Annotated in this window: 45 protein-coding genes, 1 rRNA gene and 2 pseudogenes; 23 read left to right on the forward strand and 25 right to left on the reverse strand. The window is 59.2% G+C overall.

Annotated features, from left to right (window positions below; translation table 11 throughout):
* Positions 1-2: 2 nt before the first annotated feature.
* The 4 genes from rrf (at position 3) to PSFL_RS12280 (ending at position 3,846) form a co-directional block, all read left to right on the forward strand.
* Positions 3-118: ribosomal RNA gene (rrf, locus tag PSFL_RS12265) — 5S ribosomal RNA — on the forward strand.
* A 162-nt stretch (positions 119-280) separates the two neighbouring features.
* Positions 281-940, forward strand: a complete 660-nt coding sequence (locus tag PSFL_RS12270) for a paraquat-inducible protein A (protein ID WP_120731584.1) — start codon at positions 281-283, stop codon at positions 938-940.
* Positions 927-1,550 (forward strand): paraquat-inducible protein A, encoded by a 624-nt coding sequence (locus PSFL_RS12275; RefSeq protein ID WP_057442078.1) that lies wholly within the window; start codon positions 927-929, stop codon positions 1,548-1,550. Before PSFL_RS12270 ends, PSFL_RS12275 begins: the two co-directional genes overlap by 14 nt.
* Positions 1,543-3,846 (forward strand): intermembrane transport protein PqiB, encoded by a 2,304-nt coding sequence (locus PSFL_RS12280; RefSeq protein ID WP_397470114.1) that lies wholly within the window; start codon positions 1,543-1,545, stop codon positions 3,844-3,846. The genes PSFL_RS12275 and PSFL_RS12280 overlap by 8 nt, the downstream gene beginning before the upstream one ends.
* Positions 3,847-3,931: 85 nt before the next feature.
* Here PSFL_RS12280 and mksF read toward each other — a convergent pair whose 3' ends face one another.
* The 3 genes from mksF to mksB are packed head-to-tail and all read right to left on the reverse strand — an operon-like array spanning position 3,932 to position 8,737.
* Entirely contained in the window at positions 3,932-6,772 is a 2,841-nt protein-coding gene (mksF, locus tag PSFL_RS12285) for an Mks condensin complex protein MksF (RefSeq protein ID WP_057442074.1), read from the reverse strand.
* The gene (gene mksE / locus PSFL_RS12290; protein WP_057442072.1) at positions 6,769-7,470 is read right to left on the reverse strand and encodes an Mks condensin complex protein MksE; all 702 of its coding nucleotides are present in this window, start codon (positions 7,468-7,470) and stop codon (positions 6,769-6,771) included. Before mksE ends, mksF begins: the two co-directional genes overlap by 4 nt.
* Positions 7,460-8,737: an Mks condensin complex protein MksB gene (mksB, locus tag PSFL_RS12295; RefSeq protein ID WP_057442070.1), complete on the reverse strand. Its 1,278-nt coding sequence runs from the start codon at positions 8,735-8,737 to the stop codon at positions 7,460-7,462. Before mksB ends, mksE begins: the two co-directional genes overlap by 11 nt.
* 229 nt (positions 8,738-8,966) lie before the next feature.
* Here mksB and PSFL_RS12300 point away from each other — a divergent pair, with 229 nt between their 5' ends.
* Together PSFL_RS12300 and rimI are read left to right on the forward strand one after the other, a co-directional pair.
* Positions 8,967-9,719 carry an energy transducer TonB gene (locus tag PSFL_RS12300; protein ID WP_397470125.1) on the forward strand — a complete coding sequence of 251 codons (753 nt, stop codon included), beginning with the start codon at positions 8,967-8,969 and terminating at the stop codon, positions 9,717-9,719.
* On the forward strand, positions 9,712-10,164 hold the full coding sequence (gene rimI / locus PSFL_RS12305; protein ID WP_057442068.1) for a ribosomal protein S18-alanine N-acetyltransferase: 453 nt from the start codon (positions 9,712-9,714) through the stop codon (positions 10,162-10,164). Before PSFL_RS12300 ends, rimI begins: the two co-directional genes overlap by 8 nt.
* A gap of 90 nt (positions 10,165-10,254) precedes the next feature.
* On the opposite strand, the gene PSFL_RS12310 is transcribed toward rimI, so the two are convergent.
* Positions 10,255-10,659: a hypothetical protein gene (locus PSFL_RS12310; RefSeq protein ID WP_057442067.1), complete on the reverse strand. Its 405-nt coding sequence runs from the start codon at positions 10,657-10,659 to the stop codon at positions 10,255-10,257.
* Between the two features lie 151 nt (positions 10,660-10,810).
* Here PSFL_RS12310 and can point away from each other — a divergent pair, with 151 nt between their 5' ends.
* On the forward strand, positions 10,811-11,455 hold the full coding sequence (can, locus tag PSFL_RS12315) for a carbonate dehydratase (protein WP_057442066.1): 645 nt from the start codon (positions 10,811-10,813) through the stop codon (positions 11,453-11,455).
* On the opposite strand, the gene PSFL_RS12320 is transcribed toward can, so the two are convergent.
* The 4 genes from PSFL_RS12320 to PSFL_RS12335 form a co-directional block, all read right to left on the reverse strand.
* Entirely contained in the window at positions 11,452-11,976 is a 525-nt protein-coding gene (locus tag PSFL_RS12320) for an SET domain-containing protein-lysine N-methyltransferase (protein ID WP_120731590.1), read from the reverse strand. The two genes, can and PSFL_RS12320, sit on opposite strands and share 4 nt — an antisense overlap.
* Positions 11,977-12,144: 168 nt before the next feature.
* Positions 12,145-13,314 (reverse strand): hypothetical protein, encoded by a 1,170-nt coding sequence (locus PSFL_RS12325; protein WP_057958260.1) that lies wholly within the window; start codon positions 13,312-13,314, stop codon positions 12,145-12,147.
* 261 nt (positions 13,315-13,575) lie between these two features.
* Positions 13,576-13,785, reverse strand: a complete 210-nt coding sequence (locus PSFL_RS12330; RefSeq protein WP_169990524.1) for a hypothetical protein — start codon at positions 13,783-13,785, stop codon at positions 13,576-13,578.
* Positions 13,786-13,985: 200 nt separating this feature from the next.
* Positions 13,986-15,404, reverse strand: a complete 1,419-nt coding sequence (locus PSFL_RS12335) for a short-chain fatty acid transporter (RefSeq protein WP_057442063.1) — start codon at positions 15,402-15,404, stop codon at positions 13,986-13,988.
* 199 nt (positions 15,405-15,603) lie between these two features.
* On the opposite strand from PSFL_RS12335, the gene PSFL_RS12340 reads away from it, so the two are divergent.
* Together PSFL_RS12340 and PSFL_RS12345 are read left to right on the forward strand one after the other, a co-directional pair.
* Positions 15,604-16,887: an MFS transporter gene (locus PSFL_RS12340; RefSeq protein WP_057958262.1), complete on the forward strand. Its 1,284-nt coding sequence runs from the start codon at positions 15,604-15,606 to the stop codon at positions 16,885-16,887.
* 297 nt (positions 16,888-17,184) lie between these two features.
* Positions 17,185-18,081: a cation diffusion facilitator family transporter gene (locus PSFL_RS12345; RefSeq protein WP_057442058.1), complete on the forward strand. Its 897-nt coding sequence runs from the start codon at positions 17,185-17,187 to the stop codon at positions 18,079-18,081.
* 3 nt (positions 18,082-18,084) lie between these two features.
* Here the strand turns inward: PSFL_RS12345 and PSFL_RS12350 are convergent, their stop codons facing one another.
* Positions 18,085-18,759, reverse strand: a complete 675-nt coding sequence (locus tag PSFL_RS12350) for a heavy metal response regulator transcription factor (RefSeq protein ID WP_115127402.1) — start codon at positions 18,757-18,759, stop codon at positions 18,085-18,087.
* Positions 18,760-18,942: 183 nt separating this feature from the next.
* Between PSFL_RS12350 and PSFL_RS12355 the strand changes: the two genes are divergently transcribed.
* From PSFL_RS12355 to PSFL_RS12365, 3 genes are read left to right on the forward strand one after another with little or no spacing between them, the layout of a single operon-like run.
* Positions 18,943-20,166, forward strand: coding sequence for a TolC family protein (locus tag PSFL_RS12355; RefSeq protein WP_057442054.1), 1,224 nt, complete (start codon positions 18,943-18,945; stop codon positions 20,164-20,166).
* 17 nt (positions 20,167-20,183) lie between these two features.
* Entirely contained in the window at positions 20,184-21,347 is a 1,164-nt protein-coding gene (locus PSFL_RS12360) for an efflux RND transporter periplasmic adaptor subunit (protein ID WP_273870864.1), read from the forward strand.
* An 18-nt stretch (positions 21,348-21,365) separates the two neighbouring features.
* Positions 21,366-24,515: a CusA/CzcA family heavy metal efflux RND transporter gene (locus tag PSFL_RS12365; RefSeq protein WP_120731598.1), complete on the forward strand. Its 3,150-nt coding sequence runs from the start codon at positions 21,366-21,368 to the stop codon at positions 24,513-24,515.
* Between the two features lie 94 nt (positions 24,516-24,609).
* On the opposite strand, the gene PSFL_RS12370 is transcribed toward PSFL_RS12365, so the two are convergent.
* The 4 genes from PSFL_RS12370 to PSFL_RS12385 form a co-directional block, all read right to left on the reverse strand.
* Positions 24,610-26,016, reverse strand: a complete 1,407-nt coding sequence (locus PSFL_RS12370; protein ID WP_115127405.1) for a heavy metal sensor histidine kinase — start codon at positions 26,014-26,016, stop codon at positions 24,610-24,612.
* Entirely contained in the window at positions 26,013-26,687 is a 675-nt protein-coding gene (locus PSFL_RS12375) for a heavy metal response regulator transcription factor (protein ID WP_057958269.1), read from the reverse strand. Before PSFL_RS12375 ends, PSFL_RS12370 begins: the two co-directional genes overlap by 4 nt.
* A gap of 291 nt (positions 26,688-26,978) precedes the next feature.
* Positions 26,979-27,152, reverse strand: a complete 174-nt coding sequence (locus PSFL_RS12380; protein WP_162947689.1) for a hypothetical protein — start codon at positions 27,150-27,152, stop codon at positions 26,979-26,981.
* 185 nt (positions 27,153-27,337) lie between these two features.
* Positions 27,338-28,666, reverse strand: a complete 1,329-nt coding sequence (locus PSFL_RS12385; protein WP_115127407.1) for an OprD family porin — start codon at positions 28,664-28,666, stop codon at positions 27,338-27,340.
* A 449-nt stretch (positions 28,667-29,115) separates the two neighbouring features.
* Here PSFL_RS12385 and PSFL_RS12390 point away from each other — a divergent pair.
* A pseudogene (locus PSFL_RS12390) lies at positions 29,116-29,802 on the forward strand (PAS domain-containing protein); the annotation flags it as partial.
* 108 nt (positions 29,803-29,910) lie between these two features.
* Positions 29,911-30,342 (forward strand): annotated as a pseudogene (locus PSFL_RS12395) (methyl-accepting chemotaxis protein); the annotation flags it as partial.
* Positions 30,343-30,377: 35 nt separating this feature from the next.
* On the opposite strand, the gene PSFL_RS12400 reads toward PSFL_RS12395, so the two are convergent.
* Together PSFL_RS12400 and PSFL_RS12405 are read right to left on the reverse strand one after the other, a co-directional pair.
* Positions 30,378-30,893: a GNAT family N-acetyltransferase gene (locus tag PSFL_RS12400; RefSeq protein ID WP_397470115.1), complete on the reverse strand. Its 516-nt coding sequence runs from the start codon at positions 30,891-30,893 to the stop codon at positions 30,378-30,380.
* A gap of 72 nt (positions 30,894-30,965) precedes the next feature.
* Complete coding sequence (locus PSFL_RS12405; RefSeq protein ID WP_057442035.1) at positions 30,966-31,850, reverse strand: LysR family transcriptional regulator; 885 nt, start codon at positions 31,848-31,850, stop codon at positions 30,966-30,968.
* Positions 31,851-31,944: 94 nt separating this feature from the next.
* Here PSFL_RS12405 and PSFL_RS12410 point away from each other — a divergent pair, with 94 nt between their 5' ends.
* Entirely contained in the window at positions 31,945-33,345 is a 1,401-nt protein-coding gene (locus tag PSFL_RS12410) for an MFS transporter (protein WP_115127411.1), read from the forward strand.
* A 22-nt stretch (positions 33,346-33,367) separates the two neighbouring features.
* Here PSFL_RS12410 and PSFL_RS12415 read toward each other — a convergent pair whose 3' ends face one another.
* Positions 33,368-34,177: an AraC family transcriptional regulator gene (locus tag PSFL_RS12415; protein WP_057442033.1), complete on the reverse strand. Its 810-nt coding sequence runs from the start codon at positions 34,175-34,177 to the stop codon at positions 33,368-33,370.
* A 153-nt stretch (positions 34,178-34,330) separates the two neighbouring features.
* Here PSFL_RS12415 and ddlA point away from each other — a divergent pair, with 153 nt between their 5' ends.
* Positions 34,331-35,425, forward strand: coding sequence for a D-alanine--D-alanine ligase (ddlA, locus tag PSFL_RS12420; RefSeq protein ID WP_057442032.1), 1,095 nt, complete (start codon positions 34,331-34,333; stop codon positions 35,423-35,425).
* A gap of 116 nt (positions 35,426-35,541) precedes the next feature.
* On the opposite strand, the gene ggt is transcribed toward ddlA, so the two are convergent.
* Entirely contained in the window at positions 35,542-37,386 is a 1,845-nt protein-coding gene (gene ggt / locus PSFL_RS12425; RefSeq protein ID WP_170044878.1) for a gamma-glutamyltransferase, read from the reverse strand.
* Positions 37,387-37,695: 309 nt separating this feature from the next.
* Between ggt and PSFL_RS12430 the strand changes: the two genes are divergently transcribed.
* Both PSFL_RS12430 and PSFL_RS12435 read left to right on the forward strand, forming a co-directional pair.
* Complete coding sequence (locus tag PSFL_RS12430) at positions 37,696-39,750, forward strand: TonB-dependent receptor domain-containing protein (RefSeq protein ID WP_057442027.1); 2,055 nt, start codon at positions 37,696-37,698, stop codon at positions 39,748-39,750.
* 9 nt (positions 39,751-39,759) lie between these two features.
* The gene (locus tag PSFL_RS12435; RefSeq protein ID WP_262377305.1) at positions 39,760-39,894 is read left to right on the forward strand and encodes a hypothetical protein; all 135 of its coding nucleotides are present in this window, start codon (positions 39,760-39,762) and stop codon (positions 39,892-39,894) included.
* 67 nt (positions 39,895-39,961) lie between these two features.
* Here the strand turns inward: PSFL_RS12435 and PSFL_RS12440 are convergent, their stop codons facing one another.
* Entirely contained in the window at positions 39,962-40,228 is a 267-nt protein-coding gene (locus tag PSFL_RS12440) for a hypothetical protein (protein ID WP_233093299.1), read from the reverse strand.
* A 287-nt stretch (positions 40,229-40,515) separates the two neighbouring features.
* Positions 40,516-41,517: an SLAC1 anion channel family protein gene (locus tag PSFL_RS12445; RefSeq protein ID WP_397470116.1), complete on the reverse strand. Its 1,002-nt coding sequence runs from the start codon at positions 41,515-41,517 to the stop codon at positions 40,516-40,518.
* 115 nt (positions 41,518-41,632) lie between these two features.
* On the opposite strand from PSFL_RS12445, the gene PSFL_RS12450 reads away from it, so the two are divergent.
* Together PSFL_RS12450 and PSFL_RS12455 are read left to right on the forward strand one after the other, a co-directional pair.
* A complete protein-coding gene (locus PSFL_RS12450) occupies positions 41,633-42,589 on the forward strand; it encodes a GlxA family transcriptional regulator (protein ID WP_057442025.1) in 957 nt (318 codons plus the stop codon).
* Positions 42,590-42,650: 61 nt separating this feature from the next.
* Positions 42,651-43,256, forward strand: a complete 606-nt coding sequence (locus tag PSFL_RS12455) for a nucleotidyltransferase domain-containing protein (RefSeq protein WP_397470117.1) — start codon at positions 42,651-42,653, stop codon at positions 43,254-43,256.
* A gap of 164 nt (positions 43,257-43,420) precedes the next feature.
* Here PSFL_RS12455 and PSFL_RS12460 read toward each other — a convergent pair whose 3' ends face one another.
* Together PSFL_RS12460 and PSFL_RS12465 are read right to left on the reverse strand one after the other, a co-directional pair.
* Positions 43,421-43,861 (reverse strand): hypothetical protein, encoded by a 441-nt coding sequence (locus PSFL_RS12460; protein WP_162947690.1) that lies wholly within the window; start codon positions 43,859-43,861, stop codon positions 43,421-43,423.
* A gap of 303 nt (positions 43,862-44,164) precedes the next feature.
* Entirely contained in the window at positions 44,165-44,893 is a 729-nt protein-coding gene (locus PSFL_RS12465; RefSeq protein ID WP_397470118.1) for a hypothetical protein, read from the reverse strand.
* A gap of 773 nt (positions 44,894-45,666) precedes the next feature.
* On the opposite strand from PSFL_RS12465, the gene PSFL_RS12470 reads away from it, so the two are divergent.
* The 3 genes from PSFL_RS12470 (at position 45,667) to PSFL_RS12480 (ending at position 49,111) form a co-directional block, all read left to right on the forward strand.
* The gene (locus PSFL_RS12470; RefSeq protein WP_397470119.1) at positions 45,667-47,274 is read left to right on the forward strand and encodes a YecA family protein; all 1,608 of its coding nucleotides are present in this window, start codon (positions 45,667-45,669) and stop codon (positions 47,272-47,274) included.
* 50 nt (positions 47,275-47,324) lie between these two features.
* Positions 47,325-47,843 (forward strand): transcriptional regulator, encoded by a 519-nt coding sequence (locus PSFL_RS12475; protein ID WP_397470120.1) that lies wholly within the window; start codon positions 47,325-47,327, stop codon positions 47,841-47,843.
* A gap of 272 nt (positions 47,844-48,115) precedes the next feature.
* Positions 48,116-49,111, forward strand: a complete 996-nt coding sequence (locus tag PSFL_RS12480) for a hypothetical protein (protein WP_397470121.1) — start codon at positions 48,116-48,118, stop codon at positions 49,109-49,111.
* On the opposite strand, the gene PSFL_RS12485 is transcribed toward PSFL_RS12480, so the two are convergent.
* From PSFL_RS12485 to PSFL_RS12500, 4 genes are all read right to left on the reverse strand, one after another.
* Positions 49,112-49,462 (reverse strand): hypothetical protein, encoded by a 351-nt coding sequence (locus PSFL_RS12485; RefSeq protein ID WP_397470122.1) that lies wholly within the window; start codon positions 49,460-49,462, stop codon positions 49,112-49,114.
* 11 nt (positions 49,463-49,473) lie between these two features.
* Positions 49,474-50,742 (reverse strand): hypothetical protein, encoded by a 1,269-nt coding sequence (locus tag PSFL_RS12490; RefSeq protein WP_397470123.1) that lies wholly within the window; start codon positions 50,740-50,742, stop codon positions 49,474-49,476.
* Positions 50,743-51,293: 551 nt separating this feature from the next.
* A complete protein-coding gene (locus PSFL_RS12495) occupies positions 51,294-51,503 on the reverse strand; it encodes a hypothetical protein (protein WP_397470124.1) in 210 nt (69 codons plus the stop codon).
* 161 nt (positions 51,504-51,664) lie between these two features.
* A partial coding sequence (locus PSFL_RS12500) for an IS3 family transposase (protein WP_146047486.1) occupies positions 51,665-51,773 on the reverse strand: 109 nt, incomplete at its 5' end.

Below are 51,773 nucleotides of genomic sequence, written 5' to 3' on the forward strand. Positions count from 1 at the left end.
TTCTTGACGACCATAGAGCATTGGAACCACCTGATCCCATCCCGAACTCAGTAGTGAAACGATGCATCGCCGATGGTAGTGTGGGGTTTCCCCATGTGAGAGTAGGTCATCGTCAAGATTAAATTCCGAAACCCCAATTGCGAAAGCAGTTGGGGTTTTGTTTTGGACGGTCGAAAAGGTTCTGGCCTATCGCCATCGCTTGATCCCGACAAATTTGCACAGTTATTTCTGAACCAGAACACTAGAATAGACACCTGATCATTTTGTCTTAGAGTCCTATATGTCCGACCCGGTTGATACCACCAAGGTGTCCGACCTACCGCTGGAGGACCTGGTTGCCTGCCACGAGTGCGACTTGCTGATGCGCAAGCCAGAGCTTGCGCACGGTGAAAAGGCCCTGTGTCCACGCTGTGGTTATGAGATGTACGCCCACCGCTACAATGTCGTAGAGCGCAGCCTTGCCTTGGTGATCGCAGCGCTATTGCTGTACATCCCGGCGAACTTTCTACCCATCATGCAGCTCAATCTACTCGGGCAGTCTTCGCAGGACACGGTCTGGAGCGGTGTAGTTGCCCTGTTCAATACCGGCATGCAAGGCGTGGCGGTGGTGGTGTTTCTGTGCAGCATGGGCATTCCGTTGCTCAAGCTGCTCTGCCAGCTTGCGGTGCTGCTCAGCATCCGCTGGAACATAGGCCGCAGTTATGGCCTGTTGCTATACCGTATTTATCACCATATGCGCGATTGGGGGATGCTGGAGGTCTACCTGATGGGCGTGCTGGTGGCGATTGTAAAACTGGCCGATATGGCTGCCCTTAGCGTGGGCCTGGGACTGGCCTGTTTTATCAGCCTGTTGATGGTCCAGGTACTGCTGGAGGTGGTGATGTCACCCCATCAGATCTGGCAAGCGTTGTCCGGGGAGGACGAACATGCGGGCGATTGATGCTGGCATTCTGATCTGTACCGAATGTCACGAACTGAACAGGCAGGACCCGGACACCGACGAGCAAACCTGCACCCGTTGTGGTGCCCTGGTCCATGCGCGCCGGCCGAACAGCCTGATGCGCACCTGGGCGTTGCTGATTACTGCGGCAATTCTGTACATCCCGGCTAACCTGTTGCCAATCATGACGGTTAACTCACTGGGGCAGGGCGCTCCAAGCACCATCATGTCCGGCGTGATCGAACTGGTTCAGCACGGCATGTTCCCGATTGCCGCCGTGGTGTTTATTGCCAGTATCCTGGTGCCGACCTTCAAGCTGGTAGGCATCGCACTGCTGCTGTTCTCGGTGCAACGTCACCAGCCGCTTTCCGCCAGACAACGCATTATCATGTACCGCTTTATCGAGTTTATCGGTCGCTGGTCCATGCTGGATATCTTCGTGATCGCCATTCTGGTGGCGGTCGTTAACTTTGGGCGACTAGCCAGTATCGAGGCCAATCTCGGTGCCGTGGCGTTCGCCAGTGTGGTGATCTTGACGATGCTTGCCGCAGTAACTTTCGATCCCCGACTGATTTGGGATAACACGGAGTCGGACGACGACCATGACTGATTTGCCAAAGGCTAAAACCCGCCCCGCTTCGAACTGGTCGGCCATTTGGGTACTGCCGTTGATCGCCCTGGTGATCGGTGGCTGGCTCGGGTGGCGCGCCTACACCCAGACGGGCATCGAGATCCAGGTGCGCTTTGAAAGCGGTGAAGGCATCCAGGTCAACAAGACCGAAGTGGTCTACAAAGGCATGACCGTGGGCAAGGTCAAGACCTTGGCATTGGATGACGAGGGCAGCAATCGTGGGGTGATTGCGACTATTGAGATGAACAAGGATGTCGAGCAATACCTCAAGGCCAATACGCGCTTCTGGCTGGTCAAGCCTAGCGTCAGCCTGGCCGGGATTACTGGCCTGGAAACTCTGGTCTCGGGCAATTACATCGCCGCCAGCCCCGGCGACGGTGAGCCCACGCGTAAATTCAAGGCGCTCTCCGAAGAGCCCCCATTATCCGACGCCAAGCCCGGCCTGCACCTGACGGTCAAGGCCGAGCGGCTTGGCTCGCTGGACCGTGGCAGCCCGGTGTTCTACAAACAGATCCAGGTCGGCCAGGTCAAAAGCTACCTGCTGTCGGCTGATCAGAACACCGTCGAGATCAAGGTCTATATCGAGCCGACCTACGCCAGCCTGGTGCGCAAACATACGCGTTTCTGGAATGCCAGCGGCATCAGCATCGACGCCAACCTCTCCGGGGTCAAAGTGCGCAGCGAGTCCCTGGCCAGCATCGTCGCCGGGGGGATTGCCTTCGCTACGCCAGAGAACCGCAAGGACAGCCCGCCCACCGACCCGAGCCTGCCGTTCCGCCTGTACGAAGACTTCGATGCCGCCGCCGCAGGGATCCGCATCAAGGTCAAGCTCAGTGACTTCGAGGGCTTGCAAGCCGGTCGTACGCCGGTGATGTACAAAGGCATCCAGGTCGGCAGCCTCAAGGCCCTGAAGGTTGACTCTGACCTGTCCAGCGCCAGCGCCGACTTGACCCTCGACCCATTGGCCGAAGATTACCTGGTGGAGGGCACCCAGTTCTGGGTGGTCAAGCCATCCATCTCCCTGGCGGGCATCACCGGCCTGGAAGCCTTGGTCAAGGGCAATTACATTGCCATCCGCCCTGGTGACAAAGGCGCAAACCCCCAGCGCGAGTTTGTGGCCCGGGCCAAGGCGCCACCGCTGGACCTGCGCTCCCCTGGCTTGCACCTGGTCCTGCTCACAGAAAGCCTCGGCTCCCTGGAAGTTGGCAGCCCGATCCTCTACAAACAGGTCAAGGTCGGTTCGGTGCAGAGCTACCAGTTTTCGCGCAAGCGCAAGCAACTGGTGATCGGCGTGCATATCGAGAAGGAATATGAAGGCCTGGTCAACGGTTCGACGCGCTTCTGGAACGCCAGTGGCGTGACCCTGACCGGCGGGCTCACCGGCGGCATCCAGGTCAAAAGCGAATCCCTGCAAAGCCTGATGGCCGGGGGGATTGCCTTTGAGACCCCAGAGCCGAACGTACCGCTGAGAAATCGCATTCCGCGTTTCCGCCTGTTTGCCGATCACGAAGCCTCCACCCAGCGTGGCACCCTGATCACGATCAAGGTTGACCGCGCCGATGGCCTGCGCACCGATACGCCGATTCGCTTCAAAGGCCTGGACGTTGGCAAGATTGAAAGCGTTGACCTGAGCCCGGACATGCAGTCGGTGATGCTCACTGCGCGCATCACCGAAGTCCCTGAGCGGATCGCCCGTACCGGCAGCCAGTTCTGGGTGGTCAAGCCCGAGTTGGGCCTGATGAAGACCGCCAACCTGGAAACCCTGGTCACCGGCCAATACATCGAAGTGCTGCCGGCGGTGAAAAGCAGCGGTGCGCAAAAGAACTTCGTGGCCCTGGCCCAACCGCCAGAGAGCAGCGTGCAAGAAGCCGGCTTGAGCCTGGTACTCAGCGCCGCCCGCCGTGGCTCGTTGAAAGTCGGCGTGCCAGTCACCTACCGGGAAGTCACAGTCGGCAAGGTCACCGGCTACGAGTTGGGCAAGACCGCTGACCGTGTGCTGATCCATGTGCTGATCGAGCCCAAATACGCTCCGCTGGTTCGCGGCGGTAGCCGTTTCTGGAACAGCAGCGGCTTTGGCCTGGACTTTGGCCTGTTCAAGGGCGCGACAGTGCGCACCGAGTCCCTGGAAACCCTGGTCCAGGGCGGTATCGCCTTTGCCACGCCGGATGGCGAGCGCATGGGCAACCCGGCGCTGCCCGAGCAGACCTTCCCGTTGTTCGACAAGTTCGAAGACGAGTGGCTGATCTGGGCGCCGAAGATCCCCCTGGGTAAATAGCGCCCCCACCTACACCGCATAACCCGCCCACAAAAAAGGCCGCGATCCATAGGATCGCGGCCTTTTTGTATTTCAACAACGCGGATCAGACCTCATCCAACTCCGGCTCATCCGCCTGCACATTCACCGTCGCCTTCACCGCATCATGCCGGCGAATGTACTTCCAATCCGCCTCATCAATGTAGATCCCGTTCGGCCCGCTGCCGCCTTCCAGGTCGATCGCCACCTGGGCGGAGACCTGCGGCTTCACACTGGCCAGGATCGGCACAAAGCCCAGCTGCAGGCTGGTCTCCAGCAGTGCTGCCTGGTTCTTCTCGTCGATATCCGCCGCTTCGTCGAGGTAGTACGGCAGGCGCACGCGACCGGCCTGGTCGCGGTCCATCAAGTGCAGCAACAAGTACATGTTGGTCAGCGCCTTGATGGTCATGGTGGTGCCGTTGGACGCGGCGCCATCAATGTCGGTATGAATGATCGGCTGGCCATTGACCTTGGTGATCTCGAACGCCAGTTCGAACAGGTCCTTGAGCCCCAACTGGTTATGGTTGGCAGCGACCAGGCGTGCCAGGTATTCCTTGGCCTCTTCGTTCTTGTTGTCCTGCTCGGCACTTTGGCTGAGATCGAACACCGAGAGGGTTTCGCCTTCCTCATACTGACCGGCACTGTGAATGATCTGGTCGATATGCTTGAGCGCTTCCTTGTTCGGCGCCAACACAATACGGAAGCTTTGCAGGTTGGATACCTGGCGCTTGTTGATCTCGCGGTTGAACAGGGCCAACTGGTGCTCAAGGCTGTCGTAGTCGCTGCGGATATTGCGCAGGGTCCGCGCGATATCCGTCACCGCTGCACGGCGTGCCTTGCCCAGGGTCAGGGCTTCGTCGGTACGGTGCGCATACGCATTGATCAACAGGTGCAGGCGACGCTCCATATCGTCTTCACTGTCGAACTTGGCCACGCCCTTGAGGCGCACCTGGGCGTACAGCGCGTCGATCTGCCCGTCAGCGCGCTGCAAGCCCTGCCAGCTGTCCTGATAGTCATTGAGCAGCGGCAGCAGGTTGTCCATGGAATCGTCGATCGGGTCCATGAACGGCGTGCCGAACGGCAAGTCGGCCGGCAGCAGCTGGCGACGGCGCAAGGCGTCATCCAGGGTGCGCTGCTTGGCTTCCATATCACCGATCTGCCGGCCGACCAGTTGCAACTTGGCCGACAATTGCTGGACGCGTTCGGTGAACGCATCACTGGAGCGCTTCAGTTCATCCTGGGCCGCTTCCATCTGCGCCAGGTTTTCCAGTTTCTCGCCTTCCTCGGCACTCAGGGTCTGGGCGCGGCGGAAGTCTTCCAGGGCTTTCTGCGCATCAAGTACCTGCTGGTACAGGGCTTCGGTCTGGGTCTTGCTCGCCGCGCGGTCCGAGGCCACGGCCTGCTGGGTCTTGAGTTGCTTGAGTTCTTTTTCCAGGCGCTCCTTCTGGTCGCGCAACGCCGCGCGGTCCGCCAGGGCCTGCAAGGCCGGTGGCTCGATGTGCGAGATGTCGATGGACAGCCCCGGCACTTCAAAGCGCTCGCCGGTGAAGCCATCGAGGATCAGCTCCAGGGATTTGACCCACTGGCCGTCTTCATCCAGGGTGATGCCATGCTCGCCCAGCGGCAGGCTGAACAACGAACTGTTGAACAGACGCATCAGACGCTCGACGTCCTGCTGTGAGAATTCTTCCCGCAGTTTGGCGTAGCTGTTGTTGTCGGCGTGATCGAGTTGCTGCTTGACCGACTTCAGGCGTTTTTCCAGGTCGCGCAGGCGTTCGTCCAGGTCCTCGGCACTGAACTGTCGCGATTGCGCCAGGGCGCCGGCCAGTTCGTCGTGGGCATCCTTGGCCGCCAGCAGTTGCTGCTCCAGGACCTTGACGTCATCCACCAGGGCAAAGCGATGCTTGAGCACCGACAACTCGCCCAGCCAGCGTTGAATGCCGCTGATTTCCCGCTCCAGGCGCATCAGCTCCTGGGTGCCGCCGCGCTGATCGTTCTGCAGCGCATCCTGCTCGTTGCGGTAGTGTTCGGCCTGGATCGTCAGCTCTTCCTTGCGTGCATTGGCGTAGTCCGACCAGGTGCCCAGCAGTGAGTCGAGCAATGGCGACAGGCGATGCAACTTGCCGCGCAGGATTTCCCGCTGCTTCACGCCGTTGGACAGCGCCTCCACCAGAGGGCCGGCGGCCACCAGGGAGTTGTAGTCCTGCTCCATGCGTCGTACATCGCGGAACGCTTCTTCGCACGCGGCGATGTAATCCACGCTGCCGGAGCGCAGGCTGTGTTCGAAGGCATCGAGGAACAGCTGCTTGAGCTTGGCCGCGGTGATTTCGCGCATGTGCAGCAGGTTGATAAACAGCGCACGGAAGGTCTTCAGGCTCTGCTCGCTGGTGGAGCGCAGCGGAATCAGGGTCAGGTCCAGCGGGATCGAGGTATGGCCGCCGACCAGCAAGCGCCGCAACTCATCGGGCTTGAGCTCGTAAGCCTTCAGGCCCTCGCGCTCAAGGTTGGTGAACAGCTCTTTCTGGCGCAGGCAGGTGTCGTTCTTCTGGTAGTGGGCCAGGTCCAGCTTGCCGGCGTAGGCAAAGAACTGGTGGCCGAAACCACCGCCCGGGCCGCGGCCGACCACGCCAATCACGTGCGGGCCGTGGGGCAGCGAGACTTCGACGAGGATGTAGCTGGTGTCGGTGGCGAAGTAGAAGCGCCGCGACTGTTCCAGGGTGTACTTGCCGAAGCTCATGTCCGACATGCGCGCCAGGATCGGGAACTGCAAGGCGTTGATCGACGCCGACTTACCGAGGTTGTTCGCGCCATACACCGACAGCGGCTCTTCCAGCGGGAACAGGCCCAGGCTGTAGCCGGCGGTATTCAATAGGGCGAAGCGGCGAATGCCGTAGCGTTCCTTGCTCATGCATCGGTCTCCTGTTCTTCGGCAATGGCGCGGGCGAGGGCATCTTCTTCGCTTTCAAATTCGCTCAAGTCCAGCGGATCATCGGTCTGCAGCAGTTTTTCATCGCTGTCTTCGTCGATGATCACCGGCGCTGGCAACGGCAGCACGCTGTGCACGCTGGCTGCCAGGTCGCGGTCGGCCTGGACCGACAGGCACACATCAAGGAAGCGGTGCATCGGCGGCAGGAAGCGATAGACGCCGTTGTCTTCACTGGCAAACCCGAGCTGGGTCATGCGGCGCATGATTTTTTCTTCCAGTTCTTCCTGGGTCTGCACTTCGGCCTGGATAAACAGGTCGCGGTACTTCTCCAGCAAGGAGGGCAGTTCATCGCGGCCCAGGCTGCCGCCGTCGAGCACGGCAATCGGGTCGCGGCCCTGGTCGGCCAGGTGTTCGACAATGATGAAAGTGAACAGCGCCAGGCGTTGCGCAGTCTTGTTCACCTGCGCGCTGGCGATGGCCGAGTCGGGTACGAAGTAGTAGAAACCCCGGGTATCGCACACCAACTCAAAGCCCAGGGCCTTGAACAGCGTGCGGTACTGGTCCTGGAAATTCGACAGTTGCGCGTACAGCTCCGGGTCGCGGCGGCTGACGTGGTAACCCTTGAACAGCTCGCGAAAGATCGGCGCCAGCTGGGACAGTTCGGATAGATCAAGATGCATAAGGTGTGCTCGCAGAATTCTCGGCTACGTCGGTGCTGGCCGGGAGCAGGGCGAATGAGCGCAGGCTGACCTGGTGCTCGTGAGTATGGTAATCCCGGCGTTCCAGGCGCTCGCGCTTGAAACGCTTCTCCCGCGACAAACGCGAGAACCAGTACAGCAACTCGTCGGTGGCCCCGTCTGGTTCCTGTTCCAGCAGCCAGGTCATCAGGTCGGGCATCGGCAGTGCGTCTTCGCAGCGCTCGAGCATCTCCTTGACCGTGCGCGGCGCACGCTGGGCTTCGCCCTTGTGGGATTTGTGGGCCTTGGGGAAGCGCGCCGGCTTGGGTTCGAAATTCGCCAGGGCATACACATAGGCTTCCACTTGGCTGGCGCTGCCGAGGAAGGTGCTCTGTGGCCGGGTAAACATCGGCATCGCCGCTTGCGGCACCGCGTCCAGGCCCTTGCGCCGGATCGCCGACAGGGCCAGCGCTGCGCCACGGGTCACGGCGTTGTGCCGGCGCGCTTCTTCACGCAGCGGCAGCAGCAGTTCCCGGGCATGGCGCAAGGTCAACTGGGCGCTGGTCTGCATTTCGAGGATGCGCGCGTGGGTGCGCAGCAACATGTCGTCGTCCACCAGGTGGCCCAGGCGTTGCTGCTCGGTGAGCATGCGCAACAGCACGTTCTCTACCTTGCGCACGCCTTGCTCGAAGGCACCGTCGGCGTTCACCAGCTGGATCATCGGCTCGACGTACTCGTCCCAGGTCGCCAGGACCTCGGCATAACGCTGGCGCAACGGGATCTGCCGGTCGCTGGTCTTGGCCCGGTCGGCCACGGCAGCGAGGGCCTGTTCGTCATTGGCGAGTTTTTTCAGCACGTCGCGCACGCGCATGTCCAGCAGCCGCAGTTGGCGGGCCAGGTCGTGGCCGTCGCGGATGTCGAAGGCGTCCTGGATATAACCGGCCAGGCGCTCGAGGTGGCGCAGGTAGGCTTCGATTTCCAGGCACAGGCCTAGCCGGTGCTCCTTGCGAAGATAGGCCAGGAAGTCATGGATCTGCGCGTTGAGCTCGAAACGGTTCGGGCTCTTGGCGACAGGCACCAGGATATCCAGACGAATCCACACGTCCAGCAGGTTGGTGATGTCCTGTGGCGTGCTGTCCAGTTGTTGGGCGGCCAGTTGCGCGCGCAACTCGCCAAGGCTCAGGGTGCCTTGGTCGAAGTGTTCGCACAGTGGCTCAAGCAGGGCCCAGTGTTCGGCGAGGGCGCGCAAGACGCGCTTGGGTTCGATCATCGGAATGGCCGGCTGGTTGGCGAATTAAAAGCAGCGATTGTACTGCATCAGGCGCGGGATTTATCCACAGCCGGTCAGGGCGCGTTCGCGATGGGCGGTCAGCAATGCAGAGAAAGTCATCAACGGTGGGCGATCATCGTCGAAGGGCGGTAGAATCTGCGCTCTTTAGTTATCCACAAGTGGCCGAGCCTTGCTTATCGAGTCCCGACGTCGCGCTTACTTGACTGCCATGCAGGTGGTCAACTGGCTGCCGCGCACCGAATTGCCCTTTGCCGCGCCGTCGCGGCCCGAACTGCTGCAGGCGCTGGAAGCCTTCGAGCCGTTCGACGCCTCGGGTGAGGAAGCGGCGGCGCCGGTTGCGCTGGTCAAACCCGTGGCCGAGGTGCCTGTGCGGCCGTCGGAGCGGGTCAAGATCGAAGTACCACGCCCGTCGACCGCGCCCAAGCCCGCTGCCGTGGCCGACGATGCCCCGGCCCCGGTGGCCAAGGCCCCGGTCGTACCGCCACCGCGTTTTACCCTGCAGTTGCTGCGGGCCGGGCGTTGCCTGTTGCTGGTCGAGTTGCCGACCGGCGAGCGCTTCCAGACGCGTGACCCGGCCTACCTGCTGCTCAAGGACATGCTGCGCGCCGCCGGTCTGCCCGACAGCCCGCAGATCGTCGGCGAGCCCGTGCGCTGGCCGCTGCTGGTGCGCGGCAATATGGACCAGGGCCCGGACGCCGCGCGTGATTTTGTGCAAGGTTTTGTCTCGGCCCGACTGGAAGACGAACCCTGCGTGTGCCTGTGGCTGATCGGCCTGCCGGCCGTGCGGTTTGCCGGCGAAGCCGACGCCGAGGCCTGGTACCGCGAACTGCAGGTCGAAGGCCTGGGCTCGGTCTGGGCCTTGCCGGGCCTGGAATTATTAATGGAAGAGCCACAGCGTAAGGCTGATGTCTGGCAAGCCATGCGCCGGCTGATGGCGCGCTGGAAAACAACCGATGAGTGAGGCTTTATCCTTCCGCCCGATGACCGAGGCTGACCTCGACGCCGTGCTGAAAATCGAATACGCGGCGTTCAGCCACCCCTGGACCCGGGGCATCTTTCTCGATGGGCTGGGCAAGTACCAGATCTGGTTGATGTTCGAAGGCGAGCAACAAGTGGGCCACGGCGTGGTGCAGATCATCCTCGATGAAGCGCATTTGCTGAACATCACCGTCAAGCCGGAAAACCAAGGGCGTGGCCTGGGCCTGGCCTTGCTGGAGCATCTGATGTCGCGGGCGTATGCCGCCCATGCACGGGAGTGCTTCCTGGAAGTGCGCGACAGCAATACCGGGGCTTTCCGCCTGTATGAGCGCTACGGGTTCAATGAAATTGGCCGTCGTCGCGACTACTACCCGGCCGTCGGTGGCCGCGAAGACGCAGTTGTCATGGCCTGCACCCTGGTCGATTAACATACACGATCCCGGGTGGGAGCAGTCTTGTGTGGGAGCAGGCTTGCCAGCTCTCACACCGCCATGCTTCACCATAAGTCTGGCGCTGTATCAGCGGTTACCGTCGACCGGATCAATGTCCGCCAGCTCTGCCTCATCCAACCCATTACCGCCGCCAATCTCATCTTCATCGACGATGCTCAGATCCCAATCGGCCGGTTCGTCCTCACCTTCTTCCAGGGCATCGCGCGCGCCGTCTTCCTGAATCAGCGTTTCGGGGCTCATATCATCATCCGTGGATTCATGATCCGCCGTCGAAGCCCCAGTCATCCCAGCCTCGCGTACCCGTTCGTCGGGCATCAGCTGCTCGCGTTCGGCACGGGGGATCTCATCGCCGATTTCCGCCGTCGGCGTCTCCTCGTCAAAATCCAGCTCCCGCATCGAGCCCATGCGATCTTCGTTGTCATCAATCGGTTCGGGCTGCGTAGCGCCGTACGGACGTCGTGATTCAGTCATGGTCAATCCTCATACTGTGGGGCTTATAGTGTGTGGACAGGCAGGGCGCCCCAAGATTCAAGTCATTACCGACCGGCTATCTTTATAGACGGCGTGACCCGGACGGGCGGTCGTCTGTCAAAGCTGCGCATCATTCCTGAGGCTTTCCCTGATGAACGAACTACAAGACCTGCTTGATAACAACGAACGCTGGGCGGATGCGATCAAACAGGAAGATCCCGAATTCTTCGCCAAGCTCGCCCGCCAGCAGACCCCGGAATACCTGTGGATCGGCTGTTCGGACGCCCGGGTGCCGGCCAACGAGATCGTCGGCATGTTGCCCGGCGACCTGTTTGTGCACCGTAACGTGGCCAATGTGGTGCTGCACACCGACCTCAACTGCCTGTCGGTGATCCAGTACGCTGTGGATGTGCTCAAGGTCAAACATATCCTGGTCACTGGCCACTATGGCTGCGGTGGCGTGCGCGCCTCGATGCAGGACCGCCAGTTCGGCCTGATCGACGGTTGGTTGCGGTCGATCCGCGACCTTTACTACGAGAACCGCGAAGTACTGGCCCAGTTGCCTACCGAAGAAGAACGTGTCGATCGCCTGTGTGAACTCAATGTCATCCAGCAAGTCGCCAATGTCGGTCACACCAGCATCGTGCAGAACGCCTGGCATCGCGGGCAGAGCCTATCGATCCACGGGTGCATCTACGGGATCAAGGACGGCCGCTGGAAAAGCCTCAACGCCACCATCACCGGCTTCGAGCAACTGCCGCCGCAGTACCGCCTGCGTCCGGTGGAGGCCCTTTAAGAGCGTTTGCGCTGGCGCCACTGTTCCATAAACAGCTGGCCTTCCTGGTTCAGCGGCTCTTTCATGCCGGTGATCCAGCCCCGGCAGTTCCCCGCGCCGCAACGGCACGGGAACTGCCGGTACAGCACATCCTCGGTGGTGGCGTAATCCATGGTCAGCAGCGTGCCAGGGCGGATGGCCTGGATCGACCATAGCTCCAGCTCGCTGATGTCGAGGAACACATTCGGATCGCACGAATGCAGGAGCAGGCCGCTGAACCACGGGTCGTACAAGTGGATGCGTGAAGACACCTGCAGCGTGTGCAAACGCCGTTCACCCAGGGCGTGCCCGGAAATTTTGGCGATTCGCACACGGCTGTCGAAGGCCACCTTGGCCTTGATCCCGGTTCCGCGCCCATTGCGGGTGTGTACCACCTCAAAGTTTTGACGCGAGGGGTAACCTTTTTTCGCCAACAGTGTTGCGAAGGGGTACAGACAGTCACTGGCCGCAGCAGGCGCCTCTTCCATGATCTGGGTTTTCATAGCATTCCTTGTCGGGCTGCATCGACCTCCTGGTGTTGCTATGACTGCCAGTCTTGCAGCAAATGGGCACCGCTCAAGGTTTGCGCAAAAAAAAGCCGATATCTACTGGCAAATCTGACAGTAGGTATCGGCTTTTTTGCGTAAGACACTGGCGATAAGGGCAGGAGCCTACAGCGCCGGCGCCGCGACAGACGCTTCTGGCAGAGGGCTTTTCAGGCGCTTGAGCTGGGGCTTGATCGAGGCGCTGGTGCATTTTTCCTTGGCCTGCTCGGCGGACAATTCGCGCACCGAGGTGTAGAACAATTCGCAGGTCTGCTCCTTGCGCGTCACCTGCCAGGTGTTCATGCAGCCCTTGAGCAACACATTGGGGTCGCTGGCAGGTTTTTGCCCCATCCCGGCTTGCCAGCAGGCCGCGCTCAAGTCCTGGCCCATGACTTTCAAGCCGGCCTCGTCGGCTTTCTGTTCGTCGCCGTCGTAGCTGTCCGGGTTGGCGGCGTACCAGATGTAACTGGGGTGATTGGCCCCCAGCACTGCAACTTTACTGTCTTCGACCGGGCTGATTTGCGTCAGGCCCAGTACCCCGAGGGTTTGCCCGTAGTGTTGCTGGATCCAACTGCGCACGGGCGCACCGAAGGCGACCATCGGCAACGGGCCAGTGGGGTGCAGGCTCAGTTCCCGGACAACCCGGGTCTGATACTCGCTGAAGTAGCTGTAGACGCCCTCCAGATCCTTGCCCGCCGTGGAGGGGGCGGCAATGGGCGCGATATCAATGATGGTCTGGTATTCCGGGGTCTGGGTCGCCGGTATACCGTTGGCGCTCAGTAGCGTGGCCCAACGGTCGGTGGTGGCTGATTCCAGATAGTCCTGGTAGTGGGTCAGGGAGTAATCCGGCGGAAAGTGCATCAACTCGATGCTCTTGCGGTTTTCCAGGGCCATGCCCAGCGGCAGGAACAGGTACCAGCTAAATTGCCACTTGCCATCGCGGTTGAGCCGGCTGGCGCCCTCGTAAGCCAGGTCGGCGGTGTTCAGCAACGCGGTCAAGGGCTGCCCATAGCCATCGGGCACCCCGGTAAAGCGCGCGCGGACCTGACCCTGCTCGGTCTTCACGCTGACCCTGGCCCGGCTGTAGCCATCGCGCTGCAGGCTCTGGGTCAGATAGTGTTCGACGGTCTGTTCCAGGGTCAGCGGCCGAAAGCAGATCACGCTGCAATTGTTGGGGTAGGCGAACAATTGCGTGACCCGTTGTGCCGTGCCCAGATCAAGTTCGACGTCGGCTTGTACGACCGTGCTCACAGCAAGTGCGACAAAGGTGAAGGACAGCCTGGTCAGTTTAAACATGCATGTTTCCTTGTCAGCTAATGCCCGTCTGCGCGGGATGAATGCCCACCTTCACACAGTAGCGGCTGACCGGGAAAATGCCTCGGAAAATGCGGTTTTTTTGCAGGGCCTGGCCGCCTCGCTATATCGTGAAGTGCAGCGCGTTGCTGTGGTTGTCCATGAATTTGCAACTAGGCTTGAGGTCGTCGCGTTACTTGTAAGTATTCAATGCAGGCTGTGACGCTCCAGGGCTTGAGGGGGACCACAGCCTCTATAAAGGAATCAGCCTTTAAACGCTGCAACAGGCTTGAAAAGGTTTTTGTTAGGGTTTGACTCTGCAAATACTATTCTTCCCGCCGGCTGGCCGAACGCCGGTTTGAATTGTCTGAATTTTTTCAACGCGGGATTTTGCTGTGGGTTGACATCTTGGGTATTGCCAGTCTCAGCGCTGTTTTGAGGTGTGGGCGTAGTAGCGGTAGGTGCGATATTCATCGGTATGACTCCAGTTGTAACTCTAAATAATTAGTTGTGGTCTCTTAGTTAAGTTGAAGAGTGTCTGGTGCTACTAAAAGACACTGTTAGGTGGCCCGTCATTAACGCGTGGTTCCCTTCCTGAAATATTCAGAGCGAACAACGGCGCTCAATGTCGACCTGGATGCACCCGTCACAACGACGGGTGCGGCGTCCAATGATTAAGGCATTACCGGCGGCATGTACTTCAACGTCGTCCCCAGCGCCCACAGCAGGAACAACACCAGCGGCGTGTGCACCAGCAGCTGCACAAACGAGAAGCCGATCAAGTCCCGCGCCTTCAGCCCCAGTACCCCCAGCAATGGCAGCATATAGAACGGGTTGATCAGGTTCGGCAGGGCCTCGGCGGCGTTGTAGATCTGCACGGCCCAGCCCAGGTGGTATTGCAGGTCGTTGGCCACCTGCATCACATAGGGCGCCTCGATGATCCACTTGCCACCGCCCGACGGAATAAAGAACCCCAGTACCGCCGAGTACACGCCCATCAGCAGCGCGTAGGTGTCGTGGGAGGCGATGGAAGTGAAGAGGATCGAGATATGGTGGGCCAGGGTCTGGCCGTCGCCGCCCTTGACCACGGTAATCAACGCCGCGATGGAGCCGTACAGTGGGAACTGGATCAACACCCCGGTGGTGGTGGGCACCGCGCGCGCCACTGCGTCGAGGAAACTGCGCGGGCGCCAGTGCAGCAGGGCGCCGACCATCAGGAACAGGAAGTTATAGGTGTTGAGCCCCGAGATCGCGCTGATCGCAGGCTTGGTCGAAAACTCGTGGAACAGCCAGCCGGCGGCCAGCAGTGCCAGGAGGATGGTCAGCAGCGGGCTGTGTTCCAGCCATTCCCCCGGGCGGGTTGGCGGTTGTAGCTTGGGCAGGTTAAACGCCGGGTCCACGCCACAGGCCTTGGCATCACGGGCCGAGTTGGGCCCCGGTGCGGTGACGTAGGCGATGATCAGCGACACCACGATCAGTGCCAGCAACAGCACCCCCGATTGCCACAAAAAGATCGTGTCGGTGAAGGGGATGGTCCCGGTGATCGCCAGGATCGACGGCGGCAAGCTGGCCGGGTTGGCCTGCAATTGCGCGGCCGATGACGACAATCCCAGCGCCCACACGGCGCCCAGGCCCAGGTAAGCCGCCGCGCCAGCGGCGCGATAGTCCATGCGCAAATCCGTGCGCCGGGCCAGGGCCCGCACCAGCAACCCGCCGAACACGAGGGACAGGCCCCAGTTGAGCAGCGACGCGACCATCGAGATCAGCGCCACCCACGCCACGGCCGAGCGGCCGTTTTTCGGGATACGTGCCAGGCGATCAATCAGCTTTACGGCGGGCGGCGAACTGGCCACCACATAGCCGCCAATCACCACAAAGGCCATCTGCATGGTGAACGGGATCAGGCTCCAGAAACCATCGCCAAAGGCCTTGGCAGCGTCGGTGGGTGCAGCGCCCATGCCCAGAACCGCCACGGTGACAATGATCACCGCCAGGGCGGCAAACACCCAGGAGTCGGGAAACCAGCGTTCGGCAAAATTGGAGCAGCGCAGGGCAAAGCGGGCATAACGGCTATCTTCGATAGGGTCGGCCATGTGGGAGTACCTCTTGTAGTTATTATGCAAGCGAAGGGGTGTTGGCAAGGTATCGCTGCATCTTGGCCCACGGCTATTTATTTGGGAATGTTGTTATTTTCATGGATCAATGAGTAAAACGAATATATTGGCGGCGATTGCCAGGATCCGGTTCAGCTCATAACCTGCACGCCATTTTGTTTGTCTGCCGAGCCTCTTCATGACTGCCACCGCTTATCCACAGGCGCAGCGTTTTTCCCGCTCCGACTACAAAACCCTGGGGCTGGCTGCCCTGGGCGGTGCCCTGGAAATCTACGACTTCATCATTTTCGTATTTTTCGCCCTGACCCTGAGCCAACTGTTCTTCCCCCCGGAAATGCCCGAATGGCTGCGCCTGTTGCAGAGCTTCGGGATTTTTGTCACCGGCTATCTGGCGCGGCCACTGGGCGGGATCCTGATGGCGCACTTTGCCGATCACCTGGGGCGCAAGCGCGTGTTCAGCCTGAGTATCCTGATGATGGCCTTGCCGTGCCTGCTGATCGGGATCATGCCGACCTACGCGCAAATCGGCTATTTCGCCCCCCTGATTTTGCTGGCGCTGCGCGTCCTGCAGGGCGCGGCAGTGGGCGGTGAAGTGCCCAGCGCCTGGGTGTTTGTCGCCGAGCACGCGCCCGCCGGCCATCGCGGTTATGCCTTGGGGTTCCTGCAGGCCGGGCTGACCTTCGGTTACCTGCTGGGGGCCTTGACCGCGACATTGCTGGCGCAGATGTTCACCCCTGAACAGATCCTCGATTACGCCTGGCGCTTTCCGTTCCTGCTGGGCGGTGTGTTTGGCGTGATCGGCGTGTGGCTGCGGCGTTGGCTGAGTGAAACCCCGGTGTTCCTGGCCATGCAGGCGCGCCGCCAGGCCGACGCCGAACTACCGCTGCGCACGGTGTTGCGTGACCACCGCCAGGCATTGCTGCCGGCCATGTTGCTGACCTGTGTGCTCACCTCAGCGGTGGTGGTGCTGGTGGTGATCACGCCGACCATGATGCAGAAAACCTTTGGCATGAGCCCCAGCCACACCTTCGCCCTGAGTGCATTGGGCATCGTTTTCCTGAACATCGGTTGTGTGCTGGCCGGCCTGTTGGTGGACCGCATCGGCGCCTGGCGCGCGGTGCTGGTCTATAGCCTGCTGTTGCCGGTGGGCATTGCCGTGCTCTATGCCAGCCTGATTGCCGGCGGCGTGTGGCTGGGCGCGGCCTATGCCATCGCGGGGTTGAGTTGCGGGGTGGTGGGTGCGGTGCCCTCGGTGATGGTCAGCCTGTTTCCTGCACCGGTGCGCGTATCGGGGATTTCCTTTACCTACAACATTGCCTACGCGCTGTGGGCGAGTACCACGCCGTTGATGTTGATCGCCTTGATGCCCACCAGCCCGTGGATCTGCGTTTTCTACTGTGTGGTGATGGGCGCGGTGGGCGTGGCCAGCGCATTGCGGTTTAGCCGGCGCCCGGTTTTTTAAAGCCGCCGCATTCCCCCTGTGGGAACGGGCTTGCCCGAATGCCGATCAGTTAAGCGAACGCAATGCTCAAGGCAGTGAAGATCAAATGTGGGAGCGGGCTTGTCGGATCGCCGCATCGCCGCGAAGGCGTCGGCCCAGCCAACATTGATGTTGACTGACCCACTGCTTTCGCGAGCAAGCCCGCTCCCCCATGTGGTTAACACCCCGCTGGCAGCGTTATGACAATTGTGAAATCCATACCAAAGGTTTCCCCTTATCGCTCTATGATCAGCGCACATCCCCCCACGAGGACATGCCATGAGCGCAGGACACAGCCACGCCACCGTACGCGCCGGTCATGAACGCAAGTTATGGATGGCCCTGGGCCTGACCGGCAGTTTCATGATTGCCGAAGTGATCGGCGCCTTTGTCACCGGCAGCCTGGCGCTGTTGTCCGACGCCGCCCATATGATGACCGACGCCCTGGCCCTGGCCATTTCCCTAGTGGCCATCCAGGTGGCCAAGCGCGCTGCGGACCGCAAGCGCACCTTTGGCTATGCGCGCTTCGAAATCCTCGCCGCCGCGTTCAACGCGTTGCTGCTGTTCGGGGTGGCGTTCTACATCCTCTATGAGGCTTACCTGCGCCTGCAGGCGCCGGCCGAAATCCAGTCCACCGGCATGCTGGTGATTGCCGTGCTGGGCCTGATCGTCAACCTGATTTCCATGCGCCTGCTCAGCGCGGCCAGTGGCGAGAGCCTTAACGTCAAGGGCGCCTACCTGGAGGTCTGGAGCGATATGCTCGGCTCCATCGGGGTGATCATTGCCGCCGTGCTGATCATGTTCACCGGTTGGGGCTGGGTCGACTCGGTGGTGGCCGCCGCGATTGGTTTTTGGGTGGTGCCGCGAACCTGGACACTGCTCAAGGCCAGCATGAACGTGCTGCTGCAAGGTGTGCCGGACGGCATTGATATCGACGCGGTAGAGCAGGCCATTCACGCGGTGCCAGGGGTCAGGGAGGTGCATGACTTGCACATCTGGGCCCTGACCAGCGGCAAGAACGTGCTGAGCACCCATCTGGTGGTGGACCCGGCGCAGGGCAGCGAGCAACAGGTCCTCGCCCAGGTGACGGAATTGCTGCATGAGCAATTCGATATTTCCCACGTCACCATTCAGATCGAAGGCGCGGGCTTTCATCAGGAACCCCTCACGCACTGACCGCTATTCGCGGTCTTCCAGCACGTAGCCCACCCCGCGCAAGGTATGGATCAACTTGCGCTCGAACGGGTCGTCGATCTTTGCGCGCAGGCGGCGGATCGAGACCTCGACCACATTGGTGTCGCAATCGAAGTTCATGTCCCACACAAACGAGATGATTTGCGTGCGTGACAGCACCACGCCGCTCTGGCGCATCAGCAGGTGCAGCAAGGCAAACTCCTTGGTGGTCAGGTCGATCCGCTGGTTGCCGCGAAAGGCCCGATGGCGACCCTGGTCCAGTTCCAGGTCGGCCACCCGCAGCACGTCCGGCACTGCGCTCTCGATGCTGCGGCGCATCAGGCTGCGGACCCGGGCCAGCAGTTCGGGAAACTCGAAAGGCTTGACCAGATAGTCGTCGGCGCCCAGTTCCAGGCCTTTGATTTTGTCGGCCAGGCGCCCTTGGGCGGTGAGCATCATGATGCGTGTGTTGCTGCTCTGGCGGATGCGTTGCAACACCTCCCAGCCGTCCATCAGCGGTAGGTTCACATCCAGGATCACCAGGTCATAGGCGTATTGCCGCGCCAGGTGCACACCGTCGGCGCCGCTGGCCGCGCAGTCGACCACATAGCCACTTTCGCTCAGTCCCTGAAGCAAGTACTCCGCCGTTTTCAGTTCATCTTCGATAACCAGGATTCGCATGTAGAGCGTGCCTCGGGGCAGGAGAAAGGATCTGCATAGTTGCGCGCAGATTAAAGCAAAAGCCCGGACCAGAGCCTTTGCTAACGGATTTGTAATGTTCCGGCCACCCCTCTGATAAGGAGCGAAAGCTACATTGCCCCTGCTTGGATTTGTCCGCCAACTCATGGGTGTGGAACGCTTGTTATGCCAACGTTTTTAAGAACAATTGTGTGCTCTGTAGTGGGGGTCTTGGCGCTGTCCCAAGTGGCAAGCGCCCAGACCCTGACCCTTGAATCGGCCCTGCAAAGTGCGTTTGCCGGCAACCCGGACCTGGCCGCAGCCCAGTGGGAAATCGAGATTGCCCAGGGTGGGCGGCAACAGGCCGGGCTGATCCCCAACCCGGTGGCCTCCTGGGACGCCGAAGACACCCGCCGCAGCACGCGCACCACCACCGTCAAGCTGAGCCAGACCCTGGAGTTGGGTGGCAAGCGCGGGGCACGCATCGACGTGGCCTCGCGGGCACAAGATGCGGCCGCCCAGGAACTGGAACAGCGGCGTAACCTGCTGCGGGCCGAGGTCATCGAGGGCTTTTATGGCGCGCTGCGGGCCCAGGAACGCCTGGAGCTGGCCCAACGCTCGATGGCGCTGGCCGAGCGCGGCCTGGTGATTGCCAATGGCCGGGTCACGGCGGGCAAGGCGTCGCCGGTCGAAGCCACCCGCGCCCAGGTACAGCTCTCGGAAATCCGCCTGGAGCGCAGCCGCGCCGAGATTGGTGTGAGTGATGCCTATCGCCGCCTGGCCGCCATCACTGGCAGCGCCAACATCGGCTTTGAGCGTGTCGAGTCAGGGGCCCTGAACACCCCGGCGTTGCCTTCGGCCACCCAACTGCTGGCGCGCCTGGAGAGCACCGCCGAGCTGCGCCTGGCGGAGCTGCAAATCCAGCAACGGGAAGCCGGCCTGGGCCTGGAAAAGGCCCAGCGGATTCCCGACCTCGACGTGTCCATCGGCAGCCAGTACGACGCCAGCGTGCGTGAGCGGGTGAACCTGGTGGGCGTATCGATGCCGATCCCACTGTTCAATCGCAACCAGGGCAATGTACTGGCCGCCAGCCGTCGTGCCGATCAGGCCCGGGACTTGCGCAACGCCACCGAGCTGCGCCTGCGCACCGAAACCCGCCAGGCCCTGGACCTGTGGGCGACGGCCAACAGTGAAGTGCGCGCGTTCAACCAAGTGATCCTGCCCGCTGCCCAAAGCGCGGTGGACAGCGCCACCCGTGGTTTTGAGATGGGCAAGTTCAACTTCCTCGAGGTACTCGACGCCCAGCGCACCTTGATCGCCGCCCGCACCCAGTACCTCGCCGCACTCGCCCAGGCCACCGATGCCTGGGTGCGCATCGAACGGATTTACGGCGACCTCGCCCGCATTTGATCTTTCAGGAGTTCCCCATGAACAAACTACAAGGCCTGGCTTTGGCCGTTGCAGTGGCCGTCGCCCTCGGGGCGATAGTGTTTTGGCCGGCCACCAGCGTGGCGCCTCAGGCACCGGTAGCGCACGTCGAAGCACCGGAGGAAGAAGAGGAAGAGGGTGTGCTGGTGCTCAATGAGCAGCAGATCCAGGCCGCCGGCATTCAACTGGCCAAGGCTCAGCCCCGGCAAATCAGCAGCGTGCTGTCGTTGCCGGGCGAGGTGCGATTCGATGAAGACCGCACCTCGCATATCGTGCCCCGTGCAGCGGGTGTGGTGGAGTCGGTCAGGGTCAACCTTGGTCAGAAGGTCAAGCAGGGCGAGCTATTGGCGGTGATCGCCAGCCAGCAGATTTCCGATCAGCGCAGTGAGTTGGCCGCCAGCGAACGCCGGGTCGAGCTGGCCCGCACCACCTTCCAGCGTGAGCGCCAGTTATGGCAGGACAAAATCTCTGCCGAACAGGATTACCTGCTGGCCCGCCAGACCCTGCAAGAAGCCGAGATCGCCCTGAACAATGCGCGGCAAAAGATGAATGCCTTGAGCGGCAGCGCGGTTCTGGTCGGCGGCAATCGCTATGAGTTGCGTGCGCCGTTTGCCGGGGTGGTGGTGGAAAAACACCTGGGTGTCGGCGAAGTGGTGAGTGAGACCAGCGCTGCCTTCACCCTGTCGGACCTGTCCCAGGTGTGGGTCACGTTTGGGGTGTTTCCCAAGGACTTGAACAAGGTCCAGGTGGGCCGGCCGGTGAAGGTCAGCTCCACGGAAATGGGCACCGATGTGATGGGCACCGTGGCCTATGTCGGCAACTTGCTGGGCGAGCAGACCCGCACCGCAATGGTCCGGGTCAACGTACCCAACCCCGACGACTCGTGGCGCCCCGGGTTGTTCGTGGCGGTGCAGGTGGCCACGGATACCTACTCGGCGCCGGTCACCGTGCCGGTGGAGGCGATCCAGACCGTGGAAGACAAACCGTCGCTGTTTGTGCGCACTGCCGAAGGCTTCGCCACCCGCCACGTCGAGCTGGGGGCCAGTGAAAACGGCTTCGTCGAAGTGCGCCAGGGCCTGGAGGCCGGCGCCCAGGTGGCGGCCGTTGGCAGCTTCGTCCTCAAGTCTGAGCTGGGCAAGGCTTCGGCCGAGCACGCCCATTGATCCTGCGAGTGATTGCCCATGTTTGAACGTCTGATTCAATTTGCCATCGAGCAGCGCATCATCGTGCTGCTGGCCGTGTTGCTGATGGCCGGTGTCGGCATCGCCAGCTACCAGAAACTGCCGATCGACGCGGTGCCGGACATCACCAACGTCCAGGTGCAGATCAACTCGGCGGCGGCCGGTTTTTCGCCGCTGGAAACCGAGCAGCGCATCACCTTTCCCATCGAAACCGCCATGGCCGGCCTGCCGGGCTTGCAGCAGACCCGGTCACTGTCGCGCTCGGGGCTGTCCCAGGTCACGGTGATCTTCAAGGACGGCACTGATCTGTTCTTCGCCCGGCAACTGGTGAATGAGCGGCTGCAAGTGGCCCGCGAGCAATTGCCGGACGGCATTGAAACGGCGATGGGGCCGATTTCCACGGGGCTCGGGGAAATTTTCCTTTGGACCGTGGAGGCTGAAGACGGTGCGCGCAAGGAAGACGGCTCGGCCTACACCCCGACGGACCTGCGGGTGATCCAGGACTGGATCATCAAGCCACAGTTGCGCAACGTGCCCGGCGTGGCCGAGATCAATACCATCGGCGGCTTTGCCAAGGAATACCAGATCGCCCCGGACCCCAAGCGTCTGGCGGCCTACAACCTGACCTTGAGTGATCTGGTGACGGCGCTGGAGCGTAACAACGCCAACGTTGGCGCCGGGTATATCGAGCGCAGCGGCGAGCAGTTGCTGATTCGCGCGCCGGGGCAGGTGGCGTCCATCGACGACATCGCCAATATCGTGATCAACACCGTGGACGGCACGCCGATCCGCGTGCGCAATGTGGCCCAGGTCGATATCGGCCGTGAGCTGCGTACTGGTGCGGCCACCGAAAATGGTCGTGAAGTGGTGCTCGGCACGGTCTTTATGTTGATCGGCGAAAACAGCCGCACCGTGTCCCAGGCCGTGGCGAAAAAGCTCGAAGAGATCAACCGCTCACTGCCCGAAGGCGTGGTCGCGGTCACGGTTTACGACCGCACCAACCTGGTGGAAAAAGCCATCGCCACCGTGAAGAAAAACCTCTTCGAAGGTGCGCTGCTGGTGATCGTGGTTCTGTTCTTGTTCCTCGGCAATATCCGCGCGGCGTTGATCACCGCGATGGTGATTCCGCTGGCCATGCTGTTCACGTTTACCGGGATGTTCACCAACAAGGTCAGCGCCAACCTGATGAGCCTGGGCGCGCTGGACTTCGGGATTATCGTCGATGGTGCGGTGGTGATCGTCGAGAATGCGATCCGCCGCCTGGCCCATGCGCAGCAACGCCATGGCCGCCTGCTGACCCGTAGCGAGCGCCTGCACGAAGTGTTCGCCGCCGCCAAGGAAGCGCGCCGTGCGCTGATCTTTGGACAACTGATCATCATGGTGGTGTACCTGCCGATCTTCGCCTTGACGGGCGTGGCCGGGAAAATGTTCCACCCCATGGCGTTCACCGTGGTCATGGCCTTGCTGGGCGCGATGATTCTGTCGGTGACGTTTGTCCCCGCGGCGATTGCGCTGTTTGTCACCGGCAAGGTCAAGGAAGACGAAAACTGGGTGATGCGCAACGCGCGCCGGGGTTATGCGCCGGTGCTGGATTGGGTGATGGCGCACCGTACCTGGGCGTTTGGCCTGGCACTGTTGACCATCGTGCTCTCCGGCGCCGTGGCCAGCCGCATGGGCAGCGAGTTTATCCCCAGCCTCAGCGAAGGTGACTTCGCCCAGCAAGCCTTGCGCGTGCCGGGCACCAGCCTCACGCAGTCGGTGCAGATGCAACAGCAACTGGAAAAAACCTTGATGGAACAGGTGCCGGAAATCCAGCGGGTATTTGCCCGTACCGGCACCGCAGAAATTGCCTCCGACCCGATGCCGCCGAATATTTCCGACGCCTATCTGATGCTCAAACCCAAGGACCAGTGGCCGGATCCGAAAAAATCCCGCGAAGCCCTGATCGCCGATATCCAGCGCGCCAGTGCGATTGTGCCGGGCAGCCAGTACGAGTTGTCGCAACCGATCCAGCTGCGGTTCAACGAGTTGATTTCCGGGGTGCGCAGCGATGTGGCGGTGAAGGTGTTTGGCGATGATATGGCGGTGCTGAACAAGACTGCCGGGGAGATTGCCGAAACCTTGCAGAAGCTCGATGGGGCCTCGGAAGTGAAAGTGGAACAGACCTCCGGCCTGCCGGTGCTGACCATCAACATCGACCGCGACAAGGCCGCGCGCTTTGGCCTGAATGTGGGCGATGTGCAAGACACCATCGCGGTGGCCGTGGGTGGGCGCCAGGCCGGCACGATGTACGAAGGCGACCGACGCTTTGACATGGTGGTGCGCTTGTCGGAAACCCTGCGTACCGATATCGAGGGCTTGTCGCGGCTGTTGATCCCGATCCCGGCGCTGGCCGGCAATACCACGGGGCAATTGGGCTTTATCGCCTTGTCGCAAGTGGCCAGCCTGGACCTGGTGCTGGGCCCGAACCAGATCAGCCGCGAAAACGGCAAGCGCCTGGTGATCGTCAGCGCCAACGTGCGGGGGCGGGATATCGGTTCCTTTGTTGCCGAGGCGGAAAACGCGTTGGCGACACAGGTGAAAATCCCCGCCGGCTACTGGACCACCTGGGGCGGCCAGTTCGAGCAACTCAAGGAGGCGTCCGAGCGCCTGCAGGTGGTGGTGCCGGTGGCATTGCTGCTGGTGTTCGGCTTGTTGTTCATGATGTTCAACAACCTCAAGGATGGGTTGCTGGTGTTCACCGGGATTCCCTTCGCCCTGACCGGTGGGATCATGGCGCTGTGGTTGCGCGATATTCCGTTGTCGATTTCCGCCGGGGTGGGGTTTATCGCGCTGTCGGGGGTGGCAGTGCTCAATGGCCTGGTGATGATCGCGTTTATCCGCAACCTGCGCGAGGAAGGGCGTTCGTTGACGGTGGCGATCAACGAGGGGGCACTGACCCGTTTGCGCCCGGTGTTGATGACCGCGCTGGTCGCGTCCCTCGGGTTTATCCCCATGGCCCTGGCCACCGGCACCGGCGCCGAAGTGCAACGGCCACTGGCGACGGTGGTGATTGGCGGGATTATTTCATCGACGCTGCTGACGTTGCTGGTACTGCCTGCGCTCTACCACTGGGCCCATCGTCGCGATGAGGAGCAGGAGTCCCAGTGACCTTGGGGGAGTGGGGCAAGCTCCCTCACCACAACAAACCCCCAGCTGGCCATGGCAAGCATGTTCAGCAGGGGGCCGGACACTAAGAGGGTTGCTACGGGGCTTTTGGGGCGGCAGACAGGGCGGGGAATATCAGTCGGAACGAGGTCACGCCACCCAGCACGCTGGTGGCCTCGGCCTGGCCCTGGTGCAGGCTGATGATCGAACGCACAATCGCCAGGCCCAGCCCGGTGCCGCCCTCGCTGCGGGCGCGGCTGTTGTCGGCGCGGTAGAAACGTTCGAACAGGTGGGGCAGGTGTTGCGCTTCAATGCCTGCGCCTGGGTTGCTCACGGTGAGTGAGACGCGCTGGTCGTGGCTGTCGATCTGCAAGGCAATGCCAGAGCCGTGCGGGCTGTGGCGGATCGCATTGGACAGCAGGTTGGAAATGGCCCGCTGGATCATCAGCCGATCCCCCAGGACCCAGGCGTCGCCGGCCAGGTTCAGGCGCAACCCTTTGTCTTCGGCGCTCAAGGCAAACAGGTCCATGACCCGCAGCGCTTCATCCCGCAGGTTCACCGTGGTAAACGACACCCGCGCCGCCGGATGGCTGACCTGGGCGAGAAACAGCATGTCGGCGACGATCCGCGCCAAGCGGTCCAGCTCTTCGGTGCTGGACTCCAGCGCCGATTTGTACTCGTCGGGCGCCCGGGCGCGGGACAGTGTCACCTGGGCCTTGCCCATCAGGTTGGTCAGGGGCGCACGCAGTTCGTGGGCCAGGTCGTCGGAGAATTGCGACAACTGCTGCACACCGGCATCCAGCCGGTCGAGCATCACATTGATGCCCCGCGCCAGTTCGCTGAGTTCCCGGGGCAGATTCTCGACGGCCAGGCGATGGCTCAGGTCCTGGGTGGTGACTTTGCCGGCGACGCGGCTGAATTGCTGCAACGGTGCCAGCCCGCGCTGCACCAGCCACCAGGCGCCCATGCCGATCAGGATCAGCAACAGCGGCAGGGCGATAACCGTGGATTGCAGATAGGCACTGAGCAGCGCCTGGTCGTCGGAACGGTCCAGGGACAGCAACACCCGCACCTTCTCCCCGGTGTGCAGGGGCATCAGGCTCGACGCGCTGAGGATCTGGTTGCCGCGCCCATCGGTCCAGTTGAAAAAGCCCAGGGTCGGCCTGGCGGCAAAGTCGAGCAGCAAGGGTTCCTGGGGTTTGGCGCCGACGCTCAGCAGCACCGTACTGGCGGGCGACGGGCCGATGATGGTCAGGTAGAAATTGTCGTGGCCCATCACCAGGTCCAGCAGCGAATGGGGCCGGGCGCTGATGTCGCGGGTGTTGAGATCCTGCAGCAGGCTGTGCTGGATCTGCTCCATCTTGCTTTCCAGGCCCTTGCGCGCGAGGTTTTCCAGCTCGTGGGTGAGGGCCAGGTACGCCAGGGTCGCCAGCAACAGCACCAGGCCGGCGCCCATCAGGCTGACGGTGAGCCCCAGGCGCATGGATAAACTGCCAGGTCTCATTGGCGTGCTTCCAACACATAGCCCACGCCACGAATGGTATGGATCAACTTGACCTCGCTCTGGTCGTCGATCTTGGCCCGTAGCCGGCTGATCGACACCTCCACCACGTTGGTGTCGCAGTCGAAGTTCATGTCCCAGACCAGGGAAATGATCTGCGTGCGCGTCAGGACTTCGCCGCTCTGGCGCATCAAAACCTGCAGCAGCGTGAACTCCTTGGTGGTCAGGTCGATGCGCCGCGTGCCCCGGTACGCTCGGTGACGACGTGGGTCCAGCTCCAGGTCCGAGACGCGGAATACTTCCGGCAGCGCAATCGGCTCGCTGCGTCGCAGCAATGAACGCACCCTGGCCAGCAACTCGGGAAACTCGAAGGGTTTGACCAGGTAATCATCGGCGCCCATGTCCAGGCCCTTGATCTTGTCGGCCAGCCGGCCACGGGCGGTGAGCATCATCACCCGCAAGGTGTTGTTGCGGCGCAGTTGTTCCAGCACCTGCCAGCCGTCCTTGCCGGGCAGGTTGACGTCAAGGATCACCAGTTCGTAGCGGTGTTGCTCGGCCAGGTGCAGGCCGTCGATGCCGCTGGCGGCACAATCGACGACATAACCACTTTCACTCAAGCCTTGATGCAAGTAGTCGGCAGTTTTTGGCTCGTCCTCAACCACAAGGATACGCATGCAGATTGACCTCATACTGGTAAGCGGAAAGGCGACGGGAGCTACGCGAGATGAGGGCTGTAGTCCCAAAAGTAGGAAAATTCTGAGCCTTGAAGCTACTTCAGGGTCAAGGCGCATCCCGCGCAATCCTGCTGTTTGGGCACAGGTGCGACGATTGGTCGCTGTGGGCGGGGCTTTGACTCCACTGGGCAGGCAAAAAAAAGCGCCCGTGAGGGCGCTAAAAATTCATCTCCTTCCAAAGGAGCTCCACAAAAAAAGCTTCAAGAGATGAATGTGCTCGGAGTGCGCCGCTCAGGTCGAGGGCGCGGGTGTTTGCTGGGTTAGCACTTGGGTGCCATGGATCTGTTGCTGTTGCTGGCGAAATTCAGCCAGCAACTGACGGGAGCGCTCGCCGCCATCGTCGGCCAGCGCTGCGGTGGAGGCCGCAATGAGCAAACCGGTGAATAAACTATGCAGTACCTTCATCAACCTTCTCCGCAAAAGACCCGTGCCGTTAGTTGCCCAAAGCTACTCGGCCGGTCGATGCGGGCAGTATATGAAGTGCAACTTAACGAGAACGTGAGGCGCATATTACAGTTCTGACAGACTGCCAATTGTGAAGAAGTGCTAGTCAACGGCAAGTGAATGTAAGCACTTGCCGTTGGGGCCTATCAGAGGATGGCCAGCGGGTACTCCATGATCAGCCGGAACTCTTCCAGGTCTGATTCAAAGGCACTGGAGCGCACCGTGGCCTGGCGAATGCGCAGGGACAGGTCTTTCAAACTGCCGCCCTGAAATACATATTTTGCCTCGATGTCGCGCTCCCAGCGGCGCTGGTCAGTCAGCGGGTCGCCCGCGGCATCACGGCGCATATATACCGCGTTGGCGTTGCTGTAATCGGCGCCGGTGCCTTTGCCATAACGGGTCATGAACGACAGGCCGGGAATGCCGAAGGGCTGCATATCCAGGTCATAGCGCAGCGCCCACGAGCGCTCTTTTGGCGAGTTGAAATCGCTGTACTGGATCGAGTTGTCGAGGAAGATCGAGTCCGATTGGCGCAGGTAGTCGAAGTCATTGTTGCCGTTGTTGCGCTGGTGCGAGAGGGCCAGGCGATGGGCGCCGACCTTGACCCCGAGCTTGGCACTCCAGATGTTGTTGTTGAGTTCGCCCAGCAGTTTTTTACCCTCGTCCTGGGTGTTGTAGTAGTTGAAACCGCCAAACAGCGAGACTTCTTCCGTCAGCGGATAGCTGGCGGCGGTGCCGAAGTAGTACTGGTCCCAGGCGTCTTTCAAGCGGCTGCTGTAGAGGCTGAGGCTCAGGTGCGGGTTCAACTGATAGTCGCCACCGAAGTAACCGACCCAGGGCGAGTTGAGGTTGCCGGCATAAAACGTCGCGAAGCCGTCACGCATACTGCTGCTGTTCGGCTGGCTCATGGCGTGCAAGCGTCCGCCCTGCAGGGTCAAGCCTTCCAGGCTGGTGTTTTCCAGGGTCACGCCGCGAAAGCTTTCCGGCAGCAGGCGTGAGTCGCCGTAATGCACCACCGGGGTTTGTGGAAAGACATCGCCGACTTTGACCACCGTATCCAACAGGCGCATTTTTACGGCACCGCCGAGTTTGCTGTAGTCGTCTTCAGGGCGATTGTCGCTGTCCACCGGCAACATGTCGAAGGAACCCCGGCCGCCGCTGCGCCCGGTGCCGGAGTCGAGCTTCAAGCCATACATCGCAAAGGCATCCAGGCCAAACCCTACAGTGCCTTGGGTGAACCCGGACTCGAACTTGCCGATCAGGCCCTGGGCCCACGCCTCTGAGTAGCCGTTGCCGGTCGGGCTGGACTGGCCTTTGCGGTCATCGCGGTTGAAGTAAAAGTTGCGTGCCAGCACGTTCAACGTACTGCCTTCGATAAAACCCTCGGGTTTATCTTCTGCGGCCATGCCCGCCAGCGGTGCAGCGCTGGCCAGTGCCGCAATGATGGAAAGGGAAAGTGTGCGGTTAGTACGCATGTATCGCTCCTCGGTGTTGGCAGCTATGAGCTTTTTTGGTCGCCTGGGGCGTTCTTATTGGAGAGCTGTCCCTGATACGGGGAGCCCGGCTCATAGTTGCAAACAGCGGATAACGCCGAGGTGGCATGCGCATTACAATTTTGCCAGCTCCACACGGGATGACGGATTTGCAATCCGCACGCGAGCCTCCTGAAACGCGGCGTTGGTTACCTTGGAGTCCCAGGTCCTGAGGCGGCCCCGTCACAACGGCCGTTGAGGGACTGAAAAAATAGTTGAGTCGAACACTCAAGCCCTCTTCAGAAAACGCCAGAAGCGCCGATGGTTAGATAATCCACTCATCTCTGCCCTCTGGTGTTCCTATGTTCAATACCCGCTTGAAGCAGGAGCTGTCCGCTCTTCGCGAAGAACTGTCCAGCCTGCAGCAGGTCCAGGAAAGCCTGGAGAGCGAGATGCTGGCACTGAGCCTGGACCCCGAGGGCCGGATCGAGTCGGTCAACCAGAACTTCCTCGACGAAATGCTCTACAAATCCAGCGACCTGCTGGGCCATGCCATTCACGGGTTTGTGCCCGAGCATGTGAAACGCGATGAATTCCAGCAGCGCTTCAACAACGCCCTGAGCCGTGGCGAACACTATGCCGGCACCGTGCGCCTGTTGCGCGGCAACGGCAAGGAGGCGTGGTTGCGTTCCATCGTGCAGCCGGTGCGGAGCTCGGATGGGCGCATCAAGCGGTTTTCGGTGTACTCCAGCGACCTGACCCGCACCATCGAAGCCTCCCGCGAGCACGAAAACCTGATCACCGCCCTGGTGCGCTCCACGGCGGTGATCGAGTTTGACCTCAATGGCAACGTGCTGGCTGCCAACGAGCGTTTCCTGCAGGGCATGGGTTACAGCCTTGCGCAGGTCCTGGGCAAGCCGCACCGTATGTTCTGTGAACCGCAGGATTACAACAGCGCCGAGTACCAGGCGTTCTGGAAGCGTTTGAACAGCGGTGAGTTTGTGGCCGGGCGCTTCAAGCGTGTCGACGCCCATGGTCGCGAGGTCTGGCTGGAAGCGTCCTATAACCCGGTACTGGATGCCAACAACCAGCTGTACAAAGTGGTCAAGTTCGCCACGCTGATCACCGACCAGATCAATCAGGAACGCGCGGTGGCCGAGGCCGCCAACATTGCCTACAGCACCTCGCTGCAAACCGACAGCAGCGCCCAGCGCGGTACCGCCGTGGTCACCCAGGCGGTGGAGGTGATGCGCGACCTGGCCAAACACATGGAACAGGCGGGTGAGGGGATCGAGGCCCTGAATGCTCAGTCCCAGGTGATTGGCAGTATCGTCAAGACCATCAGCGGGATTGCCGAGCAAACCAACCTGCTGGCGCTCAACGCCGCCATCGAAGCGGCCCGTGCCGGCGAGCAGGGGCGCGGGTTTGCGGTGGTGGCCGATGAAGTGCGGCAGTTGGCCTCGCGTACCAGCAAAGCCACTGAAGAAATCGTCGGCGTGGTGCGCCAGAACCAGGACATGGCCCGCGATGCCGTGGCGCTGATGACCGATGGCCGGCTGCAGGCCGAGCAGGGACTGTCCCTGGCGGCCGAGGCCGGTACGGTGATCGTCGAGATCCAGGACGGCGCGCAGAAAGTAGTGAGTGCGGTTGGCCAGTTTGCCAATCAGTTATCCAGCTAGGCCGCAGGCCGGCTCAAAGGCAGGAGCTGTGTTTGTCAGGGGGCATGGACCTCGAACAGCAATAGGTCGAACCACTGCCCATCGAGCAGGAACGCCTTGCGTGAATGCCCATACTGGGTAAAACCGCTGCGCTGCAACACCCGCAACGAGCCCGGATTTTCCGGGCGCACGGTGGCCTCGATGCGCTTGAGGGCGTGCTCGCCGAAGGCTTTTTGCAGGCCCAGTGCCACAGCTTGCCGGGCCAGGCCGCGCCCCGTGAACTCGGCCCCCATGCGATAGCCCAGGGACGCTGAGTGATAGTAGCGGCGGCGCACCTGGGGAAAGTTGATCCGCCCCACCAGCACGCCGTTTTCGCGGATCAGGTACTGATAGGCGCGGTCTTCACTGGCCTCCAGCAGTGCACTCTCGATGGCGCGCTGTACCCCTTCCACGTTGTAGTAAGCCTCGGGCCGGGCATTGATCCAACTTTCGAAAAAGGCCCGATTGGCCAGCTCGAACGCCAGCAGCTCGTTCACGTCATCCCACTGGGGGGGCGTCAATGTCAGGTTCATCCGTGGAAAACCTCGCGGTGGTGGTAGCGCATCCTTTCTTCTCACACTCGGGGCGCCGGGTTCAAGCTCTGCTTACCATTGCGCCTGTGCCAAGGCATCGGCAAAGGCGATCAGCTTCGGCGAATACTGGCGTGACGGTGGATACACCAGGGAAATTGCGCGGCTGCGCCCCGCGAAGTCCTGCAGCAATGGCACCAGGCGCCCGGCGGCGAGGTCGTCGCGCACGGCAAAATCCATTACCTGAGCAATCCCGAAGCCGCCCACCGCGCCGTCCACCAGGGCATCGCCAAGATCGAAAATCAACCGCCCCTCGACATTTACATCGCGCACCTTGCCGTCGAGCATAAACTGCCAGTCCACCATCCGCCCGCTGCGCAGGTTGCGCACCGTGAGGCAGTTGTGGTCGCGCAGTTCTTCGACGGTTTGCGGCGTGCCAAAGCGGGCCAGGTAGTTGGGGGAGGCGACGGTTACCCAGCGCAAGGGCGTCAAGGCCCGGGCAATCAGGCGCTGGTCCTGGATCTCGCCGGTGCGCAGCAACGCATCGAAACCCTCGTCGACAATATCCACCAGGCGGTCGGTCATCACTGCTTCGATGCGCAAATCGGGGTAGCGCAAGGTCAGCTCACCAATCACGGGCATCACCACCTTGCGCCCGAACAACGACGGGGTGCTGATTTTCAGCAAACCGGAAGGTGTGCCGCGGCGATCGAGCATGAGCTTTTCGGCTTCGGCCAGCTCGGCCAGCAACGGTGCGCTGCGTTCATACAGCATTTGGCCATCCGGGGTCAGGCTGACGCTGCGGGTGTTGCGTTGCAGCAGGCGTACTCCCAGCTCGGCTTCCAGGCGCGAGATAGCGCGGGACAAGCCAGATTGCGTGAGCCCCAGGTCAGCAGCAGCGCGGGTGAAACTGCGGGTTTCGGCGACGCGTACCAGCAGGCGAAGGGCGTTCAAGTCCATGATTAAAGTCATAACTGAAAGAGTGGTAGGGCTATTTATCATCTGTTGAGCATGAAAGACACTGGCCGCACTCTTTTTTGCACAGGATGTTGTGATGCCCGCCACTCCCTCAAGTCGCCCCTCGGGCTGGATGCTGATGTTGCTGGCTACTGCGCAACTGATCATCGCCCTGGACGCGACTATCGTGTTTGTTGCCTTGCCGCAGATCGGCAGCCACCTGGGCTTTTCTGCCCAACAATTGCAGTGGGTGGTCAGTGCCTACACCGTGGCCTTTGGCGGTTTTCTATTGCTCGGTGGCCGGGCCACGGACTTGCTGGGCAAGCGCCGTTTGTACCGGGTGGGCCAGTCGTTGTATGCACTGTCGTCGTTGGCGGCAGTACTGGGCGGTAGCGCGTTGCTGCTGGTGCTGGCGCGTGCGGTGCAGGGGGTGGGCGGCGCGCTGTTGTTTCCGGCGACCCTGGCCTTGATCAACACCCACTACGCCGAAGGGCCGCAGCGCAACCGGGCATTTGCGGTCTGGAGCGCGGCATCCGCTGCCGGGCTGGCGTTGGGGGCGTTGCTGGGCGGCGTGCTGACTCAGTGGTGGGGCTGGGAGGCGGTGTTTCTGGTCAACGTGCCGTTGGCAGGTGGTTGTGCCCTGGCGGCGCGCTACTGGATCCCCGCCGACGGTGAGCGCAGCCGTGGTCGCAGTTTTGATCTGGGCGGTGCGTTGACCGTCACGGTCGGCGCTACGCTGCTAGTGTTCGCCCTGGTGCAGGGGCCGGAGTGGGGCTGGACGGCGCCCGCGACCCTGGGCTGCATGCTGCTGGCGCTGGTCTTGCTTGGGCTGTTCGCCTGGATTGAACACCGTGGCCGCGACCCATTGATGCCGCTGCGCCTGTTGGGCTACCGCGAGTTGCGCATGGCCATGATGCTGACAGCGGTGTTTATGAGCAGCTTTGGCGTGCAGTACTACTTTCTCGCGCTGTACTACCAGCAGATCTACCGCTACAGCGTGTTGCAGGCCGGGCTGGCGTTCTTGCCGGCGACGCTGGTGTGTACTTTGGGGATCTGGCTGGCGGAGCGCGCGCTGGTAAAAATCGGCTTGCGCAACACCCTGGTCAGCGGCCAGTTGGCGGGGGCGCTGGGGATTGCCCTGGTGTGCCTGGCGCTACCCACCGGCGCGGGATTCTGGTGGTTGTTGCCTGGGATCTTTATCCTGAGCCTTGGTCAGGGCATGACCTGGACCGCGATGTGGGTGGCCGCAGGCCTGGGTGTCAAGCCGGGGGAACAGGGTGTGGCGGCGGGCATGGCCTCGACCACGCAACAGATCGGCGGAGCGCTGGGGTTGGCGGTGCTGGTGTCGCTGGCCAATGCCAGCGGGGCGACGGGGGCGGGTCAAGCCCAGGGCATCGAGTTGGCATTGTGGTGGAGCGCGGGGATTGCGCTGGCCGGGGCGGGGGTGGCGATGCGGCTGCGAGCTCCACGGCAGGATGCGATAGCCGAAGCCACATAGGCCGCCCACAGTTGATCGCTTTTTAGCGGCCGAGCATCTTCACCCACCGCGAAGGCGGTATGCCAAAGGTACTGCGAAACTGCCGGGTCATGTGGCTCTGGTCGGTGAACCCGGCGATCAGCGCCGCATCCACCAGTGACTGGCCCTGGCCCAGCAGGTTGCGCACCAGATCCAGGCGGCGCATGGTCAGGTAACGATAGGGGCTGGTGCCGAACAACAGGCGAAAGTCCCGCGACAAGGCCCAGCGATCCCGCCCGCAGTGCGCGGCCATTTCATCCAGGGTGATGCTGCGCCCCAGGGCACTGTGGATAAATTCCCGCGCCCGCTCGGCGGCCTGGTAATCAAACGTCTTGCGGCTGACGCTGATGCCCGACGCGTTGTTCAGGGCATGGGCCAGGTCGAACAACGCGTCCTGCTCCTGCAGCGGGTCCAGCGGGCAGTCGAGCTGCTGCACAAAGGCCTGGCAGGCCCGGTGCAGCCATGGGTCGTTGGACAGCCCGTTGTGGATAAACGGCAACGGCTTGCCGCCGAGAACCTGCTGGATCTGCGCCGGCTCCACATAAATCATCCGGTACTTGAAGCCTTCGTCGCTGCCGGCCCAGCCATCGTGGACTTCGTCGGGGTGGATCACCATGGTCGTGCCCGGCAGGCTGTGGGTCTGGCCGCCGCGATAATGAAAGCTCTGCACACCGAACAGGGTATGGCCGATGGCGTACGTATCGTGGCGATGAGGGTCGAAGCCGAACCCGGAGAAATATGCCTCGATCCGCTCCAGGCCACTGGCATGAGGCGCCCGGTGCAGCCAGTCGATATTTGCAGTGGGTTTGCCCATGGGATGTTTTCGAAATATGTCGGATGGAGTTACGTTAACTGAGTCTGGGGCGGCTGTCTGCCAGGGTCTTGAACGATTGTGCGCGGCTTCAACGGTGGCAGGCTGCTGACCGCTCGTGGTAATAAACCCTACATTTCAAATGTGAGGCAGGTTATGAGCAAGTTGCGGGTAGGTATTATTTTTGGTGGGCGTTCGGCCGAGCATGAAGTGTCCTTGCAGTCGGCACGCAACATCGTCGACGCCCTCGACCGCACGCGCTTCGAGCCGGTACTGATCGGCATCGACAAGGCCGGCCACTGGCACCTCAACGACACCTCGAACTTCCTGCTCAACCAGGAAAACCCGGCGCTGATCGCCCTCAACCAGTCCAACCGCGAACTGGCGGTGGTGCCGGGCAAGGCCAGCCAGCAACTGGTGGAAACCTCGGGCCAGGGTTTACTGGAACATGTCGATGTGATCTTCCCCATCGTCCACGGCACCCTCGGCGAAGACGGTTGCCTGCAAGGCTTGCTGCGCATGGCGGACCTGCCGTTTGTGGGTTCCGACGTGCTGGGGTCGGCGGTGTGCATGGACAAGGACATCAGCAAGCGCCTGTTGCGTGATGCCGGTATCGCCGTGGCGCCCTTTATCACCCTTAACCGTGGCAACGCGGCACGCACAACCTTCGACCAGGCTCGGCAAAAGCTGGGGTTGCCCCTGTTCGTCAAACCGGCCAACCAAGGTTCCTCGGTGGGCGTGAGCAAGGTGGCTGACGAAGCCGAGTACCTGGCGGCGATTGAACTGGCCCTGGGTTTCGATGAAAAAGTGTTGGTGGAGTCTGCCGTCAAAGGCCGCGAAATCGAATGCGCGGTGCTGGGCAACGAGCGTCCCATCGCCAGCGGTTGTGGTGAGATCGTGGTGCGTGACGGCTTCTATTCCTACGACAGCAAGTACATCGACGACCAGGCCGCCCAAGTGCTGGTGCCGGCGGACATCAGCGTCGAAGCCAGCGAACGCATTCGTGCCCTGGCCGTCGAGGCCTTTGAAGTGCTGGGCTGCGCCGGGCTGGCGCGGGTCGATGTGTTTCTTTGCGAGGACGGTGAAGTACTGATCAATGAGGTCAACTCACTGCCAGGGTTCACGCGCATCAGCATGTATCCCAAGCTGTGGCAGGCGGCGGGGATGAGCTACAGCGAACTGGTCAGCCGCCTGATCGAGCTGGCGCTGGAGCGGCATGGGATGCGCAAGGGGCTGAAGATCAGTCGCTAAGCTTCAACCGCCATCGCCGGCAAGCCAGCTTCTACAGGGTATGGCGTATTCTGCCGTTAACTTTGTAGGAGCCGGCTTGCTGGCGATGAGGCCCGTAAAGGCGATACAACCCTGGGTCAATCCCCCAACGCTTCCCCTTCACGACGCGGATCCGCGCCCCCACTCCAGGTCGCCTTACCCTGGGCATCGCGTACTCGCACGATGGCCTGGGTGCCGCTGGTCATCTCGATCTCGCTCAAGGTATGCCCTCGCTCCTTGAGCGCCGCCTTCAACGGCTCGCTGAACAGCCCTTGTTCCAGCTCGGTCGCGCCGTTGCGGCTGCCGAAGTTGGGCAGGCTGATGGCGGCTTGCGGGTCGAGGTTCCAGTCGAGCATGCCCACCAGGGATTTACTCACGTATTCGATGATCTGCGATCCGCCGGGGGAGCCGACCGTGGCCAGCAGTTCGCCACTTTGGCGGTCGAAGACCAGGGTCGGCGCCATGGACGACCGGGGGCGTTTGCCCGGCTCGATGCGGTTGGCCACCGGCTGGCCGTTTTCCTCGGGGATAAAGGAAAAGTCAGTCATCTGATTGTTCAGCAGGAAGCCCTGGACCATGACATGGGATCCGAACGCGGCTTCGATGGTGGTGGTCATCGACACCGCGCCGCCCAGGTCATCCACGGCCACCACTTGCGAGGTGGAAATGCGCAGCGGCGAGCGATCCGGCGCGTAGGCCACTTGAACGCCCATCGGTTGGCCGGGCTTGGCCACGCCCATGCTGCGTTCGCCGATCAATCCTGCGCGGCTGGCCAGGTAGCCGGGGGCGACCAGGCCCGCGACCGGCACCGGCACGAAGTCCGTATCGGCGACGTATTGCCCACGGTCGGCGTAAGCCAGGCGATCAGCTTCGGCAATCAGATGCACCGCTTCGGGCACCGGTTCCAGGCCGGCGGCTGTCGCGCTCTTCACCGGCTTGAGCGGCGCCAGGGCCCAGCGTGGGTCGCGGGCTTCGAGGGCCTGCAAGGTGCCGAGGATCTGCGCAATGGCCACCCCGCCTGAAGAGGGCGGTGGCATGCCGCACACTTGCCAGCGCTTGTAGTCGGTACACAGCGGCGCGCGCTCCTTGGCGCGGTAGCCCTTGAGATCGTTCAGTGCAAGGCGCCCCGTGTTCTGATGACCCTGGACCTTGCGTGCAATCTCTTCGGCGATCGGGCCGTGGTACAGCGCGTCGGGTCCTTCCTTGGCGATGCGCTTGAACACATTGGCCAGCGCCGGGTTTTTCAACAGGGTGCCGGTGGCTTTCGGGCTGCCGTCGGCGTTGAGGAAGTACGCCGCCATGTCCGGTGACTGGCTGATGTAGCGGTCGGCGGCGATCAGGCTGTGCAGGCGCGGGGAAATCGCAAAGCCTTGCTCGGACAGCTGGATCGCCGGCGCAAACAACTGCGCCCAAGGCAGGCGGCCGCTGTGTTCGTGGGCCATCTTCAGCGCGCGCAGCACACCGGGGGTGGCGACTGAACGACCACCGATCTGCGCCTGGGCAAACGCCATCGGTGTGCCGTCGGCCTTCAACAACATATCGGCCGTGGCGCCGGCCGGGGCCGTTTCACGGCCGTCATAGGCCCGTACCTGCTTGCCATCCCACAGCATGATAAAGGCGCCACCACCGATCCCCGAGGACTGCGGCTCCACCAGTGTCAGCACCGCTTGCATGGCGATGGCCGCGTCAATCGCCGAGCCACCCTGGCGCAGGATCTTGCGCCCGGCTTCGGCCGCCAGCGGGTTGGCCGCCGCCGCCATATGGCGTTCGGCGTGGCGTACCGTCATGTCCGTGCGATAACCCGAACCCAGCTCCGGGGCGGGCGGCAGGTCGGGGGTGCTGGTGCTGTTGCAGGCACCGAGGCTGAGGGCGGCGATGATCACCGAGAGGCTGGTAAGGCGCTGCAAGCGTAGGTTGAAAAGCACGCGCTGAACTCCGTTCATTTTGAGAATGATCTGTTGTCCCTGGGGTGATGCTTGGCGGGTAAATCGCACCTGGCAGATATCTGCGGGGAGGAGGGCGGACACTAACAGCGGGAGACAGGAGCGTCAAAATCCCCCCTCCGGCTTCGGCGTTCTCGGCCATCTTGGCCTATGACCAGGCGTGGCGCAGACAACAAATTTGTTTCAACCGCATGGGGTTGTTGCGAGATTTTTCAAAAACGCCTTTCTAAATGATAAGGATTTGCATTACGATCCTTGGCCTTTAATGCTCCACCATGGTGCATATTGGCCCAACAAGGACTGTTTGCAATGAAAACCCCTCCCTGCCTTTTCAGCTCTCTTTTCCTCACCGCCGGCGTGCTGATCGCCGCCCCCGTGTTGCAGGCAGAAGAGATTGGCGAGGTCGATAAACACGCCGTCACCGAACTCGATACCTCATTCGTCACCGCCACCGGCGGCGCCACGGACCTGCGCGACGCACCGGCCAGCGTCAGCGTGATTACCCGCGAAGAAATCGAGCGCCAGCCGGTGTACGACCTCAATACCCTGCTGCGGCGTGTACCCGGGGTCACCGGTGGCTTCGGCCCGGTGGGCGAGCAATCGAAAATCAAACTGCGTGGCCTGGACGACAAGTACACCTTGATCCTGGTGGACGGCAAACGCCTCGGTGGTTCCGGAGACTTGAGCTATCGCCGCGACCTGGCGCGCCAGGACCTGAACTGGATCACTCCGAACATGATTGAGCGCATCGAGATCGTGCGCGGCCCCATGTCGTCGCTGTACGGCTCGGATGCCATGGGCGGGGTGATCAACATCATCACGCGCAAGGTCTCGAGCACCTGGAGCGGTTCGGCCAACGTCAACACCACGATTCCCGAAGATTCCGACCGGGGCCAGACCACCCAGACCAGCCTCAACCTGTCCGGGCCGTTGACCGAGTCCGTGGGCCTGCGCCTGGGCGCCAACCTGACCCGGCGGGCCGCCGATGAGGTCACGGCGCGCCTGGATAAGGATGGCGAGTTCATGTACGGCGACGGCGCTGGCGGCGCCAAGGACCATAGCGTCAACGCCTTGCTCGACTGGAAAATCAATGACGAGCAAAGTCTGTCGTTCGAGGCCGTGCATGGCGTCGAGCGCTCCTGGTCGAGCAAAAAGACCTTTGGCGATTGGGGCGAAACCCTCGGCGCTGGCTTCGGTCCTGGGCGGTTGATTCGCGACAGCTACTCGGTTTCCCACAGCGGGGACTGGAGTTTCGGCACCTCGAAGGTCGACCTGTACCTGAACAAATTCAAGAACGACATCGACTGGGGCAAATCCAGCGCCGAAGAGAAAATCGCCGAAGGCAGCCTGAACATTCCGTTTGAGTTGTTGCTCAGCCAGCGCATGACCGTGGGCGGGCAGTGGAAGCGTGAAGAACTGACCAACAGCGACACCCTGGGCACGGTGCCTGTGGACTACCAAGGCGCTGCGGTTTCCGGTTCGTCGCTTAAAGGTGACTACTCGGCCGCGTTTATCGAAGATGAGTTGTACCTGCTCGACAACCTGGCCCTGACCCTGGGCAACCGTTTCGACCACAGTCAAGACTATGGCAACCACAACAGCCCGCGGGCGTACCTGGTCTACCATCCGCACCCGGACTGGACCGTGCGCGGCGGTGTGTCCAAGGGCTTCCGTGCGCCAAGCCTGAAAGAGGGCAGCGCCGGCGCCGCCACTGAATCCGGCGGTCGCGGTTGCGGCTCCTTGAAACCCCTGGGTTATGTGAGCGGCAGTTGCTGGATGGCCGGTAACCCGAACCTGTCGCCAGAGACCAGCGTCAACAAGGAAATAGGCGTGTCCTTCGACCGTGACGGTTGGGAGGCCAGCCTGACCTACTTCCACACCGACTTCGAAGACAAGATCGAATACGCGCCACTGGGCCAGTTCCAGGGTCGCTGGTGGACCATGCTGGAAAACGTCGAAGAAGCGCGCACCCGCGGCTGGGAAGGCTCGGTTCGCGTACCATTGACCGATTCCCTGGACTGGCGCACCAACGCCACCTACATGCTGGAGAGCAAAAACCTGTCCACCGGCGAAGACCTGATCAGCGCGCCCAAGTTGTCGGCTTTCAGTGCAATCAACTGGCAAGCCACCGACACACTCAACACCGAACTGTCGGCGCAGCATGTCGGCAAGCAGCGGGGTGTGGGTAACGACTTCGTCAAGTCCTACACCACCTATGACCTGACGGCGAACCTGGCCGTGACCAAGTGGTTGACGCTCAATGGCGGCGTGCAGAACTTGCTGGATGAAGATGCGCGGGATGGTTCGACGACGTTCTATGTGCCGGGCCGGGCGTTTTTTGCCGGGGCTACGACTTACTTTTGAGGTGTAGCCATGCCCCGCGAGCAACAGGTGCTCGCGGGCTTGCTGATGGCTCAGTCCATTTTAGGATTGATCAAGGGGGTGATCCGCCCAGGCACCATTGATCTGAAGGTAGGCACGTGCCTTGCCTTCGGTTTTGAATCCTAAGTGCGTTAACAGACGCGCGCTGCGCAGGTTCTCCGGTCGGTCATTGGCCATGGTCCGGTACAGCTTCCTACCCTCGATGCTCATCGCTATCGCGCATCAGCACGTGCAAGGCCTCGCCGCTGGCGGCTTTGTGCTCCATCAACCGCAGCCGTTCAGTCACGGCATCAAGGTTGAAAAATCCATCATCTCGCAGCGGTTCCCACGGTTGGAGATAGGTACGATTTTCCAGCAAATAAGTGTGCATTGTTGCCGCATGAGATGCATGGGCCGTGCGCAGTACCAACCGATGGGTCGTCAGGGGATCAACAAGGGGAGCTGCCTTGTTACCTTTCAACGTTCACCTCGGATCATTTGGTGATAAAGGTAGCGATAGAGCCGTTGCGGGCGAGCCCGCCTGATGGCGCAAATCTGCGGTTCACATAACCCTTGCCTGGCCATTGTTCGGTTTGCTCGCGATCAAGGCTGGCAACGGCGCGGTTTGGCGCTTGGGGAGTAGCATGGTTGATGGGAGCCATTGTCTTTGGCGGTGTACGCTAGGTGAGTTAGCACTCAGAGCCGGCATGACGATGCGCAAAGGCAAAAAAGCGAGCCGGTTAAGGCTCGCCAAAGGGAGGTAAACGGTCAGTTGGCCAACAGTTTTCCGCTGAGCAGGCTGGTCAGGGTTTTCACCAGCAGCACGCTCAGTGCCACAGTGAGGAACAGCAGGATCACAGCGGCGATGACCACCAACACGGTGCTGTCCTGGGCATGTGCATATTTCAACGCTGCGTTGCTCAGCGCTGCGATGGGGAAGCTGATTGCCCACCACGAAGGGGCAAAAGGCACATCCCGACGGAACACTTTGAAGCTCAACACCACGAACAGGAACAGGCCGAAGTAGAACAACACGCTGGCAAACCGGTCGATTTCGCCGAACACGTTGGTGTAGGCCAGAAAACCTACTTCAAAGGGGGCAATCAGGATCATCAGCGAAGGCAGCATGCCTTTGGCCGGAGCGGCCTCATGCACCAGCCGCGAAAAGATCCGGGTGAAGAATACCAGCGCCAGCACCGCACCCACGGCGAGGGCAAACAGGTTGAACTCAGTCGCCCAGGCCATCGGCATATGCGCACCGGTTACCGCGATATCAAGGGTGGCAACGCCTGGAATCAGCCAGGCAGGTACGGCATTCAACGGGTCCTGATTGCCCGACAACAGACGGTAAACCACGAAGCCTGCGAGCAGCACCGTCAGTGCGCTGCCCAGTATCCAGAGAGCCTGTCCGAGCCATTCGTTGTGGGCCCCCGCGACTGCCGAAAGCAACAGCAGTGCAATGGTGACGGTGCCAAAAAAGTTGCTGGCAATCGGGTGGTTGAACTCGGCCTTGACCGCTGCTGGATGTTTCACCCATTTGGTCAGGTAACCCAGGGTCAACAGCACGAATACCAGGCCGGCCAGCGCGCCAATGGCCTCACCCAAGCTGCCGCCGACGCCGTAATACTGACCACTCAAGCGCCAAGCCAGGGCCAGGCCGGCCAAACCCATCACTGAGCCGAATAAATTGATAGGCAGGTTTTTGATCGACGTTTTGCTGACGGTTACCGCTCGAGCGGTATCGACGGTGGGGGTGTATGAAGTGTTCATGCTAGTCTCTTGATTGACTGAATTTGCTGTTGTGGCTATTTTCAGCCAAATAGACATTGGCTGAAATAGTCATCAGGCGATGTATTCAGCCAATTATTCGACAAGGACAGACATCATGCGTATCACCCTCCTGGCATTCCCTCGTGTGCAACTGCTGGACGTCGCCGGGCCCGCCGATATCTTTGCTGAAGCCGCCAAGCAACTGGGGAACCCGCGTGCCTATCGGGTCGAAGTCATCGGTACCAGCAAGGGCCTGATCAAAACCTCAAGTGGTTTGAAGCTTGGCATTGATGAAACCTTCGACACTTATAAGGGCAAGGTCGACACCTTGCTCGTGGCCGGCAGCCCACATATCAACGAAATCGCGCATGACCCTGCGTTGCAAGATTGGCTACGCCGGCAAGCCAAATCCGTCCGTCGTATCGGCTCAGTCTGTAGCGGTGCTTTTTTGCTGGCCGCCGCAGGTCTGCTCGACGGGCGCCGTGTCACCACCCATTGGAATTCCAGCGCAAGACTTGCCAAGGAGTATCCGCACACCCACGTCGATCCGGACAGCATCTTTATCAAGGACGGCAACATCTACACGTCGGCGGGTGTTACGGCGGGCATGGACCTGGCGTTGGCGCTGGTCGAAGAAGATTACGGCAGAGAATTGGCGCTCAGCGTGGCCCGTGAAATGGTGATGTTCTTCAAGCGGCCTGGCGGGCAATCGCAGTTCAGCGCGCAACTGGCAGCGCAAACCGCCGAACGCAGCGTGATCCGGGACGTGCAGGAATATGTGGTAGAGCACCTGAAGGCCGACTTGAGCGTCCCTGCCTTGGCCGCCCGCGCCGGTATGAGTGAGCGAAACTTCGCCCGTACCTTCAAGGCTGAAGCCGGCTCGACCCCGGCCGAATTTGTCGAATTGGCCCGCATTGATGCGGCCAGACGGCTGATTGAAGATGCTGATGTTTCACTTAAACGCTTGGCCGATACAGTCGGTTATGCCAATGCGGACGGGTTCAGAAGGGCATTTATGCGGCGTCTCGGCGTTGGGCCAAGTGATTATCGAAAGCGGTTTTCATTGATGTGAGGCGTGAGTGGCCCAATCGCTGAGCCTGTTAGTAATTTTCAGAACGATCGGAGATCAGGTTATGACGGACAAGGCTCTGGCGCCGGATCAAGAGCTGTGGCGCTCATGGACGCCCGCTGAGTTGGCTGTTCGCCTGAAGACCGTCTCGCTCCCCTGGTGCGTTGTCGGCGGGTGGGCGCTTGACCTATGTCACGGCGAAAAGACGAGGGAGCATGACGATATAGAGTTCACCCTGTTGCGAGACGATTTCCTGGAGTTCCGGCACGCGCTTGGCGATCTTGATATGTACACCGCGAAGGCCGGAGTGCTCACTTTTCTTCCCGTGGGTCAAATCCCAGGATTAGACATTCAGCAGGTGTGGTGTTTCGACCCTGTTGCTCAAGCCTGGCGGGTGGACATGATGATTGAATCAGGAAGCCCTGAAGTATGGGTATACAAACGGGATGGGTCTATCCGGTTTCCCCGTACCGAAATGTTGTATCTGAGCAGTGAGGGCATTCCATATTTAAGGCCTGCGGCGATCCTCTTGTTCAAAGCCCTGCACGTGCGGCCAAAGGATGAGGAGGATTTTCACAAGGCCTTGCCGACGCTGCCCGATGAGGAGGTGGAGTGGCTGAGGCGGCATTTGCTGAAGCTTCATCCGGGGCATCACTGGATAACCCATTGATCAACAATTGCCCGCTGCATTGGGTTCTCCCTTTTGAGGGCGCATCGCCACACTTCTGCGGTCCCGACGCGTCGCGCAGTATCAAGCTCCTAAGCGACCCTGGCATGAGCCTCGGCCATTCGCATCTCCAGCTCACGCTTTACTGGGCGAACTTGAGCGTAGGGTCAGGGCTGCGAGTGCTCGGCATAGATTGCCATGGCCTTTTCGTAGCTGTCGGTGTTGAGGAAATCATTCTCGTATGCGCCCTGAACTTTTGCCCTGCCACCTTCGATCCCGGAGAGTGCAATTGCGACAGCGAGTGAATTGTTGTGGCCGCACTCCTCGACGGGAAAACCACGTAGCAGGATATCCGCGACGCCCTTCAACACTGGAGGTGGCAGCTTCTCAAGGTAGTAAGCAGCAGCGGGCGGTGCGTCGCCTTGATAGTCTTTTTCGTCAATTGCGATCTGCGCCAGTTGGACGAGAAAACGGGTGCAGTTGGCGTGAGATAGAAAGAATGAGTCCGCGATCTGGGACGAGTGCCAGCAAAGAATAAGCAGTTCGCGAAGCGTCTCTTCTGATGGGATGCCTTCATCGATGATGGTCTGCGCCCGAGCTTCCGCCATGTATTTTTGAAGTATGCGTGTGGGCCTACACAGAGGGGAAGGATGGGGTAGAGGTAGACAGCCAGAAACAAGAAAGCCCGCACGAGGCGGGCTTCTTGAGGTGATTCATAGACTGCTGTAGACATCTATGGATCGGTACTTGGTGGTACACAGTCATTTGAACCTGTATTTTAACTTGATGATTTTACAGACTTTTAATTTATATGTGTCGCCTAGGCATACATGTGGGCATACAAGCTAGGTGACTCTGTACACCCACAGGGCAGCTTTGCATTACTCATCTGAAATTTATTCAGAGTTGAATCACTTCTTCTTTTTGCCGTTACCGGCAAACGAAAGTTCCCCTGATTTCACCATCGCAGTCAAGAACGGCTGAACCACCTGAGGGTTCGTGAGCAATGCTTGCATAAGCGCACCTTGATCGACCTCCTCGCCGTTCTGTTGCTGCAGAATCATTTTCAGTAAGTCCGGTGACTGCATCAGTCCCATCATCGCACTAACCTCTACAGGCAACTCTTCTGATTTTTTATAGTCTGGAAACTCGTAATTCGTCAGTTTTGCAAGCTCTAGAAGCAGATTGTCTGGTCGACCAGGTTCTCTGTCTAAATGGTCAAAGAGGGTTGAAAGCTGTGCTGAAAGGCTTTTGAGGCCTGTTGGTGTGTTTTCATACTCAACAAAACGCAGGTGCGCGATATCAAATGGAACTCGAGGTGCGGCGGAATCCTTGAGTATGATCGTTCCAGGCTTACAAGCATGACGAAGACCGAGTTCGTAAAAGACGTTGGGATTGGGGTAGGTGACATCTGCTACCACGTAATCCGAATGCATTATTCTGGTAACGATATCGGTGGTAATGGTGCCGGGGAGAGAGACATCGTCTGCCCTCACGATTTCCAAATTAGGCCTTGCTTTCAGGAGCGCCTCTTTGATTAGGTCGTCATATTTATTCTTCAACTCGGATTGGCTAATAACCGTTCCGTCGATGTTTTGCTCACCGATCGCCATGATCACAAAGCAGGTCTTGTTCGCCATATCCTTCCCTTTCGTTGTGTGCTGCCGTCCATAGCGCTACTCGCTTAAGGCGTGCAGATTTTCGAGACTCACTGATCTGGGTTGAATTTGTAAAGGGTTTCTTAACGGGATGATTGCGAAGCTCCGGGGACCCTGGAGTCTGTCGACAGACACGGGGCATGAAGCCCGCGGGACCGCGTTAGCGGCAGCCGTGCCAGCTTATTGAAATTTCAATGTTGAAATTGAAAGGATCTTGAACAAAAGAGGGCATCGTTACCGTATTGGTAATGGTGTTCGCAGAGGGGCCAAACGGTAGGGCAAATGCACAGGTGAACTGGAGTTCACCGGGTTCACCTGTTCACTAAGCTGGGTGACTTTCCGCTAACACGATCCTGCGGGTTTCCTACCCCGTGCCGAATCAACATGCGTAGGCCCCCCCCCGGGTGTCTAGGCAAAACCAGGAGCATGATTGATCTCGCCGCGCTGGGGGGGCATTTCAGAAGGGGCTCGGGGGGATACCTTAAAAAACGGTGTTACGGGTGTTACGCGTGTTACATGTATGTATAACTATATGATTTTAAACGATTTATATGGTGTTACACGGATGTGTTTCATTTGTCGATAGACGTGTTACATGGCAAATAGGTGTTACATCAATAACTGCTCAGGGAGGGGCGGTTTATGATGATTAAGACGACTGTCATCGCATCAGAGCCCTTCGCTTTGAAGTGTCGCTATCGGCCTAAGCGGCCATTTCGTGGCACTCAATTTCATCCTCTAGGAGGCCTACACGGATGCGCAACAAGCCTGGCCGAAATGATCCCTGCCCTTGCGGTAGCGGCCGCAAGCTCAAAAAATGCCATGGGTCCATCAACAATCTCGAAATAGTGCTGAAGCTGAATGGACCGCGCATGCGACAGGAGATACAGATGACACTTGCTCGTCATGAAGCCCAAGAGTTTCAGAGGCGTGAGCAGCAGGGCCTCGGTAGGCCGATCATTTCCGCTGAGTTCCATGATCACAGAATCATAGCCGTCGGTCAGACGATGCATTTCTCGCAGAAGTGGAAAACGTTTCACGACTTCCTGAACGACTACCCGAAGATCGTCTTGGGTAGTGAATGGTGGATGTCTGAGGGAAGTAAGCCTCCAGAAGAGCGTCATCGTATTCTCACCTGGGCGGTCCGCTGCTATGAGCACTCGAAAGCTCATATGGAACAGGTGGGGACAGGTGTCCCGCAGCCGATGACGGGGGCTATTGGTGCCTATATGCGCTTCGCATATGACCTCTACAGCCTGAAGCACGCCATCGAGGTCCAGAAGCTGCTTATCGACCGAATCAAGTGCCCTAAGAACTTCCCCGGTGCGTTGTACGAGGTACGGGTCGCCGCCGCCCTGATTCGGGCAGGCTTCAGCCTGCAGCCCCAAGATGAAACTGACAGACGTACTACTCACGTTGAGTTCATCGCTACGGACACTAAGTCCGGTGCGATCTACGCAGTTGAGGCCAAGCGACGAGAAGGGGGGCGGATGAAAATCAACAGGCAAATGAATCGCGCTTTGAGTAAAAAGTCGGATCATCCTCGCATTGTTTTCATTGACACAAACGACGGACGCCTGGAACTGGGCAGAGGCCAGCCTAACCCTGTAGCGCTTGTGGAGGCTGAAAACCTCTTAAAGCTATATGAGCGAGACCCTACTGGGCAAAAGCTTCCGCAGGCATATGTCATAGTCACCTTCGATCCAGAGGAGCATCACCTTGATGCCATTGATCTGCCTTCCGGAGTGCTGCTATGGGGCTTCCACCTCGAAGATCTTCACCCTGGGCTGAAAAACCTGCTTCAACAGGTCAAAATTAGGCGCCGGCATGCGCCCGTCTTTGCGCTGCTGGAGTCGATGCAGAAGCACCGGCGCATTCCCGCTACGTTCGATGGAGAGGCCGAGTCGTTCTCTGGTGGAATTCCCAAGGCACGGCTACAGGTTGGTCAGCGGATGGAGGTACCAGGACCTAATGGGACGCAGATCGAGGCGACGCTAGAGAATTGCGTCGTCATGCCAAAGTCGGGAGAGGCATTTTGTATCGCTTGTAGCGACGATCAGCAGCGCTTCATAGTCAAGATTCCGTTGACGGATGATGAACTAAAGGCCCATGCCCAGCACCCTAAGACCTTCTTTGGAGTTATTGATAGGAATGCTGGCCGCTCTTGTCCGAAGACTGACCTGGACTGGTTCGACTTCCTCTGGGAAACATACTCGAGCAGCACAAAAGAGAAACTGATCGAGCTCATGGACCATGTACCCGACGTTGAACGATTGAACGAGATGACCCAAGAGGACTTGGCCGACGAATATTGCGTTCGAATGGCAAGCGCAATGGTGGAAGCCCATATGGAAATGATGTGACTCATTCTCCGACTCTATCGACACTTTTTCGGTGCTATTGAGGAACAGCTATGAACGATATTCCCAAGACACTTTCGGAGACTCATCCGCATCTCAGCGGCTTCATGGACTTCCTTGCCGACTTTAACAAAGAGACGGAGCGCGGAACTGCATTGGCTGCTGCAGCAATGCTCGATGAGCAGCTTGCTCGGATCATCGAGTCCTTCCTCATCCCTAACAAAGGAAGTAAGTCTCTCATTGACGGCTTCAATGCGCCGCTTGGAACATTCTCCGCACGCATCGCTTCCTCGTTCGCCTTGGGCCTTTTATCTGAAGTCGAGTACAGGGAATGCGAGTTGATCCGAAAGGTACGCAACGAATTTGCGCATCAAATCAAGGTTTCATTTAAGAGTGAAAAGGTCGCGAGTCTCTGTGCGCTACTGCAGCTTTCGGCGAGAAGCTATGGCGATGTTCACGTTGACACCAGAGGCCAGTTCACCACCGCGGCAGTCGCGCTGATCTTGAATTTGACGAATCGCCCACACTACGTTGGGCAGAAGCGGTTACAGGTAGAGAACTGGAAGACGTAGCCCTTACTTTCATTGCCGGGCTCACCCATACCAGTGGCCGGTGAGGTGATGTCAGGTAGTGGCGACTGGATGCTGCCGGACCCAAAGCGGAAGCATAAAGAGAAGGGCGGATTGAGGTGAACATTCGTGATGGCCAGTTGACATTCCTTTGCTAAATCCGCGATACAGTACACCGTTACCTTTGAGGCTGAGTTAACGCGAGATAGGGGCAGTTTCCGAGAAACGCAACGAAATCCTAGAGGTTAATTTTATCAGACTCGAGACCTTTGACCATGGCTAAGAACGACACCATTCTTGTGGACTCTTTACTACAGCAAACGCAAAAAGAAACACCTGGGGACATTGGTGATATTTTTGAGAGGTTTGCTTTAGATCAAATACTCAAGAGTTTTGATCTTTCAACAGAAGAAATGGATTTTGGATGGACTGACGGATCACTGGATGGTGGGATCGATGGTTTTTATATTCTCATAAATGGGCGTTTGCTAACCGACGCCACAGATTTTTCTTGGCCAAGAACTGGAGCAGAGATAAAGGTTTTCATAATAACTTGCAAGCACCACGAAACATTTCAACAAGCTCCACTTGATTCTCTACTTGCAACTGCCCAGGATATTTTTGATCTTTCACTGTCAAACTCTGAGCTTTCTGGAAAGTACTCGGCAAAAATTAAGCAGTGTCGGGACTTGTTCGTTTCTGCATTTAAGCAGCTGTCACTTTATCGGCCGACAATTTCATTTGAGATTGTTTATGCCTCTCGTGGCAATACTGAGCTGCTCGGTGCGAGTATAAAGGCACGGGCAAAGCAACTTACTACTTTATTCAATTCTTACTTTAGTGCTTCAACGTCTGTGTTTCATGCTCTCGGGGCGTCAGAGCTTGTTGAACGCTACCGTCAAGTGCGCAGCTTTCCGTTCACCCCAACCCCCAGCCTCGTGGGCGGGTTATCGGTGGTTAGCCAAGTGATCGCAGGGGGGGCGTGCAGGATGGTCCATCGATCAGTTGGCATACGATGGATTGCGTTCTTGAGGAAGCGTTCGAGCTGCCAAATCCGTAACTTCCGTCCGCTCGGAACCTTCGCCTCACTACCGCCCTCGACAGATTGCTGTATGGGCTACAACTGGGGCGGGCTCAAGTTTGATAACGGAAGCCAAATGCGCATCAACATTGAGAACCGTCCACTCCATCAATGCAGACAAAACTGCTCCAAGCGTTTCGTTCTGCCGCTTCATAAATTGCAGCAACCGAGGGGGGGGGCTGAGTCATAATTAAGTAATAGCATTAACAATTTCTACCACGTCGTCAATGAAACCGACCAGCTTAACAACGTTTTCAGCTACGTTCACGTCCTTATTTATTTCGCTAATAGTGCTTTGCATTTTTTTGTTGATCAATTTCACACCAGCAACTATTTCTTCGGAGCTTCCTGTCCAGTCACTCATCGTTTCGCCTATTAAATTGTCAATTCTTCTAGATAACTCTTTACCATGATTTTTTACTAAGTTTGCCTCATCAGGCTTTTGCTTTAATAGCAATTTAACTTCGGCCTGATATGATTTTGTTTTTGAAGTCAATAGCTGTTGTATTATTTCTTGTTTTTTTGTCATGTCAATTGGCATGTTTTGGCTCCTTAATTGTTGATAATGCTTTTTTTGACTTCATTAGCACTTTCTTGTACAGCTGTTGCAGCCGCTCTTAGAGACTCAGCGGATTCTTTGAGAACATCAGTCTCTATTTTAAGGGTTTCAGCTATTTTCTTCTTTTCTTCAGCATCCTTCTTTTTGATTTGGTTATCGGGAACTGCATCTGAATTATTTTGCGCCAAGATGTATTCAAATTGAGCTTTAGTGTATTTCAACTTAGATTGCTGATATATTATTTCGGCCGTTGTAGCTTCACTGCTCGCAGCATTTGCCTTTGCTTGTACCAATTCTGCTTTGTTGATTTTTGCCTTCGCCTCATAAGAAGAGTGAAGCTGTATTCCTTTTTCCAACAGGTCATTAATTGCAGCTATAGATGAATCTGATTTAGCTAGTCGTGTAGCCAACGCTTCATGAGCGTCAGGGATTTTCCCATATGCTGTATGAAGTCCATGGAGAAACTCCATTTGGTTTGAATGTGTGGTTTTTTGATCAATCATATCCCCGATAGTTTTTTGCATCTCTGCATCGTTCTTACTATTTTCATTACTGCTCAACAATCCGACAAGATCTCTAGTTAAGTTTTGCTGCTTTTCTGAGTGTTCTTGCGTACTGATTTGTGCCATTGTCACTATAGCACTTTGCATTTGCTTGACATAAGAGCTAATGCTATTTTGATTGTTGGTGAGAGTGTCCATAAGCTTATTCTTCTGTTTTGTTCTTATGTACTCTTTAGCTGCTACAATGGCCAGCTCTGAAAAAAGTGCTGTATTTTTAGCAGATATATCGCTGGGATTATCATTGAGCGACTGAACAGCGTCAAAAGAATTTTTATTCAGGTCTTCTGATAATTTTGAAAATTTTGCGTCATCGACAAGGGTTTTTGATGAGAGTTGTAGCAAAAGATTGGAATACTCCAGCCAAGCCATGTTGGCTTTCGAGATTCCCAGTTTAAATTTTTTCGCTTTTATAAAAACTGGCGGTTTAGATATAGAAAATGGATCCTCCGCCTCAGTCAATATGTAAAGCTCCTGTAACATCTCGTCATTCCCTTGCTTTAATTGATTCTCTACTTCTTTCCGGTAACGTCCTTCCGCTAAAGGAATGCTCACATCAAGCGATGATGTTGCCCCTTTATCCAACTCTGTTAGTGAGGTGTTAAACTGTTCGAAAGGTTTCGTATCAATAGAGGGGCATCCTGCTAATAGAGGAAACACAACCATAAAAACAATATTTCTGGTCCAGGCATTGAAATACATATTTGACACCCTTCTTAGGTCGATTTGCTTTCAGGCGATATCAAAATAGAAGCATGTCTTTACGGATTGTCAAATCGGCTAGCTTCGGGTACTCCCATGCCATAGCGAGGATTTATCGAGCCACGCATCATTGCTGACGAGCTAATCATAATTTTGCGGCGCAATGTCTCAGCATTAAACACGTCAAGCATATTGGTGAACCAACAAACTTGGTTCGTGTTTTCCAAGCATCCTTGAGAGTCCTGGCTTGGTACGTCCGCTTTTGGCCGAGGCTGTGTAAAAACGTTTTTGAGCGAGTCAGGTACTCAAAGCCGGACTGGAAATCGCGTTTCTACGGGAAATCAACATCCGCAGACGTGCCGATAAATTTCAGATTTAATGTAGATGCGCACACTTTAATTTTGGCGAAGCGTTTTTACACACTTTGGGCCGAAAGGTGGTCGTAAGCCTAGTGTCGTTATAGACCAGAAGCCGAAAAGGTCTAAACCCTTGCCTGTGAGGATAGGATTTAGTGAAGCGGAAGCTGCTTGTCTCAGTCTTCCGCTTCTTCATCACCCGCTCTTTCTTTTGAGCTGGAGGTCAATGAAATCAAGCTCTGCCTTGATCGCATCAATCGTAAGTGTCTCGACTTTAGCGTCTTTGTTTGCCCTTGCATTGAGCTTTTTCGTGCTGGCCAGGACGGCGATTATCCCGTTCAAATGAAGCTTTCGGGCCTTTAGGTAATCAGGCATCTGAGCGCTGTTCTGTGGTGGTTTATTCATGGTTAGACCGATGGGTAGACCGATGGTTGGCCCGAAGCAGCCGACCCTCGCCGGTTGCTTCGGGGAGGGTTCAGGTTAGGCCGCCAATAGGTCAAGTAGGCTGTGTTGATGTGAGCGATCCACGAGTTCGCGCCAGGTCCAGCTGAATCGCCCCGGATTCTCTAGACACCTTGCAAGCTCATTGCGTAACGCTTTTCAAACTCTACCGGTGACAGTTGATTGTTGAAACCATGGCGGCGTTTTGGGTTGTAGAACATCTCGATGTAATCG

The sequence above is a fragment of the Pseudomonas sp. DD1 genome (assembly GCF_044510355.1).
Taxonomy (GTDB): Bacteria; Pseudomonadota; Gammaproteobacteria; order Pseudomonadales; family Pseudomonadaceae; genus Aquipseudomonas; species Aquipseudomonas shahriarae.

What these genes read in the sequence shown, in the direction of transcription:
- PSFL_RS12455 (WP_397470117.1), top strand. Translation starts at nt 42,651, where the DNA reads ATGACGGACAAGGCTCTGGCGCCGGATCAAGAGCTGTGGCGCTCATGG.
- PSFL_RS12365 (WP_120731598.1), top strand. Translation starts at nt 21,366, where the DNA reads ATGTTTGAACGTCTGATTCAATTTGCCATCGAGCAGCGCATCATCGTG.
- PSFL_RS12435 (WP_262377305.1), top strand. Translation starts at nt 39,760, where the DNA reads ATGCCCCGCGAGCAACAGGTGCTCGCGGGCTTGCTGATGGCTCAGTCC.
- mksB (WP_057442070.1), bottom strand. Translation starts at nt 8,737, where the DNA reads ATGATCGAACCCAAGCGCGTCTTGCGCGCCCTCGCCGAACACTGGGCC.
- PSFL_RS12300 (WP_397470125.1), top strand. Translation starts at nt 8,967, where the DNA reads ATGCAGGTGGTCAACTGGCTGCCGCGCACCGAATTGCCCTTTGCCGCG.
- PSFL_RS12270 (WP_120731584.1), top strand. Translation starts at nt 281, where the DNA reads ATGTCCGACCCGGTTGATACCACCAAGGTGTCCGACCTACCGCTGGAG.
- mksF (WP_057442074.1), bottom strand. Translation starts at nt 6,772, where the DNA reads ATGAGCAAGGAACGCTACGGCATTCGCCGCTTCGCCCTATTGAATACC.
- PSFL_RS12345 (WP_057442058.1), top strand. Translation starts at nt 17,185, where the DNA reads ATGAGCGCAGGACACAGCCACGCCACCGTACGCGCCGGTCATGAACGC.
- PSFL_RS12470 (WP_397470119.1), top strand. Translation starts at nt 45,667, where the DNA reads ATGCGCAACAAGCCTGGCCGAAATGATCCCTGCCCTTGCGGTAGCGGC.
- PSFL_RS12340 (WP_057958262.1), top strand. Translation starts at nt 15,604, where the DNA reads ATGACTGCCACCGCTTATCCACAGGCGCAGCGTTTTTCCCGCTCCGAC.
- PSFL_RS12450 (WP_057442025.1), top strand. Translation starts at nt 41,633, where the DNA reads ATGCGTATCACCCTCCTGGCATTCCCTCGTGTGCAACTGCTGGACGTC.
- PSFL_RS12385 (WP_115127407.1), bottom strand. Translation starts at nt 28,666, where the DNA reads ATGCGTACTAACCGCACACTTTCCCTTTCCATCATTGCGGCACTGGCC.
- PSFL_RS12360 (WP_273870864.1), top strand. Translation starts at nt 20,184, where the DNA reads ATGAACAAACTACAAGGCCTGGCTTTGGCCGTTGCAGTGGCCGTCGCC.
- ddlA (WP_057442032.1), top strand. Translation starts at nt 34,331, where the DNA reads ATGAGCAAGTTGCGGGTAGGTATTATTTTTGGTGGGCGTTCGGCCGAG.
- PSFL_RS12375 (WP_057958269.1), bottom strand. Translation starts at nt 26,687, where the DNA reads ATGCGTATCCTTGTGGTTGAGGACGAGCCAAAAACTGCCGACTACTTG.
- PSFL_RS12430 (WP_057442027.1), top strand. Translation starts at nt 37,696, where the DNA reads ATGAAAACCCCTCCCTGCCTTTTCAGCTCTCTTTTCCTCACCGCCGGC.
- ggt (WP_170044878.1), bottom strand. Translation starts at nt 37,386, where the DNA reads ATGAACGGAGTTCAGCGCGTGCTTTTCAACCTACGCTTGCAGCGCCTT.
- PSFL_RS12475 (WP_397470120.1), top strand. Translation starts at nt 47,325, where the DNA reads ATGAACGATATTCCCAAGACACTTTCGGAGACTCATCCGCATCTCAGC.
- PSFL_RS12485 (WP_397470122.1), bottom strand. Translation starts at nt 49,462, where the DNA reads ATGCCAATTGACATGACAAAAAAACAAGAAATAATACAACAGCTATTG.
- mksE (WP_057442072.1), bottom strand. Translation starts at nt 7,470, where the DNA reads ATGCATCTTGATCTATCCGAACTGTCCCAGCTGGCGCCGATCTTTCGC.
- PSFL_RS12325 (WP_057958260.1), bottom strand. Translation starts at nt 13,314, where the DNA reads ATGTTTAAACTGACCAGGCTGTCCTTCACCTTTGTCGCACTTGCTGTG.
- PSFL_RS12320 (WP_120731590.1), bottom strand. Translation starts at nt 11,976, where the DNA reads ATGAAAACCCAGATCATGGAAGAGGCGCCTGCTGCGGCCAGTGACTGT.
- can (WP_057442066.1), top strand. Translation starts at nt 10,811, where the DNA reads ATGAACGAACTACAAGACCTGCTTGATAACAACGAACGCTGGGCGGAT.
- PSFL_RS12405 (WP_057442035.1), bottom strand. Translation starts at nt 31,850, where the DNA reads ATGGACTTGAACGCCCTTCGCCTGCTGGTACGCGTCGCCGAAACCCGC.
- PSFL_RS12445 (WP_397470116.1), bottom strand. Translation starts at nt 41,517, where the DNA reads ATGAACACTTCATACACCCCCACCGTCGATACCGCTCGAGCGGTAACC.
- PSFL_RS12350 (WP_115127402.1), bottom strand. Translation starts at nt 18,759, where the DNA reads ATGCGAATCCTGGTTATCGAAGATGAACTGAAAACGGCGGAGTACTTG.
- PSFL_RS12380 (WP_162947689.1), bottom strand. Translation starts at nt 27,152, where the DNA reads ATGAAGGTACTGCATAGTTTATTCACCGGTTTGCTCATTGCGGCCTCC.
- PSFL_RS12330 (WP_169990524.1), bottom strand. Translation starts at nt 13,785, where the DNA reads ATGAATATCGCACCTACCGCTACTACGCCCACACCTCAAAACAGCGCT.
- PSFL_RS12280 (WP_397470114.1), top strand. Translation starts at nt 1,543, where the DNA reads ATGACTGATTTGCCAAAGGCTAAAACCCGCCCCGCTTCGAACTGGTCG.
- PSFL_RS12400 (WP_397470115.1), bottom strand. Translation starts at nt 30,893, where the DNA reads ATGAACCTGACATTGACGCCCCCCCAGTGGGATGACGTGAACGAGCTG.
- PSFL_RS12465 (WP_397470118.1), bottom strand. Translation starts at nt 44,893, where the DNA reads ATGGCGAACAAGACCTGCTTTGTGATCATGGCGATCGGTGAGCAAAAC.
- PSFL_RS12460 (WP_162947690.1), bottom strand. Translation starts at nt 43,861, where the DNA reads ATGGCGGAAGCTCGGGCGCAGACCATCATCGATGAAGGCATCCCATCA.
- PSFL_RS12415 (WP_057442033.1), bottom strand. Translation starts at nt 34,177, where the DNA reads ATGGGCAAACCCACTGCAAATATCGACTGGCTGCACCGGGCGCCTCAT.
- PSFL_RS12335 (WP_057442063.1), bottom strand. Translation starts at nt 15,404, where the DNA reads ATGGCCGACCCTATCGAAGATAGCCGTTATGCCCGCTTTGCCCTGCGC.
- PSFL_RS12370 (WP_115127405.1), bottom strand. Translation starts at nt 26,016, where the DNA reads ATGAGACCTGGCAGTTTATCCATGCGCCTGGGGCTCACCGTCAGCCTG.
- PSFL_RS12495 (WP_397470124.1), bottom strand. Translation starts at nt 51,503, where the DNA reads ATGAATAAACCACCACAGAACAGCGCTCAGATGCCTGATTACCTAAAG.
- PSFL_RS12275 (WP_057442078.1), top strand. Translation starts at nt 927, where the DNA reads ATGCGGGCGATTGATGCTGGCATTCTGATCTGTACCGAATGTCACGAA.
- PSFL_RS12490 (WP_397470123.1), bottom strand. Translation starts at nt 50,742, where the DNA reads ATGTATTTCAATGCCTGGACCAGAAATATTGTTTTTATGGTTGTGTTT.
- rimI (WP_057442068.1), top strand. Translation starts at nt 9,712, where the DNA reads ATGAGTGAGGCTTTATCCTTCCGCCCGATGACCGAGGCTGACCTCGAC.
- PSFL_RS12480 (WP_397470121.1), top strand. Translation starts at nt 48,116, where the DNA reads ATGGCTAAGAACGACACCATTCTTGTGGACTCTTTACTACAGCAAACG.
- PSFL_RS12410 (WP_115127411.1), top strand. Translation starts at nt 31,945, where the DNA reads ATGCCCGCCACTCCCTCAAGTCGCCCCTCGGGCTGGATGCTGATGTTG.
- PSFL_RS12310 (WP_057442067.1), bottom strand. Translation starts at nt 10,659, where the DNA reads ATGACTGAATCACGACGTCCGTACGGCGCTACGCAGCCCGAACCGATT.
- PSFL_RS12355 (WP_057442054.1), top strand. Translation starts at nt 18,943, where the DNA reads ATGCCAACGTTTTTAAGAACAATTGTGTGCTCTGTAGTGGGGGTCTTG.